General features: G+C 44.4%; 29 protein-coding genes and 1 other RNA gene. 19 read left to right on the forward strand and 11 right to left on the reverse strand.

Going from position 1 to position 45069, the window contains the following annotated elements; all coding sequences use genetic code 11:
• Positions 1 to 126 precede the first annotated feature (126 nt).
• From K6G33_RS09415 to K6G33_RS09455, 9 genes are all read right to left on the reverse strand, one after another.
• On the reverse strand, positions 127 to 1482 hold the full coding sequence (locus tag K6G33_RS09415) for an FMN-binding protein (RefSeq protein WP_296778724.1): 1356 nt from the start codon (positions 1480 to 1482) through the stop codon (positions 127 to 129).
• 75 nt (positions 1483 to 1557) lie between these two features.
• On the reverse strand, positions 1558 to 3063 hold the full coding sequence (locus K6G33_RS09420; protein ID WP_296778725.1) for a hemoblobin-interacting domain-containing protein: 1506 nt from the start codon (positions 3061 to 3063) through the stop codon (positions 1558 to 1560).
• 117 nt (positions 3064 to 3180) lie between these two features.
• On the reverse strand, positions 3181 to 3585 hold the full coding sequence (locus K6G33_RS09425) for a flavodoxin (RefSeq protein WP_296778727.1): 405 nt from the start codon (positions 3583 to 3585) through the stop codon (positions 3181 to 3183).
• Positions 3582 to 4163 carry a DUF3793 family protein gene (locus K6G33_RS09430; RefSeq protein ID WP_296778728.1) on the reverse strand — a complete coding sequence of 194 codons (582 nt, stop codon included), beginning with the start codon at positions 4161 to 4163 and terminating at the stop codon, positions 3582 to 3584. The genes K6G33_RS09425 and K6G33_RS09430 overlap by 4 nt, the downstream gene beginning before the upstream one ends.
• Positions 4150 to 4449: a DUF2325 domain-containing protein gene (locus K6G33_RS09435; RefSeq protein WP_296778730.1), complete on the reverse strand. Its 300-nt coding sequence runs from the start codon at positions 4447 to 4449 to the stop codon at positions 4150 to 4152. Before K6G33_RS09435 ends, K6G33_RS09430 begins: the two co-directional genes overlap by 14 nt.
• Positions 4450 to 4793: 344 nt before the next feature.
• On the reverse strand, positions 4794 to 4967 hold the full coding sequence (locus tag K6G33_RS09440; protein WP_296778731.1) for a FeoB-associated Cys-rich membrane protein: 174 nt from the start codon (positions 4965 to 4967) through the stop codon (positions 4794 to 4796).
• A 5-nt stretch (positions 4968 to 4972) separates the two neighbouring features.
• Entirely contained in the window at positions 4973 to 7384 is a 2412-nt protein-coding gene (gene feoB / locus K6G33_RS09445; RefSeq protein ID WP_296778733.1) for a ferrous iron transport protein B, read from the reverse strand.
• A gap of 81 nt (positions 7385 to 7465) precedes the next feature.
• Positions 7466 to 7687: a ferrous iron transport protein A gene (locus K6G33_RS09450; RefSeq protein ID WP_028514680.1), complete on the reverse strand. Its 222-nt coding sequence runs from the start codon at positions 7685 to 7687 to the stop codon at positions 7466 to 7468.
• A gap of 13 nt (positions 7688 to 7700) precedes the next feature.
• On the reverse strand, positions 7701 to 7913 hold the full coding sequence (locus K6G33_RS09455) for a FeoA family protein (RefSeq protein WP_296778734.1): 213 nt from the start codon (positions 7911 to 7913) through the stop codon (positions 7701 to 7703).
• 451 nt (positions 7914 to 8364) lie between these two features.
• Between K6G33_RS09455 and K6G33_RS09460 the strand changes: the two genes are divergently transcribed.
• The 19 genes from K6G33_RS09460 (at position 8365) to K6G33_RS15275 (ending at position 42647) form a co-directional block, all read left to right on the forward strand.
• Positions 8365 to 9609 (forward strand): SLC13 family permease, encoded by a 1245-nt coding sequence (locus K6G33_RS09460; RefSeq protein WP_296778735.1) that lies wholly within the window; start codon positions 8365 to 8367, stop codon positions 9607 to 9609.
• Between the two features lie 116 nt (positions 9610 to 9725).
• Positions 9726 to 10526 (forward strand): thioesterase II family protein, encoded by an 801-nt coding sequence (locus K6G33_RS09465; RefSeq protein ID WP_296778737.1) that lies wholly within the window; start codon positions 9726 to 9728, stop codon positions 10524 to 10526.
• Complete coding sequence (locus K6G33_RS09470) at positions 10510 to 12138, forward strand: AMP-binding protein (protein ID WP_296778738.1); 1629 nt, start codon at positions 10510 to 10512, stop codon at positions 12136 to 12138. Before K6G33_RS09465 ends, K6G33_RS09470 begins: the two co-directional genes overlap by 17 nt.
• Positions 12139 to 12203: 65 nt before the next feature.
• Positions 12204 to 13049 (forward strand): alpha/beta hydrolase, encoded by an 846-nt coding sequence (locus K6G33_RS09475; protein WP_296778740.1) that lies wholly within the window; start codon positions 12204 to 12206, stop codon positions 13047 to 13049.
• Positions 13046 to 21676, forward strand: coding sequence for a non-ribosomal peptide synthetase (locus K6G33_RS09480; RefSeq protein ID WP_296778742.1), 8631 nt, complete (start codon positions 13046 to 13048; stop codon positions 21674 to 21676). The genes K6G33_RS09475 and K6G33_RS09480 overlap by 4 nt, the downstream gene beginning before the upstream one ends.
• On the forward strand, positions 21657 to 22727 hold the full coding sequence (locus K6G33_RS09485) for a saccharopine dehydrogenase family protein (protein ID WP_296778744.1): 1071 nt from the start codon (positions 21657 to 21659) through the stop codon (positions 22725 to 22727). Before K6G33_RS09480 ends, K6G33_RS09485 begins: the two co-directional genes overlap by 20 nt.
• On the forward strand, positions 22724 to 24877 hold the full coding sequence (locus tag K6G33_RS09490; protein WP_296778745.1) for a bifunctional Gfo/Idh/MocA family oxidoreductase/class I SAM-dependent methyltransferase: 2154 nt from the start codon (positions 22724 to 22726) through the stop codon (positions 24875 to 24877). The genes K6G33_RS09485 and K6G33_RS09490 overlap by 4 nt, the downstream gene beginning before the upstream one ends.
• A 1-nt stretch (position 24878) precedes the next feature.
• Positions 24879 to 29225, forward strand: a complete 4347-nt coding sequence (locus tag K6G33_RS09495) for an amino acid adenylation domain-containing protein (protein ID WP_296778748.1) — start codon at positions 24879 to 24881, stop codon at positions 29223 to 29225.
• Positions 29218 to 30783, forward strand: a complete 1566-nt coding sequence (locus K6G33_RS09500; protein ID WP_296778750.1) for a (2,3-dihydroxybenzoyl)adenylate synthase — start codon at positions 29218 to 29220, stop codon at positions 30781 to 30783. Before K6G33_RS09495 ends, K6G33_RS09500 begins: the two co-directional genes overlap by 8 nt.
• Before the next feature lie 143 nt (positions 30784 to 30926).
• On the forward strand, positions 30927 to 31502 hold the full coding sequence (locus K6G33_RS09505) for an MptD family putative ECF transporter S component (protein WP_296778752.1): 576 nt from the start codon (positions 30927 to 30929) through the stop codon (positions 31500 to 31502).
• Positions 31502 to 32233, forward strand: a complete 732-nt coding sequence (locus K6G33_RS09510; RefSeq protein ID WP_296778754.1) for an energy-coupling factor transporter transmembrane component T — start codon at positions 31502 to 31504, stop codon at positions 32231 to 32233. Before K6G33_RS09505 ends, K6G33_RS09510 begins: the two co-directional genes overlap by 1 nt.
• A 16-nt stretch (positions 32234 to 32249) precedes the next feature.
• The gene (locus K6G33_RS09515; protein WP_296778755.1) at positions 32250 to 33749 is read left to right on the forward strand and encodes an ABC transporter ATP-binding protein; all 1500 of its coding nucleotides are present in this window, start codon (positions 32250 to 32252) and stop codon (positions 33747 to 33749) included.
• A gap of 11 nt (positions 33750 to 33760) precedes the next feature.
• Entirely contained in the window at positions 33761 to 34777 is a 1017-nt protein-coding gene (locus K6G33_RS09520) for an AraC family transcriptional regulator (protein ID WP_296778758.1), read from the forward strand.
• 126 nt (positions 34778 to 34903) lie between these two features.
• Positions 34904 to 36715, forward strand: coding sequence for an ABC transporter ATP-binding protein (locus K6G33_RS09525; protein ID WP_296778759.1), 1812 nt, complete (start codon positions 34904 to 34906; stop codon positions 36713 to 36715).
• The gene (locus K6G33_RS09530; protein WP_296778761.1) at positions 36715 to 38472 is read left to right on the forward strand and encodes an ABC transporter ATP-binding protein; all 1758 of its coding nucleotides are present in this window, start codon (positions 36715 to 36717) and stop codon (positions 38470 to 38472) included. The genes K6G33_RS09525 and K6G33_RS09530 overlap by 1 nt, the downstream gene beginning before the upstream one ends.
• Positions 38473 to 38723: 251 nt before the next feature.
• Positions 38724 to 39668 carry a serine O-acetyltransferase EpsC gene (gene epsC / locus K6G33_RS09535; protein ID WP_296778763.1) on the forward strand — a complete coding sequence of 315 codons (945 nt, stop codon included), beginning with the start codon at positions 38724 to 38726 and terminating at the stop codon, positions 39666 to 39668.
• Between the two features lie 33 nt (positions 39669 to 39701).
• Entirely contained in the window at positions 39702 to 40481 is a 780-nt protein-coding gene (locus K6G33_RS09540; protein WP_296778765.1) for a class I SAM-dependent methyltransferase, read from the forward strand.
• Positions 40482 to 40538: 57 nt separating this feature from the next.
• Positions 40539 to 41321: a ZIP family metal transporter gene (locus K6G33_RS09545; protein WP_296778767.1), complete on the forward strand. Its 783-nt coding sequence runs from the start codon at positions 40539 to 40541 to the stop codon at positions 41319 to 41321.
• A gap of 15 nt (positions 41322 to 41336) precedes the next feature.
• On the forward strand, positions 41337 to 42647 hold the full coding sequence (locus K6G33_RS15275) for a class I SAM-dependent methyltransferase (protein WP_367270499.1): 1311 nt from the start codon (positions 41337 to 41339) through the stop codon (positions 42645 to 42647).
• A 204-nt stretch (positions 42648 to 42851) separates the two neighbouring features.
• On the opposite strand, the gene eno is transcribed toward K6G33_RS15275, so the two are convergent.
• A complete protein-coding gene (eno, locus tag K6G33_RS09560; RefSeq protein WP_296778769.1) occupies positions 42852 to 44150 on the reverse strand; it encodes a phosphopyruvate hydratase in 1299 nt (432 codons plus the stop codon).
• Between the two features lie 575 nt (positions 44151 to 44725).
• Positions 44726 to 45069, reverse strand: a transfer-messenger RNA (tmRNA) gene (ssrA, locus tag K6G33_RS09565); the annotation flags it as partial.

The following is a 45069-nucleotide window of genomic DNA, read 5'->3' on the forward strand; positions in this document are numbered from 1 at the left end:
ACAAATCCAGATATACTTGAAGAGCTCCTGCCGTGGAATAGATCTGTACAGAAAATTTGTAAAGCATTATGAGCAATAGTAATCCCCGAGCCGCAGCTCGGGAATCTTTCATTTACAGGTGGTATGTTATTGAGCGGTTACGTTCAATGCCTTTTCAAGAGCCTTTCGTGCTGCTTCAATAATGCCCTTGGAGCTGTATGTTGCACCTGAGCAGGCATCAATACCGTCAGCGCTTCCCTTAGCGCCTATCTGCGGAATGACCTTATTCATGGCATCGTCAAAGAAATCGGGATCGTCGTCGTCAGCCCATGCAGACATATTTGTTATTGCATCATTTTCTATGGTAAGCTTAACGTGTACCTTTCCTGCATAGCCTTCTGCTTCGCCTTCATATTCGCCGTTTTTGTACTTATATGTCGGCTGAGGCTCTGCTGTGGGAGCTTCCTCATGCTGCTCCTGTTCAGGCTCGTCATTGTGGGATTGCTCTTCCTGTTTTTCTTCTTCGCCTGAAGAAGCTTTCTCGTCTTTTTCTTTTGTGGTCACAGGCTCTGTGGATGTGGTTTTTGCAGTCTGACCTGTAACAGATATTGTTTCTGAAGTTTTTTTGCCGCTGCTTGTTGCAGCTGAGGCAGCTTCGGTGACGGCTGTAGTCGTGGGAGTGAATGTAAAGGAAGCAGCATTTTCTTCTGCGACTGCGGCTGTCTTGACCGACTTTGTTTCGGTACTGTATGCAACGACTCCTGCAAGAACCATTGGGAGAGCAAATGCACAGACACAGACTGTATCGGGAACAAGTTTCTTTTCGGGCTTTTTATTCATGATATAGTATTTCCTGAGGCGCATTACGGCATAACCGATAAAAACAGCGCTGTATACGAGGATACTGAGGAAATAGCCATCTCTGCCTTTCTGAGCCTTTGGAATGAACAGAACGAGTATATGGACATAGATACAGGCGTAGAAAATGTATGCGAGCCGCTGTATCTTTTTCCATGTTTTAGCGTTCATCTTTTTGCGGATCTTCTTGAAGGAAATGACAGTCAAAGGGGTCATGATAAGTACCATTGCAAGGCTAAGGATACTTGTTATGATAAAATCAGAGCCTGTTCTGCCGTTGATGAGATTCATGATGTACTGCAATCCGTAAGTGATTATATGTGAAAACGTGAGGATTGCCGCTGTTATGGAAAGCTCGCCGCGCACAGGCATGATCTTTTTTATGGGAGCGGATCCGTTTGGCAGAGCTCCTGCCCACATGACAACTGCCCAGAATGCAGCACCGAGAGCTCCGCGGGAGAATATACCGAGGACGTAATCGCGGACAATGCGGCTGGATATAGTTATATCGGACTTGGATATTACTACAGAAGCTATAGTCAGCACAGCTGCTGATACATAAAATGCCGCAGGACATTTTTTTAGGGGCTTGTCAAGACAAAAAGCGATAAGCATCGCTGCACAAAGTGATATCAGAAATAACATAATACATACCTCTTAACAGGATTTGACCTCCGCAGCATCAGCCGCAGAGGTCATAGTTTATCATGGAAATAATAATCAATCTTTCTTCTTCCTTAAAGCAACAGCCGATATTCCTGCGAGCGCAAGGAATGAAAGCGGCAGTGCTGCACCGTTAACACCTGTTTTAGGACTGCTTGAAGTTCCTGTAGTCTTTGAAGCGGTAGTCTTGGATTTTGAAGTTGTAGTTTTTGCGGTGGCTGCCTGTGCAGATGTAGTTGTAGTATCAGCGGACTGCGGCTTGATCTCAAAGTCCAATGGCTTATCGTAACCTGTTGCTTCGACTGTCAGCTTGTAATTGCCCGAGCCGTCAAATACAGCATTGTCGCCTGACTTTGCATCAAGCTTGATCTCGCCTGTCTTTGAGTCGATGACAGTAACGCCACGTCTGCCTGAATTGTATTTCTTATCGCCGACAGTTACAGCGGTGATATTTTTAAGGTAATTTGCAGCATCAGCATCTGAAGCTCCGTCAGCTTTTACAAGCTTTCCGTCGGAATACTTAACGGGGATATCCTCTGTAGAGAGTGTGAAACTGCCTCTGATATTGGAATATTTGCCGTTCTCGTCAGAAACTGTAAGTGTATAGCTTCCCGGCAGTACATTGTTATAGCTTACAGTATTTCCCGATACGCTGAAGCCGTCTGATACTTCGCCCTTAATCTTATAATCAGCAGGGAATGCGGAGTTATCAAATGTTACTGAACCGCTGCCTGCTTTTCCGTTATTGATATTAAGTGTTTCTGCGAACTTTAACGGGAGATAGCCGTTCTGTCCCGAAAGAGTGCTGTAGCCGCTGAGAGTAATGAATGTTACCTCAGTGATGGTCTGACCCTGTGAGCTTTTGTAATGCTCGGAAGAAAGAACGTTGCCGTGTACCTCTTTCTCCTTTACACCTGCGCCCCATGAGATAGCTCCGTTGCGCCAGATATTTTCGAGAGCTCGCATACCGTAGTCAGTACCTTCTTTAGTCTTGACAATAACTCCGTAAATATCACAGTTTGCAGGGTAACCCTTAACATTTATCTGATAGTCACCATAGTTTGAAATACCTGTAACTGTCATTTCTCCGCTGAGAGTTTCCTCACCGTCTGTATCAACAAGCTTACCGAAAGATGCCTTGCCGTTTTCGACGGTAACAGGCTTGTAAGCGGCAGGCTTTTCTGCAAGCTCTGTAAATCCGAACTTATCGGAAAGGGCTTCGAGGTCTGACTTTGCGATCTCAACAGGATAGGTAACGCCGAGGATCTTACCGCCGCCGTTTTCAGCAGCAGCGTTGAAGGTGCCGGCAGAAATTCCGCCGTTTACCCATTTCCCGTCATCGCCCATATGTCCTGTTGCATTAGCCTTCCACTTTGTAACAGTTGCGGAAGAAACTGCGTCAACGGGCACATCGTTTCTGAGCTCTGCTGCGTAGAAATCGGCATATGGAATATTCATAGTACCATAGACCTTGTCAGTATCAGCAGCAACTGCTGAAAACGAAACTGTTGAGACAGCAGCAAAACAAACCGCTGCACTGATAAGCGAACTTATCTTTTTCATTCAAATTACTCCTTTTGTTGTTAAATTGTCTGGAAAATATTTTAAAAAGATTTTTTATATTTTACAACAAATATAATGTTTTGTCAATATCTGTTCAAAATATTTTCGCAGTGTGATTCACGCAAGTTTAGAAGCCAGTTCTTTAAGCTTTGCGAGATCATCATCGGAAGGAGCTTCATTAACGATAAAGCCCTCATCACCGATAAGCTCTGCGCCTGCTGACTTTGTGCGGTCGTACCAGTTGCGCATCCACTCGCCGTCGCCCCAGCCGTAGGAACCGAAGAGAAGAACTTTCTTGCCGCTGAGAGATGTCTCGATATTTGTGAAGAATGGCTCAAACTCGTCTTCCTCAAGAACCTCAGCTCCCATTGCAGGGCAGCCGAAAGCAAATGCGTCATAGTCGGATATATTGCCGCTGAATTCTGATACAGAGAAAAGTTCTGCGTTTGCACCTTCTGCGGCAGCCTTAGCCATAGCTTCGGTATTGCCTGTGCCACTCCAATAAATTACTGCTGTCTTCATAAAAATTCCTCCTGATATTTTATAGTCCGGAACAAGTCCAGACCATGATTTAATCTATCGAACAGGATATCCCTGCAACGATCATATATCTTGAATGTCTGCTGTGCTTTTTCGGCGTTTTCGTATACCTTCCAGTAGCCGCAAAGCAGACAGTTCTTTCCGCTGTTGGTGATGAAGCCGCGGATATCTTCCACGGGATAGCCGAGAAAAGCACCGATCTCGTGGGGAAAACTGCCGCAGACCATGCGTCCTGCAAGTATATCTAGCTTTTCCTCAAGGCTCATGCTGTCTGCATAGCCGTATTCGGTGAGGAAGCGGCGGACCTGCGGCATATCAAGCCATGCGGTCAGCATTTTTCTGTTGTAAACATAAACGAGTGTGCGCTTGCGGCACTTGCAGAGCTGCAATGCTCTGAGTCCGATCTCGTCAAGTTTTTCAGTGATGGTATCAAGGTATTCTGCCATAATGTCTTCGTTTCTGTCAAAGGATATGAGGTTCGCGCACTTAACTCCGAGAAGAGTCGGAGCGCTGTGGAATGCCATATCTTTTTCGATCGCAAATCTTTCAGCTTCGGACATTTCTTCCTCCTTTATATCCTGACAGCAGCTGCTTCAGAGCACTTACGCTTGAGCTGTGAACGTGCTCAACAGGTACGCCGTTTTTTTCTGAGCTCTTTTTTACTGCGCCCAGCATTTTATGGGAACAGGTTCCGGTGAATACCACCATAAGATCAGGAGTGCCAAGCTTGTTCTCGAAGTCAGCAGGCATCTGAGTGAACACCTTTGATTTATGATTGAATGATCTGCAAATATCCTGATAACGTGTTGCCATGCGGTCATTGCCGCCAACGATTACTATGCTCATATATTCCTCCTTTGGTAAAAGCATCTTAATAGATCTTCAGGATCAGGGACTATGTAATAAGAACACTGATCTGTTATGTATTCATAGTGATTGTATAAGTGTTAGTATCTAATAACAAGTATATGATAGCATTAATTCTTACAGTTGTCAAGGTGTACAAAAAAGATTTGTCTACGTTTTATACTTGCGATATCACCATTCAAATATTTTTGTTAGTATGCACTAATCAGAGGGATATACAGCCATTCAATGCTTATATTAAATATCAATTTCGTTAGGCTGCTGAAACAACATAATTTTGCTGAGAATAAACGCCCTCAGAGTGAAATGAGGGCGTTTTCAGACTATTTATGACATTTTCCATGCATCGCACAGTGTTCACAGCTGCAGCCGCAGCCGCCTGTGCTTTTTCCGCTTTTCTTATCTTTTATCATCTTTGCGATGATAAGTGAAACTATGGCGATAAGTACCAAAGATACCGTGATAGTTCCAAGGTTTGCAGTTAACCATGCGATCATTTTTATCACGCCTTTACCTTTATATTGCCTTTGAACTTTGAAGCCTCATGGTACTTCTTAACAAAGAGCATATAGCACATGAATATGAGTATCAGAGCTGCTGCGATAACGCCGATGATATTGGCATCGCCTGTGAAAAGTCCGCCGAACTGTGTTACCATAAGTGCAATAGCGTAAGCAAATCCGCACTGATAAATAATAGCAAATACAGTCCATTTAGCGTTGTTCATCTCACGCTTGATGGCACCGATAGCTGCGAAGCACGGAGCGCAGAGGAGGTTGAACAAGAGGAAGGAAAATCCTGTGATGCTTGTGAATACAGCGCCGATATTCTGCCAAACGGTGCCGTCGCCGCCGCCATAGAGAACGCCCATAGTTCCGACGATATTCTCCTTTGCCACAAGTCCTGTGATAGAAGCAACGGCTGCCTGCCAGTTGCCCCAGCCAAGAGGAGCGAATATCCATGCGATAAGTGAACCGAATGCTGCAAGGAGAGAGCTGTCGAGCTGATCCTCTTCCAGCATACCGAAGCTGCCGTCAACTGTTCCGAAACGTGACAGGAACCATACAACGATAGTGGAGATGAGTATGATAGAACCTGCTTTCTTGATGAATGACCAGCCGCGCTCCCACATTGAGCGGAGAACATTGCTGAGTGTAGGCATATGGTAAGCAGGGAGCTCCATAACGAATGGTGCAGGCTCACCTGAGAACATTTTCGTCTTTTTGAGCATGATGCCCGATATGATGATAGCAGCCATACCTATGAAGTAAGCCGATACGGAAATTATTGGCGAGCCGCCGAAGATAGCTCCTGCGATCATTGCGATGAAAGGTACTTTAGCGCCGCAGGGAATGAATGTGGTAGTGATGATGGTCATACGTCTGTCGCGCTCGTTCTCGATGGTTCTTGATGCCATGATACCGGGAACTCCGCAGCCTACGCCGACGAGCATAGGAATGAAGGACTTGCCCGAGAGACCGAACTTTCTGAACACACGGTCGAGTACGAATGCTATACGAGCCATATATCCGCAGGCTTCAAGGAAGGCAAGCAGGAAGAAGAGTACGAGCATCTGCGGAACAAAGCCGAGAACTGCGCCAACACCTGCAATGATGCCGTCGATGATAAGTCCCTTGAGCCAGTCGGCTGCGCCTGCCTTGTCGAGACCGCTCTCAACAAGTGAAGGGATACTTGGTACGAATACGCCGTAGTCGGCAGGATCGGGCTCGTCGCCTATCTTCTCGACTGTTGCAAGAGCGTTCTCATAATCTTCGATAGTTGCTGTTTCGTCAGTTGTTTCAAGAGTTTCCTCGTCTTCAACGGAATACGTGAACTCTCCCTCGGGAGCGCTGCCGTTTTCCTCAACGTAAGCATCATAGGCGTCAATTATCTGCTGAGCTCCGGCATACTCATCAGCGATCTCGGAATAATCAGATGAACCGATACCGAACAGGTGGAAGCCGTCGCTGAAAAGGTTATCGTTAGTCCAGTCGGTAGCCCATGCACCGGGACCTTTCATGGCAATGAGGTATACAAGGGTCATTATCACCGCAAATATAGGAAGTCCCAGCCAGCGGTTCGTAACGATCTTGTCTATCTTGTCGGAAGCAGTAAGGCTTCCCGCATTTTTCTTCTTGTAGCAAGCCTTGATAACGTCAGCTATGTAAACATATCGCTCGTTGGTGATTATGCTCTCTGCATCGTCGTCAAGCTCCTTTTCGGCAGCCACTATATCCTCTTCGATGTGCTTCTGCACATTTTCGGGGATACTCAGCATTTCAAGCACCTTTTCATCACGCTCGAAGACCTTGATAGCGTACCAGCGCTGCTGCTCCTCGGGCATATCGTGGAGAATGGCTTCCTCAATGTGAGCGATTGCGTGTTCAACAGGTCCGCTGAATGTATGCTGGGGAACGGTCTTGCTGTTTTTAGCAGCATTTATTGCAGCTTCTGCTGCTTCGTCAACGCCCGTGCCTTTAAGAGCGGATATCTCGACTACCTTGCAGCCGAGCTGTTTGGAAAGTTCGTTGATCTTGATAGTGTCGCCGTTTTTGTTGACAACGTCCATCATATTTATTGCAAGTACAACCGGTATACCAAGCTCAACAAGCTGAGTTGTGAGGTAGAGGTTTCTCTCCAGATTGGTACCGTCGATGATGTTGAGTATAGCGTCGGGTCTTGTTTCGATGAGGTAATTTCTTGCAACGACTTCTTCGAGAGTATATGGCGACAATGAATAGATGCCGGGAAGGTCAGTGATGATGACATCGCTGTGTTTTTTCAGCTTTCCCTCCTTTTTCTCAACTGTAACTCCGGGCCAGTTTCCGACGAACTGGTTTGAACCTGTGAGCGCATTGAACAGAGTGGTCTTGCCTGCGTTCGGGTTGCCTGCAAGTGCTATTCGCAGTTCCATTAATATCTTCCTTTCAAGTTATTTAAAACTAACCGATAATTAAAATAATACGGAACGCCGCGGGAGGCGTTCCCTGCAAGTTTATTCGACTTCGATAAGCTCGGCATCTGCTTTTCTGAGTGAAAGCTCATAGCCGCGTACCTTTATCTCGATCGGATCACCAAGAGGTGCTACCTTGCGGACAAATACTTCCGTACCTTTAGTGAGACCCATATCCATTATGCGTCGCTTGATAGCGCCCTCACCGTGAAGTTTTTTCACCTTTGCTGTTGAGCCTACAGCAGTTTCTCTAAGTGTCTTCATATTCTCACTCCCATCAAACCATGATCCTACGTGCCATATCTGCACTAATAGCGATACGGGACTCCTTGACCTTAACAATGACATTTTCGCCGAGCACGTTTATCAGCGTGACTGTTCCGCCCACAGTAAATCCCAGGTTTTCGAGATGCTGACGTATCTCGGGAGTACCGCCGAGCTTCTTGATAGTCAACGCTTTTTCAGGTTCTGCTAAACTAAGAGGCATCATTTTTCATCCTTCCGTTTCATTTGTTTTTTGCTGACGAATCATAGTGCGATATACTGATAAATAAGTTAGTATTCTATAACGATTAAATAATAGCACTCGTGATATGATTTGTCAATGTTTTGGTATGCTGATTACACTAAGTTTGTATATAGTAACAAATTGTAAGTTTAATCTAACAAATATTTTGTTGCTAAGTAAAGCATTCTGCATAAATACAACTTTTGACAGGTAAGGAACGGCGCAACACATTAGAGTTAGACTGTGGTAACACAAGTTGATAAATAATGTTGCGAATAGACAATAAAATATAAAACTTGCAAAAACTTTTATGAGTTTTTGCAGATGATGCGAAAGTGTATTGACAAGAATTATGAGCAGTGATAAAATAAAAAAGCTTTAATGTTTGCAGTTGCTAACTGACGAACTTTCGTAAGGAGAAAACGTTTAAAAAATGGTAGAATTGATTTTTGGAATATGTATTGTATTATTCGTTGTGGATATTTTTCCTGCTGCATCGGTAAGTCTTGCCTGCTGCACGGCATTTGCCGCATTGGATATTTGCAGTGTGACTGAGGCATTTGCGGGCTTTTCAAATGATATCGTTCTTGTTGTTTTTGGTACGGAAATATTCGGAATAGCTTATCAGGAAAGCGGACTTTCGAGATTGACTGCAAGAAAGATAACAGCTCTTTCAAAAGGAAAAGAAAAGAATATCATCATAGCTGCGGGCGTAATAGCGGCAGCTCTCTCGGCGTTCCTGAACAATCAGGTGGTTTGCTCGCTGATGCTGGTCATATGCATCACTCTTGCAAAGGAACTGAAGAATATCAACGTCCTGAATATTACTTTGCCTGTAATTTATCTTGCTATTCTCGGCGGACAGTGTACCCTTATCGGAGCTCCTGCGACGCTGGTAGCTTCATCAATGGCTGAAGGAGCGACAGGAAAGGGAATATCAATGTTTGAGCTTCTTCCTATGGGTGCGATAATTTTATGTGCTGGACTTTTGTATATCTGTGTTTTCTCACATAGGAAAGGGGAGAAAATGTGGAAAACACGCGGTGGATTTGATCTTATCGTCAGTGAAGAAACACTGGAAGTTGACAGGAAAAAGTGTGCGGTAACTCTTTGTGCAGGCGCGGCAATGCTCATAGGTTTTGTTACGGGAGTTGTTTCGGTCGGCATTGCATCACTGGTGGGAGCGCTCATCTGCTTGTTCGGAAAGGCTGTTAAGCAGAAGGAGAGCTTTGCGAAGATCGACTGGAATATTCTTATATGGCTCGGGTGCAGCATCGGTATGGCGAATGCTCTCAACAAGAGCGGCAGGATACAGGATCTATGTGAATATATTTCAGCTGTACTGCCTGAAAATACATCACCTGTTTTACTTTTGGCAGCTATCGTGTTTGTAACAATGGCAATAAGCAATCTCATTTCAAATACTACTACAGTAATGATGATAATGCCGTTTGCAATTGATCTTGCTCAGAGATGCGGTTATTCTGCAAGACCGTTTATTATCGGAGTTACCCTTGCTTCGGGACTTGCTGTGCTTACTCCGTTGTCCTGCGGATTTATCGGAATGACAACGAGGGTGGGATATAAATTCAGTGATTACGTCAGGTACGGAGCGGGATTTCAGCTGTTTCTGTACGTCTTGACAGTTTTATCGACCTGCTTGTTTTACAGCTTCTGAGATGTAAGCTTTATTTTTTGATACAGAGTTAGTTTGTACTAATATCCGGCAATGTTATTGTACTATTTGCGTTGTTTATAAGCATTTATGCTTAAAAATAGATAAGGAGAGATTTTATGAGTAATTATTCAACCAACAGAGATTGGGAAAAATGGTTCCCGTTCTCGACCTATCCACTTGATGACAGTACGCATTTGAAAGTGATATGTTTTCACCATGCAGGCGGAAGCGCCTCTGTTTACAGAAGCTGGACGCAGATCAAAGGTGAGTTCAACTTTATTGCTGTAGAATTTGCAGGAAAAGGCACGAGAAAAAGTGAGAGATTCATTACAGATTTTGCAGAAATCGCTCCGTCCTTATGCGAAGCTGTAGATAAGCTTGTGGGCAGCGAAGAATATATTATTTTCGGTCACAGTATGGGCGCTGCTGCTGCATTTTATACTGCTGACTTCATGTCAAGACTTTACGGTCATAAGCCAACGGAAATTATCGTGGCATGCAGACACGCTCCTCATGTTGAGCTTGAAGGGGAATTCAAGTCGTACATGGACGATGAGGCTCTTATTGATGAGCTCAGAAGGTATAACGCGACTCCGAAGGAGATACTTGAAAACAGAGAGATACTCGATTTTCTTCTTCCTTCCATCCGCAAGGATTACGAGCTTAACGACAGCTTCCGCTATCATGAAGAGATGCTCGATGTGCCTGTGATAGCTCATTGCGCAACCGATGACGAAGACGCAACAAAAGAGCTTATGGAGGCTTGGAGCGAGGTTACTTCCGAAGATTTCTATATAAAGGAATTTGAGGGCGGTCATTTCTTTATATTCGATATGGGTATGGATTATGTCGGCGAACTGATGGAGGAGATCGACCAGTATTGTTATGTTGGAGGCAGAAATGATAAAGTTGATTGATACTACTATCGGCAGGATATTGAAAGATCGCTCCGACAAACTGAAGGACTCATTTTTTATCACTGAAACTGTGAATGACAGATCGGTAACTTATGGCGATTTTTCCGAAAGCACCGATATCATCGCAAGAGCCATGCTTGGTTCAGGACTGAAAAAAGGCGACCATATAGGTATAATGTGCGAGAACGGTATAAGATATGTTGAGCTCATTCTTGCAGCTGCAAAGATCGGCATCGTGGTTGTTCCCATAAATGTAAATTACTATGTTTCTGAAATAAGCCGCGTTCTCAGACACGCGGATATAAAAAACTTGTTCCTTGATTCCTGCTTCCGTGACAAGCAGAACTGGGAACTTGTTCAGCAGGCATGGTCGGAGCAGAATGAGGATCTTCTTCTGGAGCGCGTTGTACTTGCTGATGACAGGCTTTCCGAGGACAGAGCAGTAAATTTCGTAAGGTGGAACGCCTTTACCGAGTATGCTTCCCTTGTATCTGCTGAGGATATGCGCAGAGTTTCGGACAGCGTTACAAGTGACGATCTTTATGCGATAATGTACACATCGGGTACGACTGCTGACCCTAAGGGAGTAATGCTGAGACAGTATGCTGTAATAAACAGCTGCCGATATGCTGTTCACGGAATGGGAATGGACAGCAGCGAAAAGCTTTGCACACCGCTGCCTCTTTTCACCACCTTCGGAACAGTTGTTGCAATACTCATGACACTTATCTCGGGAGCACATCTGCTGACCATAGACTGTTATACACCTCAGAAGATGCTCTCAGCGGTTGAAAAATACAAGGCTACGATGATGATGGGTGTGCCCACAATGTTCATCAATATGATAAATCTGCCCGAATTCGCAGAATACGATCATTCCAGTGTGAAAAAGGCTGTTATCGGCGGAGCTATATCATCTGAGGCGCTTATGAGAGATATTCACGATTCCTTCGGACTTGAATATATCACAGGTATCTACGGAATGACGGAAATGAGCTGCGGCTGCACTATCTCTGTGCTTGATACAGATAAAAGGAGACAGCTGACCACTGTCGGCAAGAGCTTTGACAATATGGTCATAATGGTAGTCGATGAAAACAACAATGAAGTTCCTGCGGGCATGGTCGGAGAGATCGTCACAAAGGGCTACCATGTTATGAAGGGATACTATAAAGACCCCGAAATGACTGCAAAGACCATAGACAGCGACGGCTGGCTTCACAGCGGAGATCTCGGCTACGTTGATGAAGAGGGATATTTCACTATCATCGGAAGGAAAAAACATATAATCATAAAGGGCGGATATAATATCGCTCCCGATGAAATAAGCGAAAAGATCGAGGAATATAACGGAGTTATAGTTGCTGAGGTCGTTGGAGTAAAGGATAAGGTATACGGTGAAGAGATAGCAGCTTTTGTACAGACCGCAGGTAATGATATCGACCTTGCCGATGTGCGGAACAGTCTGTTCGGAAAGATAGCAAAATACAAGATACCCAAGTATTTTTTCAGAGTTGATGCATTTGAGTATTCTCCAGGTGGAAAGGTGCAGAAGTTCAAACTTGAAAAACTTGCCATGAGCCTTGTGAAAAAAGGTGAGGGAGTATGCTGAGGATATTATTGATCGTGTTATTGGTCGTAATAGGTATATTTTTACTGCTTTTCCTGAGCTTTTTCATGAACTACAAAATGCGTTTCGGAAAACGTGTGAACGGAGAAAATGAGCCGCATCAAGAGGATTTTCCCGACCTTTTATACGAAAAAGGCAAGGTAAGGTCATCTGCGGCTGAGCTTGCGACCTATCTTTATCACAAAAGAAACAGCAGAACCGACAAGCTTTTGGTATTTGCACATGGAGTGGGGGTCACACACCGTTCGTACCTGTATGAGATATGTCATTTAGTTAGCAAAGGCTATCAAGTGCTGGCATTTGATTATACTGCCTGTGGAGAATCAGGCGGAAAATCAATGATCGGTTTTCCGCAGTGGATAGTTGATCTTGAGAACGTGCTTGTTTCAGTGGAGCGTGATGAAAGGTTCAAAGATGCGGACATTCAGCTTGTCGGTCACAGCTTCGGTGCATATGCTGTCACAGCTGTTATGAATAACAAGCATGAACGTGTGTCGGCAGTGACTGCGCTTTCGGGAATAAACAGCGGCAGAGAGTTTTTCACTATGTTCGATAATATTATACTGAAATTTATATTCGGATTCTACAATTTCTGCAATACGGTCTATGAAAATAAAGTTTTCGGCAAGATAGGCGAATATACAGCAGTTGGAGGAATTGAACGATCAGGTGTCAGGGCACTGATCTATCACAGCAAAGATGACAGGACAGCTCCGTGGAAAGTTAGTATCTCTGCAAAAGAGAAGCAGATAAAGAATAAAAATGCTGTATTCAGGACTATAGACGGACACGGACATATGGTCACAAGGGTACGCGGCAAAAAAGGCAGGCTTGACGTTGAGGTAATGGCTGATATATGCGATTTTTTAGAGAATAAGGAGAAGAATAAATGACCAGAAATGATATCATAAATGTGATAGGAGAGTATATTCCCTTGTCCGTATCTTCGGAAGACATTGACCTTGTGAGAGCAGGTCTCAATTCCATACAGATAATGTCTCTCGCAGGAAAATTCAGGAGAGAGGGGTATAATGTCTCCTTTACAAAGCTTATCTCCTCGCCGACACTGTCGGCATGGGAAAAGCTCATTTCCGAAAAGAAGATGAGAAAAAAGAAGAAAGCTGCTGCCGAGACAGTGACGGATCACAGTCCGTTTCCGCTTACGGATATCCAGTATGCGTATTGGGTAGGAAGAAATGAGGGACAATATCTTGGCGGCAACGACTGTCACCTTTATATAGAGACTGAATGCAGTAATATCTCGGTAAGCCGCCTTGAAGCTGCATTCAATGAGGTGAGGGCTGCACATGGTATGCTCCATGCTGTGTTCAACAGCGACGGTACACAGGAGATCCCCGAGAGCTTTCAGGAAAAGCGTATCAGGGTCAATGATCTCAGAGGTAAAAGCGAAGCCGAAAAGACTTCGGAATGTGAAGCTGTAAGAAAGCGTCTTTCGCACAATGTTCTTGATATTGAACATGGTGATGTTATGGGACTTGAAGTAACGGTGCTGAATGACGAGCTTTATCATATACACTTTGATTTCAGCCTTATCGTTGCTGATGTAGAGAGTATCCGCATCATTCTGAGAGATCTTGAAAAGGCTTATAACGCGCCTGGTACACTTGAAAAAAGAGATCTCCTCGAATTCAAGAAATACCTTGAAGCGAAGAACAATGAAAAGTATGATGGGGAAAAGTGCAGGAAATACTGGGAAGAGCGTCTTGAAGCTCATAAATTCACACCGGATCTTCCTGTATCATCAAGCTTTGATAAAAATGCAAGACCTGAGTTCAGAAGAAAAGAGACATGGATAAACGCTGAGAAGTGGAGCAGGATATGCAATATCGGAAGAGAACGTGATTTTACTCCTGCAATGATACTCATGAGCGTATACGGCTATGTGCTCAATAAATGGAGCAATGATGATAAATTCGTTATCAATATGCCTCTCTTTGACAGAAATCCCGAGTATCTCAGCAACATAAACCGAGCTGTTGCTGATTTTTCAAACCTGATACTTGTGGGCGTGGATTACAGTGAGAGACTTACCTTTGCAGAGCAGGTCAGACGAAATCAGGACGGTTTCAGGCGTGATACCGAGTACAGCAGATACTCAGCTGTAAAAGTACTCAGAGATGCTGCTAAAAAAGCAAAAACAGGCATAGTATATGCTCCTGTTGTATTTGCCTGCAATACAGGCGATGAGCTGTTCTCGCATGAGTTCACGGAAACATTCGGCAAGGACGTATATATGCTCTCTCAGACTCCGCAGATATGGATAGACTTCCAGTGCTTTGACAAGGACGGCGGTATGCACCTTATCTGGGATCATGTTCCTGCAATGTTTCCTGACGGCATGATCGACGATATGTTTTACTCGCTGGAGCAGCTCTTCCTGTGGCTCGCAGAAGACGAGAAGAACTGGGATATTGTTCCAGAGCTGAAAACACTGTATCATATCCCCGAACTCAGATATGTTCCCGATGAAGAAGTTGAAGCTTCCGGATACGGACTGATAAGCGGACTTCTGAAAAATGCAGAGAGAACACCCGAAAAGACCGCTCTTATTGATGCAGTGAGCGGAAGAAAGGTCACTTACGGAGAGCTCATATCAGATGTAAGCGCGGCAGCTGCATTTCTAAATGAAAAGGGCATAAGAGAAGGCGAATGCGTGTCTGTATGCATGGAAAGAGGCATAAAACAGATAACTGCGATATTAAGCGTTATCGCGGCAGGCGGTGCATATGTTCCCATAAGCCGCAAACAGCCTGAAAACCGCCGAAAGTATATCTTCGATACGGCTTCCGTAAGATATGTTATATCTTCGCGCGACAGCGGCATAAGTGTTCCTGATAATACCGAGCTTTTCACGATAGATGATATGATATGCCGCGAAGGAGCTGCGATAGATCCGATTAACGGCGATAATACAGCGTATATCATATTCACGTCGGGTTCAACGGGCGTACCGAAGGGCGTTGAGATATCCCACAAGGCAGCTCTGAATACTATCTATGATGTGAACAGAAAATATGATATAGGCAGCGGCGATACGGCTATCGGTGTATCTGCAACAGACTTTGATCTTTCTGTATATGATATATTCGGTATGCTCACGGCAGGAGGAAGTCTTGTTGTTATTTCTGATGAGATCGACAGAAATGCCGAGCGCTGGGCAGAATTGGTCAATGAGTATAATGTTACTGTATGGAACAGTGTTCCTGTGCTCTGTGATATGCTTATGATAGCTGCGGATATGACGGAAACTGCTCTGCCTTCGCTGAGGATAGTTCTCCTTTCAGGTGACTGGATAGGACTTGATCTGCGCGGAAAGCTCAAAGTCGTATCCGAGAACGCAAGAATGATATCTCTTGGCGGAGCTACCGAAGCTTCCATATGGTCGAATTATTTTGAAGTTGAGGAAAATATACCTGCTGAGTGGAAAAGCATACCGTATGGCTTCGCACTTAATAATCAGGCGTACAGGATAGTGAATGAGAAGGGCAGCGATTGCCCTGCATATGCCGAGGGCGAGCTGCTTATAGGCGGTGCTGGCGTTGCAAAGGGATATATCGGAAACAAGGAGCTAACGGACAGGCAGTTCATTGTTGAGAACGGTATTCGTTGGTATAAAACAGGCGATATGGGCAGGTTCTGGAAAGACGGCATTATCGAGTTCCTTGGCAGACGCGATTCTCAGGTAAAGGTAAGAGGTCACAGAATAGAGCTTGGTGAGATTGAAACTGTACTCAGCAGTCACCCCGATGTGGAAAAAGTTGTCGTGGTCACTAAAAAGGACAAGGAAAACACCAATCACCTTGCAGCATTTGTTGTTCCGAGAACACTCGACAAGGAGCTGCCTGTACTGTCGGTAACTGAAATTATGAACAGCGGGGAAGCCGAAAAAGAAAGTGCAGCTTATTCAGACTGCAAGAGCAGACTTGATTCGGAAGCCGAGTACTATATTGAAAAGATATTCGAGAATATGGATATCATTCATGAGAATGAAAAGCTGTCCGAAGATGAGATGACGGAAAGAGCAGGTGCTCTGCCAAAGTTTGTGGGACTTGTGAAAAAGTGGGCTGAGGTGCTTGCCGAAAGTGGATACCTCAGACATGAAAACGGAAAATACTCACTTTCAGGTAAAAAGCATACCGAAGCAGCTAACAGTATCCTTAAAGCTTATGCAGATAAGTCGCCGGACGTTGTGCGCGGGAATATAAGGAGCACAGAGCTTCTTGTAGCCGAGGACATTACTGCTCCTGAGAAAATACTTAACGGATTCCCTGCTGTGTCGCGTACAAGAGATGCAGTCGCCGAGCATATTAACGAGCTTTCTCACGGCAGAAAGAAAAGCATACTCTTTGTCGATCCCCGTGATACAGCTTTCATAAGAAAACTGAGTGCTAAAAATGCGGATATCACTGCTGCTGACAGTTCACTGTATTTTATAAAACAGTACAAGAACGAACTTTCAGACTGCGGAGATATAAATTATATCCACAGAGGCAAGGAAGAGATCAGGAAATCTTACTATGATTACGTTATCCTTGATAATGTTCTGCACAAATACCTGACATATCCCGATATTATTTCCGAGGCTTATGACTGCCTTAACGATAACGGTATCCTTATTGTACTCGAACGCTCTGCGGATATGAAAATGCAGCTTATAACAGCATCGCTGCTCAATGACGGAAATGAGGAGCTTTGTCTCAGAAGCGGCGAAGAATGGAAGAGCATTATCGAGAAACTCGGCTTTACGGGATTTGCTGCGTACAATACAGAAAAGATATGCGAGTATTCCGTTAATTTCTACGCAAAAAAGGCAGCTGCACAGGTAACCAAAGAGCAATTGCAGGAACATCTGAGGAGATCTGTTCCTGAATATATGATACCTAATCTATTCAAGATCATCAGGGATATTCCTATATCCGTAAACGGCAAAGTTGACAGAAAGGCATTGATCTCGATGCTCGACAAGCTTGATATCGTAAATGAAGTGTCAGCAGTTGAGCCTCTTGTAACCGATACCGAAAAGAAGCTTGCCGAGATATGGAAAAAGATCCTCAAGGTCGATACTGTCGGACGCAACAGCAATTATTTTGTTCTCGGCGGCGATTCGCTGCTTGCAATGCATATCATCACCGAAGCAAAAGAGCTCCTGCATAAGAAGATAGGCATTGAGACTGTTTTCAATAATCCCGTTCTTAAAGATCAGGCAGCTGAGATAGATAACGCAGGACAGGTTGGCGCAGGCGAAAAAACATATGCGAAGGGCGATCCGTTAAACAAGTACCATCCGTTCCCACTCACTGATATCCAGCAGTCCTACTGGCTGGGACGTACAGGCGCATATTCGCTGGGAGACATATCCAACCACTGCTATTTCGAGCTCGACTGCGAAAAGTTTGATATCGAAAAGGCTGAAAAGGCATGGAATGAGCTCATTTCAATGCACAGCATGATGAGGGCAGTAGTTCTCCCCGACGGTCAGAGACAGAAGGTACTCAAAAAAGTTCCGGAGTACAAGATAGCTGTTTTCTCAGCACAGGAGTTGTGCAAGTCAGAAGAAGAGCTGCTCTCTGAAATGAGGAACAGTATGTCCCATTACCGCTTTGACAGCAAGAACTGGCCTGCTTTTCATGTGTGCATATCACGTTATGTCGACAAGGACAAAGTACATATCAATTTCGACAATATCATTTATGACGGATTCAGTATGTTCCATATCATGAAGGAGTGGAAGGCACTGTATGACGGCAGAACTATCGAAGCCGAGCCTTCCGATTTCTCATTCAGGGATTATGTTATCGAGACTGAAAAGAGAAAGCTTTTGCCTGAATACGAAGACTCTCTGAATTACTGGTGCGAAAGAGTGAAGGAACTTCCGCAGGCACCGCAGCTCGCGCTTAAATGCGATCCTTCGTCACTTACCGAGCAGAAGTACCGCAGACTGGAATTCAGACTTGGTAAGACCTCATGGGACAAGCTGAGAAAAAATGCAAAGGACAACGGCGTAACTCCTACAAGCGTGATGCTTGCCGCTTTCTCGGAGATACTTGGAAAATGGAGCAGATCATACCATTTCACACTTAATCTCACACTTTTCCGCAAGGAGCATATAAACAAGGACGTTGAAAAGCTTATCGGTGACTTTACTTCACTTATACTTGTTGAAGCTGATCTCAGAAAGAAGAAAAGCTTTATCAGCAGCTGCCTTGATATACAGCAGACGCTGTGGAACGAGATGAAGCACTCAAATGTCAGCGGTGTTGAAGTTGAAAGAGAGTATAACAAGTATCATCAGAGCAGCAAAGAGATAGCAATGCCTGTGGTATTTACAAGCGGTATCGGCATGGACAACGAGGACAGCGAACAGAACGTATACCTCGGCAAGATAAACTACGGCATATCACAGACTCCGCAGGTATGGCTGGATCATCAGATACGTGAGGAGGACGGAGAATTAGTCGCTTCATGGGATATACTCGATGATATCTTCTATCCTGATATGATAAATGATATGTTCAGGTGCTACAGTACTCTGGTGGAAAAGCTTGCTGAGGACAGCAGCTTATGGAAGTCATCGGATATGAGCGGTATGATTAGCATCGACTGTTCAGCTCGTGAAAAAGCCAACAATACAGCTAAAAATATACCGATCGGAACTCTCTATGATCTTTTTGAAGGATCCAGAAAGAAATACGGCGATTCACCTGCGATAATAACCTCAGATAAGCAGTTCACATATGATACTGTCTATGAGTGCGCAGGAAAGATAGCCCGCCGTCTTGCAGATATCGGCGTGAAAAAAGATGAGCTCGTAGCTGTTGTAATGGACAAGGGCTATGAACAGGTCATCTCAACTCTCGGCATCATCATGTCAGGAGCTGCATATCTCCCGATAGATGCTAAGTTCCCGAGAGAGAGGATAAAGGAGATACTCGAGGAGGGAAATGTAGCTTCGCTTATTGTTCAGCCTCACAGAACAGCGAAAGTTGACGGCTTTACAGGCAATAAGATAGTTGTAGATGATGATATCGTAAACTGGACAGATGAAGTATACATGAAGCGTCCTGATGTTGATTCTCTTGCATATGTTATCTTCACATCAGGTACTACAGGAAAGCCAAAGGGCGTTATGATAGAGCATGGTGCAGCTTTTAATACCATTGTCGATGTGAATAACAGATTCGGCGTGGGACATGACGACAGAGCGATAGCTATATCAAATCTGAACTTTGACCTCTCTGTATATGATATTTACGGAATGTGGGCAGCAGGCGGCGCTGTCGTTATACCTGACGATGCAGGAAGCAAGGATCCTCAGCACTGGCTGGAGCTTATACAGAAATACAATGTAACGGTATGGAATACTGTTCCTGCACTTATGGAAATGATGCAGGAATATCTTGAGATGAAGAATACAGGTATTGCTTCACTGAAAAATGTTATGATGAGCGGAGACTGGATACCTGTTGAGCTTCCTGATAAGCTCAGGAAAAGTCTGCCGAATGCTGAGATGATAAGTCTTGGCGGAGCTACAGAGGCTTCCATCTGGTCGAATTATTACATTATAGATAAAGTTGACAGTTCATGGAAGAGCATACCCTATGGTTATCCTCTGGCAAATCAGCAGTTCTATATACTCAACGAGCGCCTTGAACCTTCTCCCGACTATGTTACAGGTGATCTTTATATCGCAGGCAGGGGACTTGCACGAGGATATTACAATAATCGTGAGATAACAGATGAAAAATTCATCGTTCACCCCGAAACAGGCATACGTCTTTACAAGACAGGTGATCTCGGAAGCTATTACAGCAGCGGCTGCATGAAGTTCCTCGGAAGAGACGACAATCAGATAAAGCTTAACGGATACCGTATCGAGCTTGAAGATATCGAACATACCGCAATGCGTCTTGATGGTGTCAGCAGAGCAGTTGCACATATCGTTGACAACAAGATATATATGGACGTTCTCCTTGAAAAGAATGAAGGGAATGAGTTCCTTGATATACAGAAGGAGAATGCTGAAACCGCAACAGCTGATATCAAAGCAAGTTTTGCTGATATCGTCAGCGAAGCTAAACAGTTCAACGAGAGCATTGAATATTGTCAGGAGCTTGATAATGCGGCGTGTACCGTAATGAAAGCAGTTCTTGAAAGACTGTTCGGCGAGAAGAATGTTCCTTATACAGGCAGTGAAAATGATGTTGAAAAGCTTGACCTTGATGAAATATATTCAAAGCTCATGAAGCAGTGGATAAAAGCTGTGAATACTCATGCATTTGCTGAAATACCTTCGTTGGGCATAATAAGGGAATTCTACGATAATATGATGAGCGAGACTGATACTCAGCTGGGACTTATCACAGGAAAGATAAATGTCTATGACCTTATAAGCGAAGGCAGGAGTATGATACTTCCTGCTTATATCGGCAGATTCCAGAGAAATGATACAGTCTATGCTGATGCGGTGGGAAGAAGCATCGCGGCATATTCAGAAAAGAAAAACGGTACAGTTGTTATGGAACTGGCGGGCAGAGTGAATGACAACACAAGCACGTATCTTGCTGCACTTGGCAGCAGAGGAAGCTACATCTTTACAGATGCATCATCAAGCTTCCTTGAGACAAGAGAAAAAGCAGCTGCGGAAAGTGAGGATATCTCATTCAGGCGGCTTGATCTGAACAAGGACTTTGCTTCACAGGATATAAATGTTCATTCTGTTGATATGATAATTTCAGATAATTCCATACATCGTTCGGACGATCTTGATATCACTCTTGAACAGATAAGGAATACGCTTGTTCCGTCGGGTGTACTTGTCATAAATGAAATAGTTGAGAACTACGCGCTCCAGCTCCTTACAACATATCACTTTGAGAAGGCTTATACAGGTCTGAAGGATATGAGAAGGGAAACAGGAAATGCGCTCCTCAGTCTTGACGAGTGGGTGAAACTGCTTGAAAAGCATGGATTCAGAACAGAAGCAGTATTCCCTGATGAGAATGTTGCTGCAACCCAGAGATGCATTATCGCAAGAGCTCCCGAGACTGTATATAACTTTGACAGCGAGCGTATGTCCGCAAAGCTCAGGCATATGCTTCCGAAATATATGATGCCGTCGGAGGTCAGAAGCGTTGATACGATACCGCTCTCTGCAAACGGAAAAGTTGACAGAAAGGCATTACGTGCAACATGGGTGGAAAGAGGAGCTTCGGCAGTTAAGGCGGTGCAGCGTGAAGCAACTGATGATGAAAAGCGTATCATCAATATCTGGAAGGAAGTTCTCAGGATCGAGAACGCTGCGGTGAATGACGACTTCTTTAACTGCGGCGGAGATTCTTTGAAGGCGATGAAGGTCATTCATGCTATAAATTCCGAGTTTGCTTCCGAGATAACGCTGCCTGAACTGTTTGACAATCCGACCGTTGAAAAGCTGACAGAGATCGTAAAACTGAATATACAAGAGAAAGTAGGAACAGAATATGTTGAAGGAACGATCTGACAATAAGATTAGGGCAGGACTTCTCGGTGCGACGGGTCATGTCGGCAGAGCTGCTGCCGAGACACTGATCGGAATGGAAAAATATGACGTGCATCTCGGTGTTCGCAATACCGACAAAGCGGAGGAAATGTTTCAGGGGAAAGCTGCGATACACGCAGTTGATATCTTTGACAGCAGAAAGCTCGAAGACTTCTGCCGTGACTGCGATATCGTTATAAACTGTGCAGGACCGTCCGAGCTTATAGGTGACATAGTGCTGAAGGCTTGCATAGAAACAGGTACTTTTTATGTTGATCCCGCAGGCGGACAAAGGCTTATAAAGCTTTTGTCCGCGCAGGACAGCAAACTGCGCGAAAAAAAGCTTGCGGCTGTCTCATCGGCAGGAGTATTTCCGGGGCTCACCGAGATAGTCACGAGATATGCTGCCGAAAAATACTTTGATGAAGCTCTTGAAGCAAAGCTGTATTTTGCAGGCGAAGGAAAGCTTTCGTTTAATGCTGTTGCTGATATCGGAAGTGAGATCACAACAGGATCTGTCAACGGAAAAAGAAAGGAATTCATAAGAGACAAGTTCTTCTACGAGATATCCGAAAACAGGTGCGGATATGAGCTTGATGTTGCCGAATTCAACAGAGCTTGTGACGAGCTTGAAATGGATAAGTACAGGTTCTATAACACATATCCTGACATAAAATTCCTTAACAAGCTCATGGAGGTTGCAGAATACGAGGAGAAAAACGACAGCGAGGGAAAAAAAGCACGTCTTGCAGAGTTGCAGCATTTCTATGAGGAGCGCAGTGATAAGGAGCTAACATTCCTGCGGGCTGAGATAAAAGGCTACAAGGACGGCATTTTTACAAAGAAAAAAACATCATTCAAAGCTCAAAAGGACTGGAATGTTTTCACAGGCATAATAGCAGCACTTACTGCCGATCATGTTCTCGACAGCGGCAGCGTCGGTGCATTGAGGTCTGATGAGGCAGTTCAGCCGCAGTGTTTTTTGAATGATCTGAAAAAATATGGATTGAGTGAAATAGAGGTCGATACATGAAAGTAATAGTATGCGGTACAAGATTCGGACAATTTTACCTTGAAGCTGTAAAAAAGCGCAGTGATGTGTTTGAACTTGCGGGAATACTCGCAGGCGGAAGCGAAAGAAGCAGAAAATGCGCTGAGCATTACGGAGTTCCGCTGTACAGCAGCGTTGAGGAGCTTCCCGATGATATAGAGCTTGCCTGCGTTGTGGTAGGTTCGTCCGTTTTCGGAAAATCAGGAACAGATATAGCAAAAAAGCTTATCGAAAGAAAAATAAATGTAATACAGGAACAGCCTGTTCATCAGAAAGACATACAGGATTGCTACAGACTTGCTGTAAAAAATAAGGTGATATACAGTGTCGGAGATCTTTATGTATACATGGAGCAGATAAGTGCAATGATGAAAGCGGTCAAAACGGCACTGAGCCACTCAGAGGTGCTCATGGTCGAAATGACCTGCGCTTCACAGGTGCTTTTCCCTGCGATACATATACTCACTAAGATGCTTTCCGATTCGGGATACATCACATCTGTGGACATTCTCGGCAAAACAGGTCCTTTCTCGTCGGTGAACATAAAGGTAGGCAGCATAATGGTATTGCTGAAGGTGTATAACCGAACCGACAGGCTCGCGGACGATCAGAATATGCTCCTCCTGCACAATATCACTGTGTGGACAGATCAGGGCAGCATCATATTATCTGACGATCATGGAGATATACTGTGGAAAAATCCTCTTGTCATGCCTGACAGAGATGATATCCCACGCGGACTTGCTGATAATGCTCCCGAGGAGCTTGGTAAGCTTCCGATAGAGACTATAAAGGAAAGCGGAAATGCTACCCTTGCACAGCAGCTTTCCGAGCTGTGGTGCGAAGCTATCGGCAAAGAGCTGGCTGAGCTTGCCGATGTCATCAGGGGAGATGTCCAGCGGCAGGAATATGACATTGATATGCAGCAGCTCCTGATATGCGCAAATAAATGGAAAGCTGTGACCGTTGCCATAGGTTATCCCGAATCGTCGGTATCTGACCCTGCACATAAGCTGTCGGCGTTTGAACTGAAAAGAGCTGTTATCGCCGATAAAGCTCCGACAAAGGCTGATATCACGGAAGCTCTTGAAAAGATGGACATTGCCTGCCTTGAAACAATGATGTGGGCGTATTCCTCAAAGGGACTGTTTGCGGATAAGAATATCGGGCACAGCAAAGATGAGATATGCAAGAAGTCGGGAGCATTGGAGCAGCACTATAAGCTTATGGGTATCTGGCTGGATAATCTTGTGGAGCACGGATATCTCACATACAGAGACGGAGCATATTACACCCTCGCTGTCAGGAAAGATGACAGGAATTATCAGAAGGCGTGGCGCGAGGCTAAGTTCTACTGGGAGCAGTACTTAGGACCTGTTTCGGTATACGAATATTTCCGCGACAATGCCGAGAAGATACACAGCCTTATGGACGGCACTCAGAATCCGACACTTCTTCTGTTCAAGGAAGGAAGTATGCAGCTTGCAAATGATCTTTATATGGAGACTACCGTTGCAAAGTATATGAACAGCAGTGCTGCGGAAGATCTCAGGCAGTGGCTCGGTGAATACAGAGCAGATAAGCTGAGGATACTTGAACTTGGTGCAGGTACAGGTGCAACAACTCACAGCATACTCAGGGAGCTTGAAAGTGCAGGCGATAAGGAGTATGTCTTTACTGATCTGTCGCAGTATTTCCTTGGTCAGGCAAAGAATACATTTTCTAAGTATGATTTTATAAGGTATGAGATATTTGACATTGATAAGCGTTTCGATGAGCAGGGAGCAGGTGCAGAGAGCTTTGATGCAATAATCGCCATCGGCGTTATAAATAATGCAAAGGATACCTATAAGACCATGAAGGATATCATAGATGCTCTTAAAGAAGGCGGAATTTTCCTTATGGTCGAAGCTGTAAGGGAATCGCTGGAGATAATGATATCACAGTCGTTCATGATGACAGCTCCCGAAGATGTACGCGATGAAAAAGGACAGGTATTCTACACTCAGAGCGACTGGGAAGAACTGTTCAACAGATTTGACAATATAACGTGGAAAGCGATACCTGATGCTGATGCTCCGCAGTCGGCACTTGGACAGGCATTGTTTGTGATAAGAAAGGATAAGGTGTAATATGGATATTCAGAAGTTTATTTCCGACCTGAATGAAAGAGGTATCTTCCTCTGGAAGGCTGATGAGAACCTCAGATACAGAGCAGGAAAAGAAGGCATCAAGGACGAAGATCTTAAACAGATCAAGGAAAAAAAAGCTGAGATCATGGAGTATCTCGGCAGCATAAATAATGAGCTTACTCATGATGAAGCTGCAAGATATGAGGAGTTCCCGATGACAGACGTACAGTCTGCATATAAGCTGGGAAGAAGCAGCGATTTCGAGTACAGCGGTGTGGGCTGCCATGTTTACATGGAGGTCGAGTACGATGAACTCGATGCTGCTAAGGCTGAGAGAATATGGAACAAGCTTATCCGCAGACATGATATGCTCAGATGCGTATTCCTTGAAAACGGAAAGCAGCAGATAAAGGAAAATGTCAAGGAATTCAAGATACCTTTCGAGAACGTCGGAAGTGATGAAGAAAAGCTCGGCAGGATACGTGAAGAGCTTGGTCATAAGGTATATGACCTCTCTGATTTCCCACTTTATGATATCTGCATCAGCAAGACTGATGATAAATTCATCATGCACATATCTATGGAGCTTATCATTGCGGACTGGGTAAGTATCTCCCTGCTTCTTGACGAGTTCGACCGTCTTTACAAGGACGAGAACAGTGAACTCCCTGAGATATCGGTCACATTCAGGGATTATCAGATGCTTGAGATGAAGAGCCTGAACTCTCCGAAATATAAGGAAGATGAGAAGTACTGGCTCGACAGGCTCAGTGATTTTCCTGCTGCACCCGAGCTTCCGCTTGATATAAAGGAAGATGCAGCTCCGAGATTCACCCGTTATCAGGTGAGTCTGGACCGAAATGAGTGGACAAGGATCAAGGCGCTTTCTTCTAAAAAGAGCCTTACTCCCACATCGGCTGTACTCGCTGTATTCTCGTCGGTCATCGGAACATGGTCATCAAACGAGGAATACTGCATCAATCTTACTCTCCTCAACAGAAAGATGTATAAGGGCGTTCAGCAGCTTGTTGGTGACTTTACATCGGTAAGTATGCTGAGTGTAAAGAGAAACAACAATTTCTTTGAAGCTGCAAAGGCTATCCAGAAGCAGATGGCAGACGATCTTGAGCACCGTATGTATTCTGGAGTTGAAGTGCTCAGAGAGATATCGAGAAGAAAGGGCAGCGCAAGCTCTCTCATGCCGATAGTATTTACAAGTGCAATAGGCTTCAATGACATGGAGAACGGTCATCTGACAAATATCGGCAAGTACGGCATCAGTCAGACTCCGCAGGTATTCATAGATTGTCAGGTAATGGATTCACCTGCGGGACTTACTGTCAACTGGGACGTAAGAGACGGCATATTCCCCGATGGACTTGTCAGTGATATGTTCGGTGCGTTCTCGGATATGCTCGCAAAGCTCGCTGCTGCAAATGAGAATGATGAGATCATTGCAGACAGCTTTATCCCTGCATACCAGATGAAGGAGAGAGAAGAAGCAAACTCCATAACAGGCATTCACCCTGACAAGCAGCTTCATGAGTATTTCCTTGAGCAGGCTGCTGCAAGAGAGAATGAAGTGGCAGTAATTGATGAGTATGAGGAGACCACATATCTCCAGCTGCTCCAGAGAGTGAAGTCGGTTGCAAAGAAGCTCATGAGCGAGGGCGTTGGAAGAGGAGATCATGTTGCAGTTGTAATGGGCAAGACATCATATCAGCTTGCTGCGGTATTGGGAACACTGGCTGTCGGTGCGGTTTATGTACCTATTGATAAGGAGCAGCCGCTGCTTCGTCAGAAGGCTATCCTCGATCAGATAGCTCCAAAGGCTATTATGACCTGCTCTAAGGACAAGATCGAGCTGAAATCCGAGTACGATACTATCGAAACAGATCAGCTTGAACCTTATATCGGCAAATTGGAGCTTTACCACGGCGATCCCGATGACAGTGCATATATCATATTCACATCAGGCTCTACAGGCACACCAAAGGGTGTTGAGGTGAGCCACAGAGCTGCTGCAAATACAATATTTAACCTTAATAAACGCTTCAATATAACATCTGATGACAAGGTGCTTGCACTTGCAAGACTGAACTTTGACCTCTCCGTATACGATATCTTCGGTATCCTCGGAAGCGGCGGAACGATCGTATTTACAAAGGAGGAGGGCAACCTTAATCCGGGACACTGGGCAGACCTTATCAAAAAGCATCATATCACCGTATGGAATACTGTTCCTGCTATGATGCAGATGCTGAACTTCTATTCAAACGGCGATACAAATGCAGATGTAAGTTCCCTGAGGATAGTGATGCTTTCGGGAGACTGGATACCTGTGAAAATGCCCGAGACTATCAGAAAGTTCAGTCCTTCTGCTGAGATACTCTGTATGGGCGGTGCTACAGAAGCTGCTATATGGTCGAATCTCTATCTTTATAAAGAAAGAACGGCTGATATGAGAAGTATCCCTTACGGTAAGCCTCTCGAAAACCAGAAGTACTTTGTTCTTAACAGTCAGCTGAGAGACTGCCCTGTGTGGACAAAGGGACAGCTTTTCATTGCAGGAGCAGGTCTCGCAAAGGGATATTACAACAATCCCGAGGAAACGGCAAATCACTTTATCATTCACCCTGAGAAGAATATCCCGATGTATGCAACAGGTGATATGGGAAGATATCTCCCGAGCGGCGATATCGAGTTCCTCGGCCGTGAGGATTCTCAGATCAAGATAAAGGGCCACAGAATAGAAATGGGCGAGATCGAGGCAACACTCTGCAAGCACCCTGATATTTCCTCTGCTGTTGTACTTGTGCATGAGTTCGGCGGCGAGAAGAACCTCTTTGCCTTTGTTGAGCTTGAAGAAGCTGAGGAGCAGACACACTTTGAGATAATGATGAGCGAAAAGAGCCTTACAGCCGACGAAACTGAGCTCAAGGAGTTTGTTTCCATGAATCTTCCGTCGTACATGGTACCTTTCAAGATACACATCATGGAAAAGCTTCCGCTCAATGACAACGGCAAGGTTGACCGTTCAAAGCTTAAGGAGCTATGCGACACTATCACCAAGGAGAGCATCATCGGCAAGACCGAAAATACCGACGAAGAAGACGATCCGCTCACAAACAAGATCATCGGGCTCTGGGCTGAAACTCTCGGTGTTCCCGAATTTACAGCAGATACAGACTATTACAGCCTTGGTGCGGATTCACTCAGCATCGCACAGGTGGCAAGCAAGCTCCGCGACATTATCAATGCCAGCGATGATTATAACAAGGTTCCTTACAACGATCTTTTCAGCGCTATGCTCCATGATTCAAACACAAGATCTCTCGTTAAGTTCATCAATACCTATGATGAGAGCGAGCACGTTGAGAAGACACAGAAAAAGAATATCGGACAGATAGTTCGTTACGGCGGAGGAAAGAAAGGACCTCTCAGAGTTGTGTTCCATGCAGGTGTTGGCACAATGAGCGGACTGCGTTCGTTCCTTGACAAGCTTGAAGAACAGGAGCTCGGACCTATAATCGGTATCATCGTTTCAGATTTCGATACTTACTACAAGACAGACCCGTATAAGCTTATTGAAATACTTGCAGATGACTATACCGAGCTTATCTGCGGCTGCGGCGCAAAGGAGATACAGCTCATCGGATATTGTATGGGCGGTATCATTGCTGTTGAAGTTGCGAGAAGACTGAAGCTGCGCGGTGAGAATCTTATTGATCTGGTGCTTGTTGAAAGCCAGCCAATGACATACATGGTCAAGGACGAGCTCGTAATGGAAGCGCTTTTCCAGAAGCTCCTTGATATAAATATGCAGATGCTCGGCTTCGGAGATGTTCCCGATGATGAGATAATTGCCTGCATGGGAGATGTTATCACCGAGAATAACGGAGCTATACCCAAGGGCGCAATGACTGCACTCCACGGTGAGGGTGTAAGAGAAGCAGTCGGCGATATATTCAGGAAGATGCAGGAGTATACCGCAGACGAAAGACTGATGATGTATATACGTGCAGCTGAAAAGGTGGCAGGAAAGCGTATATCAGCAGAAATGGTAAAGAGCCTCTTCTTCAACTTCAAGCAGAGCATTCAGGCTTGCTATATAGAATCAGTGCCATATATGGGCGATATCCGATTCCTTGAAGCAAAGGAGAAGATAGCTTATATCCCATGGGCTAACAATGGTGCAAAGATATGGGAAGAGGTATGCATGGGCGAATACAGTGTTGATGAGATCGAAGGCGATCATTACAGCTGCATAAAGCGAAAGGAATACCTTGACCGTCTTGTATATCTCGTAAGCAAGCCGCTTATTGAAAGGAATGACGAGAATGCATAAGGATTATGTGAAAATGGGCGTATTAAGTCCTGTTACATTTGCAGAATATGTCAGGGATTGGGCTGAAAAATATGGCGAACGCACTGCGGCTATAGATGAGGAGACCGAGATAACGTACAGCGAGCTGCACCATAAAAGCAGCCGTCTTGCGTCAGGACTGAAAAAGCTCGGCATCGGAAAAGGAGACCGTATCGCGGTACAGCTCCCGAATTGCATATCCTTTCTTCTTGTGTGCTTTGCAGCACACAAGATAGGTGCGATACCGCTGATGATACTGCCTGCAATGCGTGAACAGGAAATAGTGGGCATATTCAAAAAGGGCACTCCGAAGGCTTATGTCATTCCAGAGAGTTTTCTGGGCTTTGAGTACGGTGCTATGGCTGAAAATGCAAAGAAGCAGTGCGATTTTCTTGAATATGTCATCACCTGCGGAAATAACGGTGCCTTGACACTTGACAGCCTTTATGATGACAACGAAGCCGAGGTGTACGGCGGATTTGCGGAGCAGCCTGCGTTTCTTCTCCTTTCGGGAGGAACGACCAATACTATACCAAAGCTGATACCGAGAACTCACATGGACTATGCCTATACAGCTGTTGCAGGCGGAAAAAAATGCGGCTTCAATGAGGATACGGTCTACCTTGCAGCACTTCCTGCCGAGCATAATTTCACTCTCGGAAATCCAGGAATACTGGGAACGCTTTTTGTCGGAGGCAAGGTAGTCTTTGCTCCGACAACGAGTGCCGACGAGACTTTTCCGCTGATCGAAGATGAAGGCGTTACGGATACGTCGGTAGTTCCATCAGTGCTGAAGCTCTGGATAAAAGAGGCAGAGTATGATGAGTATGACATATCGAGCCTGAAGGTCATAATGGTCGGAGGTGCAAAGCTGGAGCGCTCTCTTGCAGAGCAGGTAAAGCCAAAGCTGGGCTGCTGTTTAAGGCAGGTATATGGTACTGCTGAGGGACTTAATACCTGCACATCTCTCGACGATCCCATAGATGTTATCGTAAATACGCAGGGAACACCTTTCAGCGAGTATGACGAGATAAAGATAGCTGATGAGAACGGCAAAGCAGTACCAAACGGAACAGCAGGCGAGCTTCTGCTCAAAGGTCCGTACACTATCCACGGCTATTATAATGCGCCCGAGCAGAATAAAACGAGCTTTACCGAAGACGGCTTTTATAAGAGCGGTGATATGGCAATGCTCACAGAGAAAGGTGATCTTGTTATTATCGGAAGAATGGTCGAGCAGATCAACAAAGGCGGCGAAAAGATACGTCCTGCTGAGGTCGAAGAGATACTGCTGTCATATGACAAGATAAAAGATGCAGCTGTCATCGGAGTGAAGGACGATGATCTTGGTGAAAAGATCGCGGCTTTTGTAGTCACGGACGGCTGTGACATCAATGAAGAAGAGGTTCGGAAGTACTTTTTTGAGAAAAAAGTTACGGGCTATAAGATACCTGATAAATTGGTGATGATTGATAAAATTCCACTGACGAAGATGGGAAAGCCCGATAAAAAAGAACTGAAAAAGATGCTTGAGCAGTAAAGATAATATAAAAATTATTCGCCTTGAAATACAGGCGAATAAATTTTTTTGCAATGTTAGCTTTACAAAACTAAGTTAGTATGATATAATATCATTTGGCATAGTTATTATATGCAAACATAATGTTATCAGGAGGTCATTTTATGAAACTTAAAGGCAAAGATCTGATGAATATCGGTATATTTACAGCAATATACCTTGTATTGACGACAATTGTCGCCGTGCTTGGCTTCATACCCATATTTATCCCGCTTCTTATCGTATTCGTTCCGATCATCGGAGGCATACCGATGATGCTGTATTATGCGAAGATAAAAACATTTGGTATGCTCACTATCACAGGTATTATCTGCGGTATCTTCATGATACTTACAGGTATGGGATACTGGAGCGTTATCACAGGATTGATTTTTGGACTGATCGCGGATATTATCGTTAAACTGTCGGATTATAAAAGCTCGTTTGCAGTAACGATCTCATATGGATTATTCTCCATGTGGCTGCTTGGAAACTACCTCCCCATTGTTTTCACAAGAGACAGCTATTACAAAGACCTTATTTCAAATTACAGTCAGGAATATGCCGATAAATTAATGGGATATATGCCATTGTGGATGATACCTGTGCTTGCGGCAGCAGGCTTTATCAGCGGTATCATAGGTTCATTTGTCGGAAGAAAGATATTCGATAAGCACTTTAAAAAGGCTGGAGTTGTATAATGAAGAAGGAATTCCTCGTCAGTGAAAAGAAGAACGAGCGTGTTGAGCTTGATCCGCGCACAAAGCTTGCGCTGCTCATTACTATAGCTGTATTTGTGCTCGGACAGACTGCAAGCAAATCCCTTGGAGCATATGTTATAGTTCTTGCGATGCTTCCAATCCTTCTGATGATGATATCGGGAAAGGTAAAAAATGCAGTAATGTTCCTGCTTATATATGTATGCTGTATGCTTGTGACGATCTACGCTGTACCCGAGCTTTCGGGAGCTTTTCAGTATGTGGTGATAGCTCTGTGCAGCCTTTTCATGCGATTCCTTCCGGGTATCGCAATGGGATATTACACTGTAACTACCACGACTGTCAGCGAATTTATAGCAGCGATGGAAAAGATGCATATCACAGATAAAATAACTATCCCGATGTCGGTAATATTCCGTTTTTTCCCGACTATATTCGAGGAATGCTCGGCGATAAACGATGCGATGAAAATGCGCGGGATAAGTCTCAGGAATGCAGGAGCACTGGCGATAGTTGAATACAGATTAGTGCCTATGCTGATGTGTTCGGTGAAAATTGGCGAGGAATTGAGCGTTGCTTCGCTTACAAGAGGTCTCGGCGGACCTGTTAAGCGGACAAATATTTGCAGCATAGGATTCAGGGCTGCGGACATCATACTGCTTGCTGTTTGTGCAGCAGCTTTTGTACTGTGTATAGTTGGAGCGATAAAGTGACGGAAGGCAATAATTTATGATAGAATTCAAGGATCTTTCTTTTAGTTATAGTTCGGGCAATGTAAACAAAAATGATGAGACTGACACAAATAATGGCAGTCTCAGGAATATTGATCTTACGGTCAGGGACGGCGAATTTGTTTTGCTTACAGGGAGTTCGGGCTGCGGTAAAACAACGCTGATACGTTTTATAAACGGTCTGATACCCAATTTTTTCAGCGGTGATATAAAAGGAGAGGTTCTTCTTGACGGGAAGAATATCTCTGAAATGTCACTTTTTGATCTTTCGTCGAGAGTGGGGTCTGTGTTTCAGAATCCCCGTTCTCAGTTCTTCAATGTGGATACCACGAGTGAGCTTGCATTCGGCTGTGAGAATCATGGCATAGAGGTATCGGAGATAAAAAAGCGTGTAAACGAAGTTTCGGAGAAGCTTGCCATCAAAAAGCTCATGGGAAGAAATATTTTTGCGATGTCAGGCGGTGAAAAGCAAAAGATAGCCTGCGGTTCTGTGGTAGCTGTGCAGCCTGATATATATGTGCTTGACGAACCGTCTTCAAACCTTGATGTTTATGCTGCCGATGAACTGAGAAAGTTCCTTGTTATGCTCAAGTCAGCAGGCAAGACTGTGGTGATAGTGGAGCATCGCCTGTATTATCTTGCAGATCTTGCCGATCGTGTTATCGTAATGAATGAAGGAACGATAAAATATGACAGTACTATGGAGAACTTCAGGAAGCTTTCCGAAAATGAGAGAGCAGGCATGGGACTGAGAGCTCTGAGTCTTACGGATGCCGCAGATGTATATAAAAAGACCGTTAATAAAGAAGCTTGTGACAGCTGGCACATTAATGACCTGAGATTCAGGTTCAAGGGAGAGAATGAAGATGTTCTCAATATTAAAGACGAGAGCATATCATCTGGCAGGATAACAGCTGTTATAGGTCACAACGGTGCGGGAAAGACGACCTTTTCACGAGTACTTTGCGGCCTTGAAAAAAGAGCAAAGGGCACTATCGAAAAAGACGGGAAAGCTTATAACAGCAAGCAGCGTCTGAAGAAATGCTACATGATAATGCAGGACGTTAATCATCAGCTTTTTACCGAGAGCGTACTTGATGAGATATTTATCAGCATGGAGGAAAAAAACGAAGATGAGGCAATGGATCTGCTGCGGCAGATGGATCTTGAAAAATACAGCAGCGCTCACCCCATGTCACTTTCGGGCGGTCAGAAGCAGAGAGCTTCGATAGCTTCTGCAATGGCTGCGAAAAGAGATATCTTTATATTTGACGAGCCTACAAGCGGACTTGATCTTTATCACATGAAACAGGTTGCCGCAGCTCTTGGAGCACTGGCTGATTCGGGAAAGACAGTCGTTGTTGTCACTCATGATGTTGAGTTTGTTCTTATGTGCTGTGATGAAGTTGTACATCTTGAAGAAGGAAACATAACTGAGCATTATGCTCTTGATTCTGATGAAAGCAGGAAGCATCTGCTGGATTTCTTCAATGTCTGACGGAGGATAGCATGGATATCTTTGATAAAACGATAGACTGCGGTGTAAATCTCGAACCCGTGATAGATACAGATGAATGTATTGTTTTCAAAATGACATCTGAAAGCGGTTCAGGAAATATGGTCGTCAGAAAGGTGTTTGACGGCGCATTCATAATGCACATCGATATAAATATGAAGGAGTGCATTTCGGGATTCCGTGTTCAGGACGATGCCGAGATGCTGAGCATTGACCACTGCCGCGAGGGGAGAATGGAATTCAAGGATAAGCATGGAAGCTTTTCGTATTTGCAGGAGCAGGAAGTCCGCATAGATACGCGCAGGAATCATTCGGGTACAGCGTTCTTTCCCCTGAGCAGATACCGCGGCATAAGCATCGGCTTTGAAACAGAACGTGCGGAACATACCCTGAAAAATATTTTCGGAGGCTTTTCTGTTGATATATCAACTTTAAAGGAGAAATTCTGCTCAAGAGATGTCCCCTATATCATGAAGGAGGACTATATAGAGCATCTTTTTTCGGAGTTGTATTTTGTGCCAAAGAAGATAAAAAAGGATTATTACAAGATCAAAACACTGGAGCTTATACTGTATCTTGACGCTTTGCAGCCTTATACCGCTAAGGAGAAGCATATGTATTTTTTCAAGGAGCAGATCGAAAAGGTAAAAGCGATCGAAGAAAAAATAACTTCAGATCTTCAGGTGCATTATAATATATCCGAGCTTGCTGAAATGTACGATATGTCTGTCACAAGCATGAAGGATTGCTTCAAGGAGGTCTTCGGTGACACTGTGTATTCTTATCTGAAACGTTACAAAATGAATAAAGCTGCGGCACTGCTGGCAGATTCGGCTAAAATGCCGATAACAGAGATATCGGGGCTTGTAGGCTACGAAAATGCCAGCAAGTTTTCGAGTGCGTTCAAGTCTGTAATGGGACAGACTCCCATGGAGTACAGAAAAACTTATCATCAAAATGGTTCAGTTTTGACAAATCGGAGTAGCACAGATGACGGCACAGTGCTATAATAATTACAGTTGATATGGAAACAATAACACTTTTCTGACTGCTTATCGGAAAAGTGTTAAATATGAACTACCTGTTTGCTTTATCTAACTATTTATATATTCAGAAAGGAAAGTGGTTTATAAATCATGAAAAAGGAAACCAAAAAGAGCAGTTGGCTGAAAACGCTTTTTTACTTCGCCTCACCCTGCAAAGGAAAGATGATACTGTCAGTCATATGTGCGATAATAAGCGTTTTCGGAGGATTTGTCCCGTTTTACTGCGTATACAAGATACTCATCTTGTTCATTGAAAAGACTCTCACGAATGGCGACATATTCTTCTGGTGCGCAGTGGCGTTCGGCAGTTATGTGGTCAAGATAGCATTTTACGGTATTTCGACCATACTCTCCCACGTAGCGGCATACCAGATACTTGAAGGTATCAGGCTTCGTATTTTTGACCGTCTCATGAAAACTCCGCTCGGTGTGGTAATGAGCAGGAGACTGGGCGAAATGAAGAACATCATCATGGATAAGGTCGAAGATGTTGAGCCGCCGCTGGCGCATATGATACCTGAGCTTTGCTCGAACCTGCTTCTTCCGATATGCATTTTCTCATGGATACTTGCTATTGACTGGAGAATGGGTCTGGCGGTATTCATTTCGCCTGTGATATCGCTTATCCCGATGGCTATGCTCATGAAGGATTTCGACAAGCAGTACAAGAAGTACATGGACGCAAACAATCATGTCAACAGCGTTATCATAGAATACGTCGAGGGAATTGAAGTCGTTAAGGCTTTCAATCAGAGCTCTGTATCTTATGCCAAGTTTGCCAATGCAGTGACCAGCTTTAAGGAATTCACGCTCAACTGGTTCAAGAGCAGCTGGAAGCTCCAGAATCTCACCTTTGCGATAATGCCTTCCACACTTCTCGGCACACTTCCTGTAGGACTTGCACTTTATCGCTCAGGAGCTCTTTCTCCTGCGCAGCTCGTAATATGTCTTCTTCTTTCACTGAGTATCATTGCACCTCTCATGAAGGTCGCAAATTTCACCAATGAGCTGAAAGCTATGGAATTCTCGGTAAACAAAGCTGAGGAGCTTCTTGAGCTTCCTATACTTCCAAGTGTTGATGAAAGCAAAAAAGCTAAGATCGAGCATACTGACATCGAGATCAGAAATGCCAGATTCTCCTATACCGATAAAGAGAATGACGACGTTATCAACGGACTTAATATCAGCATACCGCAGGGCAGCTTCACAGCTCTTGTCGGACCTTCGGGCGGCGGTAAATCCACTGTTGCCAGACTTATCTCCCGTTTCTGGGACGTATCGGACGGAAGCATAAGCATTGGCGGAGTAAACATTAAGGATATGCCCCTTTCACAGCTTCAGCACATGATAAGCTTTGTAACGCAGGATAACTTCCTCTTTGACTGTTCACTTAAAGAAAATATACGTCTTGGTGATCCGTCTGCAACAGATGAGCAGGTCTATGCAGCTGCAAGAGCTGCCTGCTGTGATGAGTTCATCAGTAAGCTTGAAAACGGCTATGACACCTCGGCAGGTGATGCGGGAAAGAGACTTTCAGGCGGCGAAAAACAGCGTATCGCCATTGCAAGAGCCATGCTGAAAGATGCTCCTATAGTTATACTTGATGAGGCTACAGCGTTTACCGATCCTGAGAACGAAGACAAGATACAGACATCTATCATGGCACTGTCAAGAGGCAAGACACTTCTTGTTATCGCTCACAGACTTTCTACCATACAGTCCGCAGATCAGATAGTTGTGCTTAAAGACGGTGCAGTTGAAGCTGTAGGAAAGCAGGAAGAGCTCCTTGAAAAGTGTGAACTCTACAATGATATGTGGAAGGCTCACATCGGCGCGAAAAACTGGTCTGTACACAAGATCGAGGAGATAAGGAACAACAGAGAAAAGGAGCATATAGGCTGATGTTTAAGACGATAAAAAGGATAATGCAGTGGTCATCGGAGTATAAGTCAAGGATATATGCAGGATTCGTATGCTCGTTCTTCATGAGCTGGGCAGCAGCTTTTCCGACGCTGATCGCAGCATATTGCCTTGAAAAAGTCATAGTGTCCTGCTGGAATGATACTCCTTTGGACGGAGCACTTATATGGCAGTCTCTTGCGGCAATGGTAGTTTGTATAATCGTAAGGTTCGCACTTTCGTATGCAAAGAATGTTTTGCAGGAAAGCGTGGGATACGAAGTAGCAGCCAAAGAGAGAATAGGTCTCGGCGACGTTATAAAGCGAGTTCCGCTGGGATATTTTGCAAAAAACAGTGTGGGAGATATCCTTGCGGGTATCACAACAGAGCTTTCCGCACTTGAATTGCAGAGCATGAAAATGATAGATTCAGTTGTTAACGGATACATCAATCTTGCGGTAATAGTTATATGTTTGTTGGCTGTTAGTCCGCTGTCAGCCGCGATAGCTGTTGCAGCTACACTGCTCTCCGCACTGGTGCTCCACGGAATAAGCAAGCACAGTGAAAAGACCTCAAAGATAGCGCATAAAGCAGTCGAGGACCTTTCAGGGGCAGTTATCGAATATATACAGGGACTTTCAATCGTTAAGTCCTTCGGACAGGAAGGCGTGTCGATGCAGCATACTAAACAATCCTGCGAAGACCTTAAAAACATAAATCTCAAGATCGAATACGGATTTACACCTTTTAATTGCCTGCATCTTCTTATACTCAAAGCTGCATCGGTATGCCTTATAGTTATATGCGGTATCGGAGCACTTAAAGGTGATATGAGCGTATTCTCATTCCTGATGTTCGTACTGTTCTCATTCACTATCTTCTCTCATGTAGAGAATATCAATGATGCAGCTCATGTTCTCGGACTTGTTGACTCGGCAATGAATAAGCTGGAGCGTCTGAAGAATACAGATTTCATCGACAAGGACGGAAAGGATATCGACCTTGACAGCTATGATATCGAGTTCAAAAATGTTGCATTTGGCTATGACAGCAGAACTGTGCTCAGCAATGTGAACTTCACAATACCTCAGAATACGACTACTGCAATCATTGGTCCTTCGGGAAGCGGCAAGACAACTATATGCAGTCTTCTTGCGCGTTTCTATGATGTTAATTCAGGAACGATAACCGTTGGCGGCAAGAATATCAAAGAATTCACCTGTGACAGCCTGCTGAAAAATATCAGCATGGTTTTCCAGAACGTGTACCTTTTCAATGATACGATCAGAAATAACATAATGTTCGGTGATCCTGATGCTACCGAAGAGGAAATGATAAGGGCAGCAAAGAATGCACGGTGCCACGACTTCATAATGTCATTCCCCGACGGATATGATACAGTTATCGGCGAGGGCGGTTCGTCCCTTTCGGGCGGCGAAAAGCAGCGTATATCCATTGCAAGAGCAATGCTGAAAAATGCTCCTATAGTTATCCTTGATGAAGCAACCGCCAGCATTGACCCTGAAAACGAACATCTTATCCAGGAGGCTCTGTCTGAGCTTACAAGAGGAAAAACTATCATAACTATCGCTCACAGACTTGCAACTATCGAGAACGCCGATCAGATACTCGTTGTAAATGACGGCACTATCGCTCAGAAGGGAAATCATCGTGAGCTTATCAGCAAGGAAGGCATTTACCGTAAATTTATCAAGATACGTGAAAATGCTGAGGGCTGGAAAATTTCAAACAGCTATTAACTTACTCTCCTTATTTAACGGGCATATTTCTCATAAACGAGAAGTATGCCTTTTCATTTATTTGAGCATATGAAGGAAATTTTGCTTTTTCTGCACTTGACAATGAAGTTCAGCCATGCTATAATAATGTTAGTGCACACTTACATTTATCTATCCATCGTTAGTGATGGATGAATTTTTGATTATGTATTAGTATATACTAACACAATGCTGTGTCTTTATTTTTCATTGTTCAGGAGGAGAGCTTTTAATTGAGTAAAATAGAAGAAAACATAAATGATGTTGTATGTGAACTGGTATATGATTACGGCAAAGGTGAAACCATTGATGAGGCAGGCATATTCGATCACCCCGATAAAGAAGCTATAATTGATATAATATCAAGTCTGAGAAAGATCGTTTTTCCGGGATACTTCAGGAACAGGGGAATAAAGGTGTATACTCTCAGAAATAACCTGTCAATGCTTATCGAAGATGTTATGTTCAAGCTTGCCAGACAGATAGCGATTGTTATCGGAGGAGATGAGGACAATGACGCAGAAATCGCGGAAAGTTCAAAGCTCATAACACTTGAGTTTATAAAAAGACTGCGAAAGATCAGAGAATACATTGATGCAGATGTTCAGGCGGCCTTTGACGGAGATCCCGCAGCTTTCAGCAAAGATGAGATAATATATTCCTATCCCGGACTTTTTGCGACTTTTGTCAACAGGATAGCGCATGAGCTCTATCTGCTGAATGTTCCGATAATCCCACGCATGATGACGGAGTATGCCCACAGTGTCACAGGAATAGATATACATCCGGGTGCATCAATAGGCAGAAATTTCTTCATAGATCACGGAACAGGCATTGTGATAGGTGAAACAACAGAGATAGGGGATAACGTTAAAATATATCAGGGAGTTACTCTCGGTGCATTATCAACAAGAGGCGGTCAGGCTCTTAAAAACAAAAAACGTCACCCTACAATCGGTGATAATGTTACAATATATTCAGGCGCATCAATATTGGGAGGGGATACTTTCATCGGAAAAGATGCAGTTATAGGCGGCAACGCTTTCATAACACGTTCAGTTCCCGACGGAGCAAAAGTCAGTGTAAAAAATCAGGAGCTCATGTACAATTATAAGATTTCAAAACCGATCGAAAAACGCGGCATATCAGAAGATACGAGCTGGTTTTATATTATCTGATACGGCGTAATATAATGAAAAGGAGTATTAATCATGGAACTTACATTCGGAGATATTCAGGAAACAGCACTTATCCCTCTTGCTATAAAGGCAAGCGAGACCTCTCGTCCTGATGCGAGGATAAGGGACGTAAAAGCAAAGGAGATCATCGACACACTCGGAGTTGATGTCAGCAGATATGATCCGTTTTTGTCACATGAGGGCGTTGTAGCAAGAACCCTAATGTTCCGCCGGAAGATCAAGGAGCTTTTGAAAAAGTATCCTGATGCTGTTTGTGTGAATCTTGGCTGCGGCTTTGACGATAAGTTCTCGCAGGTGGATAACGGAAGGCTGCAATGGTTCGATGTTGATCTGCCTGACCAGATAGAAGTGAGAAGAAAGGTATATAAGGACAGGGAACGCTGCACAATGCTTGACGGAAGCGCTCTTGACGGCGAGTGGACAAAGCAGCTCCCGAAGGCTAAAGTCAGCATAATCATTATGGAAGGTGTGCTGGAATACTTCAAGAAGGAACAGGTCAAGACCTGCCTGAATATGCTCTGTGACAGCTTTGAACACGGCTATCTTCTGGCAGAGCTTCATTCGCCGTTCCTTGAAAAGCACGGTAAGCATCATGACGCTGTAAAGCATACCAATGCGACATTTGGCTGGGGAACAAAGTCGGGTGCGGAATATATTCCTCTTGAACCTCGTATGCGCCTTGTTTCGGAGCAGAGCTATAACGATGAAATGAAAAAATATTCTATCCGCGCAAAATTATTTGCGATCATCGGAAAGAATATGAACAACAGGCTTGCAGTGTTCAGGTGGTAATTGCAGCCAGCTGCATATTGCAACAGCGGATTATTATGGGATATCTGAGATGATTATATGAATATGAAAATTTTATCAGGACTTTTGCTGCCTTTCCTGGGTACTTCGCTTGGTTCGGGCTGTGTGTTTTTTATGAAGCACGACCTGAGCAGAAATATTCAGCGCGCACTGACAGGTTTTGCAGCAGGTGTGATGATGGCAGCATCTATATGGAGCCTTATTATTCCTGCTATGGATATGGCTGACAATATGGGAAAGCTTGCATTTATTCCTGCGGCAGTTGGATTATGGTGCGGTATTCTGTTTCTGCTCCTGCTTGACAGCCTGATACCGCATCTTCACATGAATGCTGATAAAGCAGAGGGACTGCCTTCAAAATTTACACGGACAACAATGATGGTGCTTGCGGTCACGCTTCATAATATTCCTGAGGGAATGGCTGTAGGCATCGTGTATGCGGGCTTTTTAACAGGCTCGGCGGATATGACTTCAGGCGGTGCGCTTGCACTTGCACTCGGAATAGCTATACAGAACTTTCCCGAGGGAGCGATAATATCCATGCCCCTTCATGCAGATGGCAAAAGCAAAGGGAAAGCATTTGCGGGAGGTGTTCTTTCGGGAGCAGTTGAACCTATAGGAGCACTTCTCACGATACTGTCCGCGAGCTGTTTCCTGTCGATCATGCCGTATCTGCTCAGTTTTGCCGCAGGTGCAATGATATATGTGGTCGTTGAGGAGCTCATACCCGAAATGTCAGAGGGAGAGCATTCAAATATCGGCGTAATAATGTTTTCGGTTGGATTTACAATGATGATGATACTTGATGTTGCACTTGGGTGAAAGGAAGTTTGATCTATGACAAGCACGGAATACAAGGACTTATCGGTTAGGGAGTTTACAAAAGCCGCAGAAATATATGAATCAGACAATGCAGGAGTATATAATATGTGCAGAAAGGATTATCCTGATGTGCTGGCAGAGCTGGAAAAAGAGCCGTTTACCGATCTGCTTGACTGCGGCTGCGGCACGGGTCCGATGCTGACGCTCCTGCACGAGAAATATCCCGAAAAGCATTACACAGGTATCGACCTGACTCCAAAGATGATAGAGGTCGCCAAAAGGAAGAACATGAAAGGTGTTGAACTTGTGGTCGGCGACTGTGAAAACCTTCCCTTTGAAGAAAACTCCTTTGACGTTGTTATATGCTGTGAAAGCTTTCACCATTATCCTGATCCGCAGAAATTTTTCAACAGTGTATACCGAGTTCTGCGTCCTGATGGAAGGCTCATACTTCGGGATATGACCATGAGCTCGTCAGCTGTGCGCTGGTTATGCAATCACATAGAGATGCCGCTTGCCCATCTTGCAGGCAAGGGAGATGTCCGCATATACGGCAGGGAAGATATAAAGGAACTGTGCGGCAATGCAGGACTTTATATGGAATCATTTGAAAAGCGGGACTTCTGCCGTTTGCACTGTGTTGCAAGAAAGAGGAAAAATGCAGTGAAACGCTACAATAATATTGCAAGTTCATACAAGCGTTCGCGCAATATCTATGATGATGTCCTGACGCAGAATAAGTGGTGGAGCAAGCTCTATATACGCTTGTTCTGGAGCGGTGCAGATGATAATATGATAGCGGAAAGGCTGCTTTCGCATATACCTGATGATTTTTCGGGAAAGCTGCTCGATGTTCCTGTGGGGACAGGAGTTTTTACGCACAAAAAGTACGATGTGCTGAAAAATGCGGACATTACCTGTCTGGATTACAGCGCTGATATGCTGGAGCAGGCTTGTGAACGTCTGAAAGCGCAGAAAAATATAACGCTTGTGCAGGGCGATGTGGGAAAGCTGCCATACGAAAAAGGCGAATTTGATGTTGTGCTGAGTATGAATGGATTTCACGCTTTCCCCGATAAAAAGGCAGCTTTTTGCGAGACCTTCCGCGTACTGAAGAAAGGCGGAAAATTTATAGCCTGCTTCTATGTAAAAGGGAGGTCACGGGTTACGGACTGTCTTGTAAAGAATTTCCTTGTTAAGAAAGGTTGGTTCACTCCGCCTTTTGATACTGTGCAGACACTGAAAAAACGTCTGGAAAAGGTATATGATATTGAAGAGTTTAAAGCAGAAGGTTCTATAGTTTATTTCTGCGCAGTAAAAAAATAAGGTATCATATGAGGAAAACATATCGACTTATAAGATAACTTGCCTGTATAAGACGGATACCTATATAGAAGCAATGCCCCGAAGCACTTTGAAATGCTTCGGGGCATTATACTATACGATTTGAGTCGTTAGCTCATTGCAGGGACGCTATAATAAAACTTGCATCTGATCCCTGCATGATGTAACGTGAAACTCTTGCGGAGATCACTTCTTAACATTGAATGCAGACATACCGGGATAACAAGAAGAAGCTCCAAGCTGCTCCTCGATACGGAGAAGCTGATTGTACTTTGCAACACGCTCCGAGCGTGACGGAGCTCCTGTTTTGATCTGGCAAGTGTTAAGTGCAACAGCAAGATCGGCGATAGTAGTATCGGCAGTCTCGCCGGAACGGTGTGAAGAAATTGCAGTATATCCTGCCTTGTGAGCCATTTTGATAGCTTCGAGAGTCTCAGAGACCGAGCCGATCTGATTGAGCTTGATGAGAATAGAATTTCCTGCGCCGAGAGCGATTCCCTTAGAAAGGCGCTCAGTATTGGTAACAAAAAGATCATCGCCAACGAGCTGAACCTTGTGTCCGATCTTAGCAGTCATCTTCTGCCAGCCTTCCCAGTCTTCCTCGTCGAGACCGTCCTCAATGGAAATTATAGGGTATTTGTCAACAAGAGCCTCCCAGTGAGCGATAAGCTCGTCGGAAGTGAACTCCTTGCCGCTTTTGGGCTGCTTGTAGAATCCCTTGCCCTTTTCGCTCTTCCACTCGGAAGAAGCAGCGTCCATAGCGATCATAAAGTCCTTACCTGGTTCAAATCCGGCAGCCTTAACAGCTTCAAGGATCTTTTCGATAGCCTCCTCGTCGCTTGTGAGCTTATTGGGAGCAAAGCCGCCCTCGTCACCTACAGCGGTAACATCACCCATATCCTTAATGAGCTTTTTCAGTGTGTGGAAAACCTCAGCGCACCAGCGAAGAGCTTCACTGAATGAAGGAGCTCCAACCGGCATTATCATGAATTCCTGAGTATCAACAGCGCTGTCAGCGTGAGCTCCGCCATTGAGAATATTCATCATAGGCACAGGGAGCTTAGTTCCCTGGATACCGCCGAGAAAACGATAAAGCGGAATATCGAGCGAAGCAGCAGCTGCTCTTGCACAGGCGATAGAAACAGCAAGGATAGCGTTTGCGCCAAGCTTTGATTTGTCCTTAGTACCGTCAGCTTTTATCATGGCTGCATCAACAGCGTAGATGTCGGAAGCGTCCATACCTGTGATAGTATCTGCAATGACAGTGTTGATATTTTCAACAGCTTTTGTAACGCCTTTTCCGAGGTAGCGCTTACCGCCGTCACGAAGTTCCAGTGCTTCAAATTCACCTGTTGATGCACCGCTTGGAGCAGTTCCTCTTGCAACAGTTCCGTCAGCAAGGGTGATCTCAGCTTCAACGGTAGGATTTCCACGGGAGTCAAGTATCTCACGTCCGACAACTTTTTCGATTTCTAAATAGTCCATAGTTTCCTCCAGAATATATATTTAATGTTGGCAGCTTAACATTGTACCTAAGACTTTTTGCTAACGATAGGGTATACGTCGGGGATAACGCAGTATGGCTTGATAACGACCGTGAACAAAGAGTACTCGGCAGCAATTGAAAAGCATTAACATTATTGACGGTGCAGGCTCAGATATGCAGAATATTCGCACAATAAACTTGTCCGCACAGAGGTATATCGCAGGAATACTATGCAGAAAAGTTCGGTCCTGCATAACCGAAAGGAGCCTGCTGTAATGATTTATTCAGTTAGAATCAACTAACAATTTGATTATATCATCATTCTCTGCAGGTGTCAATTTGTAGGAAGTATATTTGTATATACTAACAAATTTAAGGCTTTCAATTGTGTTAGATGTAGATAACTTAACAACAGCACTATTGAAAAGAATATGTCATTGTATATGTGCAGCTTTCATGTTAAATGTCTATAAGACGTTTCAAAGAAGCACACATAATGTAAAAACTGTACGGCTTTCAGGCAAAAAAATAGCCGATAACTCGAGGTATTCTCAAATTATCGGCTAATTTCCGTTGGTGGAGGCGAGGGGAATTGAACCCCTGTCCGAAAGCCCATTCATGCAACTTTCTACGAGCGTATTTTACCTATTATGATTCCCTGAGACGACCGCCGATAAACGGGCTGAAGAAACAGGTAGTCCGTATACAACTGACGGACACGGACACTTCCGACAGTCGTTCACCGCTAATCGATGCCCAAGCGAGAGCCGCGGTACTCTCCCGGTGGACAGAAGCTGACTTAAGCAGCTACCAGTACTCTATCGTTTGTAGATACTGTAATGTTATTTCTTGCGTTTATATTTAAACGTGGCGCAGGTTATGGAGATCACGCCATTCTCCGCTCGCTTATCACACTTC

The sequence above is a fragment of the Ruminococcus sp. genome, from assembly GCF_024691275.1.
Taxonomy (GTDB): domain Bacteria; phylum Bacillota; class Clostridia; order Oscillospirales; family Ruminococcaceae; genus Ruminococcus.

What these genes read in the sequence shown, in the direction of transcription:
- K6G33_RS09510 (WP_296778754.1), top strand. Translation starts at nt 31,502, where the DNA reads ATGAAGAAGGAATTCCTCGTCAGTGAAAAGAAGAACGAGCGTGTTGAG.
- feoB (WP_296778733.1), bottom strand. Translation starts at nt 7,384, where the DNA reads ATGGAACTGCGAATAGCACTTGCAGGCAACCCGAACGCAGGCAAGACC.
- K6G33_RS09455 (WP_296778734.1), bottom strand. Translation starts at nt 7,913, where the DNA reads ATGATGCCTCTTAGTTTAGCAGAACCTGAAAAAGCGTTGACTATCAAG.
- K6G33_RS09465 (WP_296778737.1), top strand. Translation starts at nt 9,726, where the DNA reads ATGAGTAATTATTCAACCAACAGAGATTGGGAAAAATGGTTCCCGTTC.
- K6G33_RS09505 (WP_296778752.1), top strand. Translation starts at nt 30,927, where the DNA reads ATGAAACTTAAAGGCAAAGATCTGATGAATATCGGTATATTTACAGCA.
- K6G33_RS09500 (WP_296778750.1), top strand. Translation starts at nt 29,218, where the DNA reads ATGCATAAGGATTATGTGAAAATGGGCGTATTAAGTCCTGTTACATTT.
- K6G33_RS09425 (WP_296778727.1), bottom strand. Translation starts at nt 3,585, where the DNA reads ATGAAGACAGCAGTAATTTATTGGAGTGGCACAGGCAATACCGAAGCT.
- K6G33_RS09495 (WP_296778748.1), top strand. Translation starts at nt 24,879, where the DNA reads ATGGATATTCAGAAGTTTATTTCCGACCTGAATGAAAGAGGTATCTTC.
- K6G33_RS09480 (WP_296778742.1), top strand. Translation starts at nt 13,046, where the DNA reads ATGACCAGAAATGATATCATAAATGTGATAGGAGAGTATATTCCCTTG.
- K6G33_RS09490 (WP_296778745.1), top strand. Translation starts at nt 22,724, where the DNA reads ATGAAAGTAATAGTATGCGGTACAAGATTCGGACAATTTTACCTTGAA.
- K6G33_RS09435 (WP_296778730.1), bottom strand. Translation starts at nt 4,449, where the DNA reads ATGAGCATAGTAATCGTTGGCGGCAATGACCGCATGGCAACACGTTAT.
- K6G33_RS09430 (WP_296778728.1), bottom strand. Translation starts at nt 4,163, where the DNA reads ATGTCCGAAGCTGAAAGATTTGCGATCGAAAAAGATATGGCATTCCAC.
- K6G33_RS09540 (WP_296778765.1), top strand. Translation starts at nt 39,702, where the DNA reads ATGGAACTTACATTCGGAGATATTCAGGAAACAGCACTTATCCCTCTT.
- eno (WP_296778769.1), bottom strand. Translation starts at nt 44,150, where the DNA reads ATGGACTATTTAGAAATCGAAAAAGTTGTCGGACGTGAGATACTTGAC.
- K6G33_RS09420 (WP_296778725.1), bottom strand. Translation starts at nt 3,063, where the DNA reads ATGAAAAAGATAAGTTCGCTTATCAGTGCAGCGGTTTGTTTTGCTGCT.
- K6G33_RS09475 (WP_296778740.1), top strand. Translation starts at nt 12,204, where the DNA reads ATGAACTACAAAATGCGTTTCGGAAAACGTGTGAACGGAGAAAATGAG.
- K6G33_RS09530 (WP_296778761.1), top strand. Translation starts at nt 36,715, where the DNA reads ATGTTTAAGACGATAAAAAGGATAATGCAGTGGTCATCGGAGTATAAG.
- K6G33_RS09470 (WP_296778738.1), top strand. Translation starts at nt 10,510, where the DNA reads ATGATAAAGTTGATTGATACTACTATCGGCAGGATATTGAAAGATCGC.
- K6G33_RS09450 (WP_028514680.1), bottom strand. Translation starts at nt 7,687, where the DNA reads ATGAAGACACTTAGAGAAACTGCTGTAGGCTCAACAGCAAAGGTGAAA.
- K6G33_RS09515 (WP_296778755.1), top strand. Translation starts at nt 32,250, where the DNA reads ATGATAGAATTCAAGGATCTTTCTTTTAGTTATAGTTCGGGCAATGTA.
- K6G33_RS15275 (WP_367270499.1), top strand. Translation starts at nt 41,337, where the DNA reads ATGACAAGCACGGAATACAAGGACTTATCGGTTAGGGAGTTTACAAAA.
- K6G33_RS09545 (WP_296778767.1), top strand. Translation starts at nt 40,539, where the DNA reads ATGAATATGAAAATTTTATCAGGACTTTTGCTGCCTTTCCTGGGTACT.
- K6G33_RS09520 (WP_296778758.1), top strand. Translation starts at nt 33,761, where the DNA reads ATGGATATCTTTGATAAAACGATAGACTGCGGTGTAAATCTCGAACCC.
- K6G33_RS09525 (WP_296778759.1), top strand. Translation starts at nt 34,904, where the DNA reads ATGAAAAAGGAAACCAAAAAGAGCAGTTGGCTGAAAACGCTTTTTTAC.
- K6G33_RS09460 (WP_296778735.1), top strand. Translation starts at nt 8,365, where the DNA reads ATGGTAGAATTGATTTTTGGAATATGTATTGTATTATTCGTTGTGGAT.
- K6G33_RS09485 (WP_296778744.1), top strand. Translation starts at nt 21,657, where the DNA reads ATGTTGAAGGAACGATCTGACAATAAGATTAGGGCAGGACTTCTCGGT.
- K6G33_RS09415 (WP_296778724.1), bottom strand. Translation starts at nt 1,482, where the DNA reads ATGTTATTTCTGATATCACTTTGTGCAGCGATGCTTATCGCTTTTTGT.
- K6G33_RS09440 (WP_296778731.1), bottom strand. Translation starts at nt 4,967, where the DNA reads ATGATCGCATGGTTAACTGCAAACCTTGGAACTATCACGGTATCTTTG.